At 49.4% G+C, this 57,671-nt stretch carries 54 protein-coding genes and 1 pseudogene (1 of these 55 running past the window's edge); 23 read left to right on the top strand and 32 right to left on the bottom strand.

What is annotated here, in order from left to right:
• Window positions 1–155 precede the first annotated feature (155 nt).
• The 6 genes from otnK to BZG77_RS11475 are packed head-to-tail and all read left to right on the top strand — an operon-like array spanning window position 156 to window position 5,443.
• Window positions 156–1,406: a 3-oxo-tetronate kinase gene (otnK, locus tag BZG77_RS11450; protein ID WP_077647327.1), complete on the top strand. Its 1,251-nt coding sequence runs from the start codon at window positions 156–158 to the stop codon at window positions 1,404–1,406.
• Entirely contained in the window at window positions 1,399–2,037 is a 639-nt protein-coding gene (gene otnC, locus BZG77_RS11455) for a 3-oxo-tetronate 4-phosphate decarboxylase (protein ID WP_077647328.1), read from the top strand. Before otnK ends, otnC begins: the two co-directional genes overlap by 8 nt.
• Window positions 2,037–2,825 (top strand): 2-oxo-tetronate isomerase, encoded by a 789-nt coding sequence (gene otnI, locus BZG77_RS11460; protein ID WP_077647329.1) that lies wholly within the window; start codon window positions 2,037–2,039, stop codon window positions 2,823–2,825. Before otnC ends, otnI begins: the two co-directional genes overlap by 1 nt.
• A gap of 10 nt (window positions 2,826–2,835) precedes the next feature.
• The gene (locus BZG77_RS11465) at window positions 2,836–3,972 is read left to right on the top strand and encodes a hypothetical protein (protein ID WP_077647330.1); all 1,137 of its coding nucleotides are present in this window, start codon (window positions 2,836–2,838) and stop codon (window positions 3,970–3,972) included.
• A 2-nt stretch (window positions 3,973–3,974) separates the two neighbouring features.
• A complete protein-coding gene (locus tag BZG77_RS11470) occupies window positions 3,975–4,760 on the top strand; it encodes an HpcH/HpaI aldolase family protein (RefSeq protein WP_077647331.1) in 786 nt (261 codons plus the stop codon).
• Window positions 4,760–5,443, top strand: a complete 684-nt coding sequence (locus BZG77_RS11475) for an alpha/beta fold hydrolase (RefSeq protein ID WP_077647332.1) — start codon at window positions 4,760–4,762, stop codon at window positions 5,441–5,443. The genes BZG77_RS11470 and BZG77_RS11475 overlap by 1 nt, the downstream gene beginning before the upstream one ends.
• Window positions 5,444–5,477: 34 nt before the next feature.
• Here the strand turns inward: BZG77_RS11475 and BZG77_RS11480 are convergent, their stop codons facing one another.
• Both BZG77_RS11480 and BZG77_RS11485 read right to left on the bottom strand, forming a co-directional pair.
• Window positions 5,478–6,578, bottom strand: a complete 1,101-nt coding sequence (locus tag BZG77_RS11480; protein ID WP_131826153.1) for a GGDEF domain-containing protein — start codon at window positions 6,576–6,578, stop codon at window positions 5,478–5,480.
• 372 nt (window positions 6,579–6,950) lie between these two features.
• Window positions 6,951–8,945, bottom strand: a complete 1,995-nt coding sequence (locus BZG77_RS11485) for an exoribonuclease II (protein WP_077647334.1) — start codon at window positions 8,943–8,945, stop codon at window positions 6,951–6,953.
• 345 nt (window positions 8,946–9,290) lie between these two features.
• On the opposite strand from BZG77_RS11485, the gene BZG77_RS11490 reads away from it, so the two are divergent.
• Entirely contained in the window at window positions 9,291–11,102 is a 1,812-nt protein-coding gene (locus BZG77_RS11490; protein WP_077647335.1) for a DEAD/DEAH box helicase, read from the top strand.
• Window positions 11,103–11,333: 231 nt separating this feature from the next.
• On the top strand, window positions 11,334–12,794 hold the full coding sequence (locus tag BZG77_RS11495) for a TrkH family potassium uptake protein (RefSeq protein ID WP_077647336.1): 1,461 nt from the start codon (window positions 11,334–11,336) through the stop codon (window positions 12,792–12,794).
• Between the two features lie 9 nt (window positions 12,795–12,803).
• On the opposite strand, the gene BZG77_RS11500 is transcribed toward BZG77_RS11495, so the two are convergent.
• The 3 genes from BZG77_RS11500 to BZG77_RS11510 form a co-directional block, all read right to left on the bottom strand.
• On the bottom strand, window positions 12,804–14,471 hold the full coding sequence (locus tag BZG77_RS11500) for a pyridoxal phosphate-dependent decarboxylase family protein (RefSeq protein WP_077647337.1): 1,668 nt from the start codon (window positions 14,469–14,471) through the stop codon (window positions 12,804–12,806).
• Between the two features lie 96 nt (window positions 14,472–14,567).
• Window positions 14,568–16,478, bottom strand: a complete 1,911-nt coding sequence (locus BZG77_RS11505) for a methyl-accepting chemotaxis protein (RefSeq protein ID WP_077647338.1) — start codon at window positions 16,476–16,478, stop codon at window positions 14,568–14,570.
• A gap of 467 nt (window positions 16,479–16,945) precedes the next feature.
• Window positions 16,946–17,188 (bottom strand): DUF3283 family protein, encoded by a 243-nt coding sequence (locus BZG77_RS11510; RefSeq protein WP_021022993.1) that lies wholly within the window; start codon window positions 17,186–17,188, stop codon window positions 16,946–16,948.
• A 151-nt stretch (window positions 17,189–17,339) separates the two neighbouring features.
• Here BZG77_RS11510 and BZG77_RS11515 point away from each other — a divergent pair, with 151 nt between their 5' ends.
• Entirely contained in the window at window positions 17,340–17,717 is a 378-nt protein-coding gene (locus tag BZG77_RS11515; protein ID WP_021022994.1) for a hypothetical protein, read from the top strand.
• Here BZG77_RS11515 and BZG77_RS11520 read toward each other — a convergent pair.
• From BZG77_RS11520 to BZG77_RS14850, 5 genes are all read right to left on the bottom strand, one after another.
• Window positions 17,685–17,891 carry a DUF1289 domain-containing protein gene (locus BZG77_RS11520; protein WP_021023966.1) on the bottom strand — a complete coding sequence of 69 codons (207 nt, stop codon included), beginning with the start codon at window positions 17,889–17,891 and terminating at the stop codon, window positions 17,685–17,687. The two genes, BZG77_RS11515 and BZG77_RS11520, sit on opposite strands and share 33 nt — an antisense overlap.
• A 95-nt stretch (window positions 17,892–17,986) precedes the next feature.
• Entirely contained in the window at window positions 17,987–18,655 is a 669-nt protein-coding gene (locus tag BZG77_RS11525; protein WP_077647339.1) for a glutathione S-transferase family protein, read from the bottom strand.
• 112 nt (window positions 18,656–18,767) lie between these two features.
• The gene (gene pdsS / locus BZG77_RS11530) at window positions 18,768–20,990 is read right to left on the bottom strand and encodes a proteobacterial dedicated sortase system histidine kinase (protein ID WP_077647340.1); all 2,223 of its coding nucleotides are present in this window, start codon (window positions 20,988–20,990) and stop codon (window positions 18,768–18,770) included.
• Window positions 20,990–21,688, bottom strand: coding sequence for a proteobacterial dedicated sortase system response regulator (gene pdsR / locus BZG77_RS11535; RefSeq protein ID WP_077647341.1), 699 nt, complete (start codon window positions 21,686–21,688; stop codon window positions 20,990–20,992). Before pdsR ends, pdsS begins: the two co-directional genes overlap by 1 nt.
• Window positions 21,685–21,855 (bottom strand): hypothetical protein, encoded by a 171-nt coding sequence (locus BZG77_RS14850; RefSeq protein ID WP_158011444.1) that lies wholly within the window; start codon window positions 21,853–21,855, stop codon window positions 21,685–21,687. The genes pdsR and BZG77_RS14850 overlap by 4 nt, the downstream gene beginning before the upstream one ends.
• 44 nt (window positions 21,856–21,899) lie before the next feature.
• Between BZG77_RS14850 and pdsO the strand changes: the two genes are divergently transcribed.
• Window positions 21,900–22,619 (top strand): sortase-associated OmpA-like protein PdsO, encoded by a 720-nt coding sequence (gene pdsO, locus BZG77_RS11540; RefSeq protein ID WP_158011339.1) that lies wholly within the window; start codon window positions 21,900–21,902, stop codon window positions 22,617–22,619.
• Window positions 22,620–22,713: 94 nt separating this feature from the next.
• Entirely contained in the window at window positions 22,714–23,142 is a 429-nt protein-coding gene (locus BZG77_RS11545) for a GNAT family N-acetyltransferase (protein ID WP_077647343.1), read from the top strand.
• Here BZG77_RS11545 and BZG77_RS11550 read toward each other — a convergent pair whose 3' ends face one another.
• The gene (locus BZG77_RS11550; protein WP_077647344.1) at window positions 23,143–23,670 is read right to left on the bottom strand and encodes a methylated-DNA--[protein]-cysteine S-methyltransferase; all 528 of its coding nucleotides are present in this window, start codon (window positions 23,668–23,670) and stop codon (window positions 23,143–23,145) included. It lies immediately after the preceding gene.
• Window positions 23,671–23,692: 22 nt separating this feature from the next.
• Entirely contained in the window at window positions 23,693–24,124 is a 432-nt protein-coding gene (locus BZG77_RS11555; protein ID WP_077461364.1) for a DUF3010 family protein, read from the bottom strand.
• A 415-nt stretch (window positions 24,125–24,539) separates the two neighbouring features.
• Between BZG77_RS11555 and BZG77_RS11560 the strand changes: the two genes are divergently transcribed.
• Window positions 24,540–25,079, top strand: coding sequence for an NUDIX hydrolase (locus BZG77_RS11560; protein ID WP_021023003.1), 540 nt, complete (start codon window positions 24,540–24,542; stop codon window positions 25,077–25,079).
• Window positions 25,080–25,096: 17 nt separating this feature from the next.
• A complete protein-coding gene (locus BZG77_RS11565; protein WP_077647345.1) occupies window positions 25,097–25,327 on the top strand; it encodes a DUF3820 family protein in 231 nt (76 codons plus the stop codon).
• Window positions 25,328–25,404: 77 nt separating this feature from the next.
• Here the strand turns inward: BZG77_RS11565 and BZG77_RS11570 are convergent, their stop codons facing one another.
• Complete coding sequence (locus tag BZG77_RS11570; protein ID WP_077647346.1) at window positions 25,405–25,920, bottom strand: hypothetical protein; 516 nt, start codon at window positions 25,918–25,920, stop codon at window positions 25,405–25,407.
• A gap of 209 nt (window positions 25,921–26,129) precedes the next feature.
• Here BZG77_RS11570 and BZG77_RS11575 point away from each other — a divergent pair, with 209 nt between their 5' ends.
• Complete coding sequence (locus BZG77_RS11575; protein WP_077647347.1) at window positions 26,130–27,827, top strand: SgrR family transcriptional regulator; 1,698 nt, start codon at window positions 26,130–26,132, stop codon at window positions 27,825–27,827.
• Here the strand turns inward: BZG77_RS11575 and BZG77_RS11580 are convergent.
• Complete coding sequence (locus tag BZG77_RS11580; protein ID WP_077647348.1) at window positions 27,824–28,474, bottom strand: hypothetical protein; 651 nt, start codon at window positions 28,472–28,474, stop codon at window positions 27,824–27,826. The two genes, BZG77_RS11575 and BZG77_RS11580, sit on opposite strands and share 4 nt — an antisense overlap.
• Window positions 28,475–28,836: 362 nt before the next feature.
• Here BZG77_RS11580 and BZG77_RS11585 point away from each other — a divergent pair, with 362 nt between their 5' ends.
• A complete protein-coding gene (locus BZG77_RS11585) occupies window positions 28,837–29,907 on the top strand; it encodes a L,D-transpeptidase family protein (protein ID WP_077647379.1) in 1,071 nt (356 codons plus the stop codon).
• A gap of 87 nt (window positions 29,908–29,994) precedes the next feature.
• Here the strand turns inward: BZG77_RS11585 and BZG77_RS11590 are convergent, their stop codons facing one another.
• The 7 genes from BZG77_RS11590 to malT form a co-directional block, all read right to left on the bottom strand.
• Window positions 29,995–30,240: an LPP leucine zipper domain-containing protein gene (locus BZG77_RS11590; protein WP_077647349.1), complete on the bottom strand. Its 246-nt coding sequence runs from the start codon at window positions 30,238–30,240 to the stop codon at window positions 29,995–29,997.
• Between the two features lie 207 nt (window positions 30,241–30,447).
• A complete protein-coding gene (locus BZG77_RS11595; protein ID WP_077647350.1) occupies window positions 30,448–30,909 on the bottom strand; it encodes a copper chaperone PCu(A)C in 462 nt (153 codons plus the stop codon).
• A gap of 2 nt (window positions 30,910–30,911) precedes the next feature.
• A complete protein-coding gene (locus BZG77_RS11600; RefSeq protein ID WP_077647351.1) occupies window positions 30,912–31,499 on the bottom strand; it encodes an SCO family protein in 588 nt (195 codons plus the stop codon).
• Complete coding sequence (locus BZG77_RS11605) at window positions 31,499–31,993, bottom strand: hypothetical protein (protein ID WP_077647352.1); 495 nt, start codon at window positions 31,991–31,993, stop codon at window positions 31,499–31,501. Before BZG77_RS11605 ends, BZG77_RS11600 begins: the two co-directional genes overlap by 1 nt.
• Before the next feature lie 3 nt (window positions 31,994–31,996).
• Window positions 31,997–32,926: a DUF368 domain-containing protein gene (locus tag BZG77_RS11610; RefSeq protein ID WP_077647353.1), complete on the bottom strand. Its 930-nt coding sequence runs from the start codon at window positions 32,924–32,926 to the stop codon at window positions 31,997–31,999.
• Window positions 32,927–33,040: 114 nt separating this feature from the next.
• Window positions 33,041–35,938, bottom strand: a complete 2,898-nt coding sequence (pulA, locus tag BZG77_RS11615; RefSeq protein ID WP_077647354.1) for a pullulanase-type alpha-1,6-glucosidase — start codon at window positions 35,936–35,938, stop codon at window positions 33,041–33,043.
• Window positions 35,939–36,130: 192 nt separating this feature from the next.
• Window positions 36,131–38,812, bottom strand: coding sequence for an HTH-type transcriptional regulator MalT (malT, locus tag BZG77_RS11620; RefSeq protein ID WP_077647355.1), 2,682 nt, complete (start codon window positions 38,810–38,812; stop codon window positions 36,131–36,133).
• Window positions 38,813–38,830: 18 nt separating this feature from the next.
• On the opposite strand from malT, the pseudogene BZG77_RS14755 reads away from it, so the two are divergent.
• A pseudogene (locus BZG77_RS14755) lies at window positions 38,831–38,935 on the top strand (transposase); the annotation flags it as partial.
• A gap of 93 nt (window positions 38,936–39,028) precedes the next feature.
• Window positions 39,029–40,209 (top strand): IS3 family transposase gene (locus BZG77_RS11625; RefSeq protein WP_443216241.1). Its coding sequence is split into 2 segments (ribosomal slippage): window positions 39,029–39,287 and window positions 39,287–40,209, totalling 1,182 coding nucleotides; the frame shifts between segments, so codons are not numbered across the junction.
• On the opposite strand, the gene BZG77_RS11630 is transcribed toward BZG77_RS11625, so the two are convergent.
• Window positions 40,178–40,450 (bottom strand): hypothetical protein, encoded by a 273-nt coding sequence (locus BZG77_RS11630; RefSeq protein WP_198532416.1) that lies wholly within the window; start codon window positions 40,448–40,450, stop codon window positions 40,178–40,180. The genes BZG77_RS11625 and BZG77_RS11630 overlap by 32 nt on opposite strands.
• Window positions 40,451–40,981: 531 nt before the next feature.
• Here BZG77_RS11630 and BZG77_RS11635 point away from each other — a divergent pair.
• Both BZG77_RS11635 and BZG77_RS11640 read left to right on the top strand, forming a co-directional pair.
• Window positions 40,982–42,355: a hemolysin family protein gene (locus BZG77_RS11635; protein WP_077647356.1), complete on the top strand. Its 1,374-nt coding sequence runs from the start codon at window positions 40,982–40,984 to the stop codon at window positions 42,353–42,355.
• The gene (locus BZG77_RS11640; protein WP_077647357.1) at window positions 42,352–43,368 is read left to right on the top strand and encodes a CNNM domain-containing protein; all 1,017 of its coding nucleotides are present in this window, start codon (window positions 42,352–42,354) and stop codon (window positions 43,366–43,368) included. The genes BZG77_RS11635 and BZG77_RS11640 overlap by 4 nt, the downstream gene beginning before the upstream one ends.
• A 133-nt stretch (window positions 43,369–43,501) precedes the next feature.
• Here the strand turns inward: BZG77_RS11640 and metQ are convergent, their stop codons facing one another.
• The 3 genes from metQ to metN are packed head-to-tail and all read right to left on the bottom strand — an operon-like array spanning window position 43,502 to window position 46,082.
• The gene (gene metQ / locus BZG77_RS11645; RefSeq protein ID WP_077647358.1) at window positions 43,502–44,317 is read right to left on the bottom strand and encodes a methionine ABC transporter substrate-binding lipoprotein MetQ; all 816 of its coding nucleotides are present in this window, start codon (window positions 44,315–44,317) and stop codon (window positions 43,502–43,504) included.
• 54 nt (window positions 44,318–44,371) lie between these two features.
• Window positions 44,372–45,058 carry a methionine ABC transporter permease gene (locus BZG77_RS11650; protein ID WP_021023981.1) on the bottom strand — a complete coding sequence of 229 codons (687 nt, stop codon included), beginning with the start codon at window positions 45,056–45,058 and terminating at the stop codon, window positions 44,372–44,374.
• On the bottom strand, window positions 45,048–46,082 hold the full coding sequence (gene metN / locus BZG77_RS11655; protein ID WP_077647359.1) for a methionine ABC transporter ATP-binding protein MetN: 1,035 nt from the start codon (window positions 46,080–46,082) through the stop codon (window positions 45,048–45,050). Before metN ends, BZG77_RS11650 begins: the two co-directional genes overlap by 11 nt.
• A gap of 263 nt (window positions 46,083–46,345) precedes the next feature.
• On the opposite strand from metN, the gene BZG77_RS11660 reads away from it, so the two are divergent.
• A complete protein-coding gene (locus BZG77_RS11660; protein ID WP_077647360.1) occupies window positions 46,346–46,984 on the top strand; it encodes a LysE family translocator in 639 nt (212 codons plus the stop codon).
• On the opposite strand, the gene BZG77_RS11665 is transcribed toward BZG77_RS11660, so the two are convergent.
• From BZG77_RS11665 to BZG77_RS11675, 3 genes are all read right to left on the bottom strand, one after another.
• The gene (locus BZG77_RS11665; RefSeq protein WP_077647361.1) at window positions 46,985–48,118 is read right to left on the bottom strand and encodes an amidohydrolase; all 1,134 of its coding nucleotides are present in this window, start codon (window positions 48,116–48,118) and stop codon (window positions 46,985–46,987) included.
• Window positions 48,119–48,240: 122 nt separating this feature from the next.
• Window positions 48,241–50,388: a phosphate acetyltransferase gene (pta, locus tag BZG77_RS11670; protein ID WP_077647362.1), complete on the bottom strand. Its 2,148-nt coding sequence runs from the start codon at window positions 50,386–50,388 to the stop codon at window positions 48,241–48,243.
• A gap of 105 nt (window positions 50,389–50,493) precedes the next feature.
• Complete coding sequence (locus BZG77_RS11675) at window positions 50,494–51,690, bottom strand: acetate kinase (RefSeq protein WP_077647363.1); 1,197 nt, start codon at window positions 51,688–51,690, stop codon at window positions 50,494–50,496.
• Window positions 51,691–52,047: 357 nt separating this feature from the next.
• Between BZG77_RS11675 and yfbV the strand changes: the two genes are divergently transcribed.
• Window positions 52,048–52,497 (top strand): terminus macrodomain insulation protein YfbV, encoded by a 450-nt coding sequence (yfbV, locus tag BZG77_RS11680; RefSeq protein WP_077460099.1) that lies wholly within the window; start codon window positions 52,048–52,050, stop codon window positions 52,495–52,497.
• A gap of 84 nt (window positions 52,498–52,581) precedes the next feature.
• Here yfbV and BZG77_RS11685 read toward each other — a convergent pair whose 3' ends face one another.
• The 3 genes from BZG77_RS11685 to BZG77_RS11695 all read right to left on the bottom strand — a co-directional run bounded on the left by BZG77_RS11685 (window position 52,582) and on the right by BZG77_RS11695 (window position 55,051).
• Window positions 52,582–53,580, bottom strand: a complete 999-nt coding sequence (locus tag BZG77_RS11685) for a ChaN family lipoprotein (protein WP_241844149.1) — start codon at window positions 53,578–53,580, stop codon at window positions 52,582–52,584.
• Window positions 53,580–54,422, bottom strand: coding sequence for a 23S rRNA (guanine(745)-N(1))-methyltransferase (gene rlmA, locus BZG77_RS11690; protein WP_021023991.1), 843 nt, complete (start codon window positions 54,420–54,422; stop codon window positions 53,580–53,582). The genes BZG77_RS11685 and rlmA overlap by 1 nt, the downstream gene beginning before the upstream one ends.
• 128 nt (window positions 54,423–54,550) lie before the next feature.
• A complete protein-coding gene (locus BZG77_RS11695) occupies window positions 54,551–55,051 on the bottom strand; it encodes a YfbU family protein (RefSeq protein ID WP_021023992.1) in 501 nt (166 codons plus the stop codon).
• 171 nt (window positions 55,052–55,222) lie between these two features.
• Here BZG77_RS11695 and BZG77_RS11700 point away from each other — a divergent pair, with 171 nt between their 5' ends.
• The gene (locus tag BZG77_RS11700; protein WP_077647364.1) at window positions 55,223–55,888 is read left to right on the top strand and encodes an energy-coupling factor ABC transporter permease; all 666 of its coding nucleotides are present in this window, start codon (window positions 55,223–55,225) and stop codon (window positions 55,886–55,888) included.
• A gap of 230 nt (window positions 55,889–56,118) precedes the next feature.
• Window positions 56,119–57,306 carry an MFS transporter gene (locus BZG77_RS11705; RefSeq protein ID WP_077647365.1) on the top strand — a complete coding sequence of 396 codons (1,188 nt, stop codon included), beginning with the start codon at window positions 56,119–56,121 and terminating at the stop codon, window positions 57,304–57,306.
• A gap of 93 nt (window positions 57,307–57,399) precedes the next feature.
• Here BZG77_RS11705 and focA read toward each other — a convergent pair whose 3' ends face one another.
• On the bottom strand, window positions 57,400–57,671 hold the 3' portion of the coding sequence (focA, locus tag BZG77_RS11710; protein ID WP_077647366.1) for a formate transporter FocA. 1,183 nt of this gene lie beyond the right edge of the window; the window shows 272 of its 1,455 coding nt (coding positions 1,184–1,455); the start codon falls outside the window, past its right edge; the stop codon is at window positions 57,400–57,402.

Below are 57,671 nucleotides of genomic sequence, written 5' to 3' on the forward strand. Positions count from 1 at the left end.
ATATATAGGAATATAATTAAAATATATATAGGAATATAATTAAAATTTTGCATTTTATTATCTCGGGTTAAAAAAATGCACRACTGTTAAAAAATGTGATGTTGCGTTATTGTGAGCTCATTAACGGGCATAATGCCGATGATATGGAGTAAATAATGCGAATAGGGGTTATTGCTGATGATTTTACTGGAGGGACTGATATTGCCAGTTTCCTAGTAAAAGGCGGACTAAACACAGTGCAATTAAGTGGCGTACCGCAAAGCCCAATCGAAATCGATGCTGATGCGATTGTAATCAGCTTGAAATCTCGCTCATGTCCTCCTTCGGAGGCAATTAACCAGTCACTTGATGCTCTAACGTATTTACAGCAGTATGACTGCACTCAGATTTACTTTAAGTACTGTTCTACCTTTGATAGTACCGCTAAGGGCAATATCGGCCCAGTAACAGATGCATTAATGGCAGCATTAAAAACCAAATTTGCGGTTGTTTGTCCATCATTACCTCTGAATGGACGTTGCGTATTCAATGGCAATTTGTATGTCAATGGAGTGTTGCTCAATGAATCTGGTATGCGAGATCATCCAATAACACCAATGCGTGACTCGAATCTTGCACGCTTAATGAATGCTCAAGCTAGTGGAACAACGGCGCTAGTCAACTACCAAACGGTTGAACAAGGCTGTGATGCAATCCTAACTGCGTACGCCCTCGCTCAGCAAGAAGGGCATAAATATGTCGTAGTGGATGCATTCAACGAACAGCAGTTATCTCTGATTGCACAATCTTTAGTTGATATGCCTCTTATTACTGGTGGTTCGGGTTTGGCTTATCATATCGCGGCCGTTGCCTCTCAACATAAAAAGCAAGACTCAGAGATGAAAGTACCGAGTAAAGTACCGAGTGTCGTTCTGTCTGGTTCATGTTCACAAATGACCAACCTTCAAGTTGCAGCATACCAAGATAAAGCACCTACCTATGCTATTGAAGCTGAGCGTTGCCTCATTGATGACTGTTATGCCCAACAAGTATCTGAATGGGTAATGGAGCAGCAAGGTCTTGACTATGCTCCGATGGTGTATGCAACCGCCAATGTTGAAAAGCTGAAACAGATCCAGCAGCAATACGGCGCAGAAGAAGCCAGCGCCGCTGTTGAAGCTTTCTTTGCCAAACTAACAGAAATACTCTCTGATCGTGGTATTCGAAACTTTATTGTTGCGGGCGGCGAAACCTCTGGAGTGGTTACTCAACACCTCAACTTAGCGGCGCTCAATATTGGTAAAGAGATTGCCCCAGGCGTACCTTGGGTATTCTCACTCGATGGTCACTTTGCCTTAGCACTTAAGTCAGGTAACTTCGGTAGTGAGCAGTTCTTTTCTCAAGCTCAGGAGATGTTTCATGTTTAAATCTGAGGCAGAGCTAAGAAAAGAATTTGTGAACTTGTGTCAGTCTTTGTTTGATCGTGGCTACGCGACAGGTGGGGCTGGTAATATCTCGCTGCGGTTGCCTAGTGGGAACATCTTAACCACTCCAACAGGTTCATCTCTAGGCCGACTCAATATGGATCGCCTCTCTGTTGTGAGTATGGACGGTGAACATTTAAGTGGTGATAAGCCCTCAAAAGAAGCAGAGTTTCACCTGGCGATTTATCGCGAGAAGTCTGACTGCGGTGCTATTGTTCACCTTCATTGTACGGCATTAACAGCAGTTTCCTGTTTGAAAGACTTGGATTACACCAATGCACTTAAGGCTTGCACACCCTACTACATCATGCGTATCGGTCAATTACCTGTTGTGCCTTATTACAAGCCGGGGGATCCCCGTATTGCACAAGACTTGGCTCGTCTAGCCGCCAATAACAGAGCCTTTTTGCTTGCTAATCATGGTCCTGTTGTTTGTGGTACGGATCTCTATGATGCGGTCGATAACGCTGAAGAGCTTGAAGAAACTGCCAAGTTGGCGCTGATGCTCAAAGGGCATGACGTGCGTTACTTAAATGAACAAGAGCAACAAGAGCTCCGCGAGATGAAAAAATAATGGCAATTTTTTCTGCAAATTTATCAATGCTTTTCCAAGAGTTCCCTTTTGAGCAGCGCTTTGAGCAAGCGAGTGCATCAGGCTTTGATTATGTTGAGTGCTTATTCCCCTACTCACTGCCGATAGAAACGCTGCAACAAACACTTGAAAAGCACCAACTCGAGTTTTCACTGTTTAATGCTCCCGCTGGCGAATGGGAACAAGGCGAGCGAGGCTTTGCTGCCATTGCCGAGTATCAAGGGCGTTTTCAACAAAGTATTACCAAAGCTCTTGATTACGCGGTTGGCCTCGGGTGCCGTAAAGTGCATGTGATGGCAGGCAGTCTTCCTGAGAAGAGCGAGTTATCATTCAGTGACGAAATTTTTATTGATAACATTCGCTATGCTGCCGATCTATTTGCCGATCACCAGATTGATGTGTTGATTGAACCGCTAAACCGTCGTGACAATCCGCACTACTATCTGTGCGATTTTCACAAAGCGATCACGTTAATTGAGCAAATCAATCGAAACAACGTGAAATTACAGTTCGATATTTATCACGCTCAAATCGTTCATGGGGATGTGAGCAAACTCTATGAACGATACATGAATTATGTAGGCCATATTCAAACGGCCTCAGTCCCTCATCGCAATGAACCCAACAGTGGTGAGCTAAATGATAACTATCTATTCCGTTTGATCGATAACACCGGCTATCAAGGTCAGATTGGTTGTGAGTATCGACCAGCAAGCACAACCCAAGCCGGATTGACATGGATCAATCATTACAATAATACCCAGAAATAAGGAAATCCCTATGAACCTAACTCAACGTGAAGCACAAGAACGCCTAATCAAAAGTGAAGAATATGTATCTTGTACCGAAGCCTTTCTTGATTGCCGTCTACCAGGTTCCATTCCAAAAGGTAACTACTCACTCATTGGTCCGGGCGTGACGCAAAGTGAAAACCAAGTTATTAACCTAAAAGAGAAACATGGCTTTAATATTGGTGCAGCATCGATGCCAAATGGTGTAACGAATAATCTACACATCCATTTTAGTGCTGAGGTGTTCATGTGTACTTATGGTGAGTATACCTTCCGTTGGGGAGCAAAGGGTGAGTACGAGTACACGGCAAAAGAAGGCGATATTCTTTCAGTCCCAACGTGGCTATTTCGTGGCTTTACTAATACTGGGCCCGATGGCAGCTGGTTGTTCACATGCCTTGGCGAAGATGACACGGGTGGTGTTATTTGGCACCCAGGCATCATGCAAGCTGCGAATGAATCTGGTATGTACTTAACGAAGAAAAATGTTCTAATCGATCTTGAAGCAGGCGGTACACTTCCAGAAGACAAATCAGAATTAATGCCCGCTTTCCCAGAAGAAGAATTTGCGAACCTACGTCAAGTGAATCTAGCAGGCATGTCACGGCGCATCAGTAGCCGCGAAAACCGCCAATTCTACTCAAATGCGTTAATCGATTCTGTACTACCGGGTCATGGTTGTTCAATTGCACCTGTGATTGGCTTTGGTATTACCCAAGATCGTAATTCTCAACCCAATATTACTAATCCACACAACTTCACGATGGAAGTAGTTAAAGTGCCAGCTGGCAATAAAGTTGGTCCTTTCAAGATTGATGAGAAAATGGTCATCATCCAGACTCACGGTCAGATCGAGCTTGGTTTGAATGAACAGCAAGATGTGACAGTCGCGATTGAAGCTAACGATACTTACTCAGTACCAGCGGATGCATGGCGCACTATTAACAACAACTCTGAGCAAGAAGCTGAGTTCATTATGATCACGGCAGGTGATGCGAGAAAACGTCCTCAGTTTAGCGATAAAATCCTAGCGGACGCATACGAGCTAGGTTACACACTGGATGCGAGTGGCTACATTGTTAAGCGTAAGCTCATTGTTGAAGAAAGCACACTACTGGCAGACTAATCATGAGAAAAAATCGACTACTAGAAAAATTTGCCGCAGAACAGGTAATGGTCAATAGCTGGATTTCGATCCCAAGTAGCTATGGTGCTGAAGTTATTGCTCACACGGGTGTTGATAGCGTCACAGTGGACATGCAACATGGTATGATTGGCTTTAGTGATTTGGTTCATATTTTTCAAGCGGTAGCGGGCTCACCAGCGGTACCGCTGGTCAGGGTTCCATCCAGCGAACCAAGCATGGTCATGAAGGTATTAGATGCAGGCGCTTATGGCATCATTTGTCCGAGTGTCGATACGCCTGATATTTGCCGTGAGCTCGTCGCAGCTTGTCGCTACCCTCCTTTAGGTACTCGATCATTTGGTCCAACCCGTGGTCTCACCTATGGTGGCAAGGATTACACTGAGCATGCTGACAATGAAATCATGGTTCTTGCGATGATTGAATCTCAGCAGGCGTTGGACAACCTTGAAGCGATCCTCGATACACCAGGGCTAACCGGAATCTATATCGGCCCGAATGATCTGGCGTATAGCCTTGGCGAAAAGCCAGGTACAACCAGTGACAAAGTGGAAGACGCTATTGCACATGTGTTGCGCCAAGCGAAACAACGTGGCTTGTTTAGCGGCATTTTCTGCTCAGGTCTGGAGAATGCTCTACAGCGTAAAGAGCAAGGCTTTGATTTAGTGACTCCGGGCAATGATGCTGGCGCATTAAGAAATGCCTATCAGCAGTTTGTCGGCAAAATCGGCAACATTGAGAAAGAGACTGTCTCTGCGGGTGGTTATTAATGGCATTACCCATTGTACTGCTACCAGGCACACTATGTGATGAGCAAGTATGGGATAAAGTGATCGCTGAGTTGAGCCCCACTCAACCGGTGATCACCAAACCTTTGGGCGCGCATTGCAACTGGGATGACGAACTAGCAAACTTAGTCGCAGATTTGCCAGAAGAGTTTATTTTGGTCGGCTTTTCACTTGGTGGGATCGCGGCACTGGCATTACTCAATCAATATCCTGAACGAGTAAAACGCTTAATATTAGTAGCATCGACAGCATTAGCGGATCCAGAAGAGTCACAAGCGCGTCGCCGAGAATTACTATCCTTGGCCGAGCAAAAGGGTGATTTTAAGGCATTAGCTTTGATGCAAATATCACCTTGTGATCAGCAAAACCTTGGAGAGCGTGGCGTAGACTTCGCTGTAGAAATGGCTGAGCGCTTTAGTGTTGAGCAATATGCTTGTCAGACTGAACTAGCTTGTTCACGTCAAGACACTAGATCCACACTCGCAAAATCGACATTACCTGTTGATCTTATTTACGGCAGTGAAGATCAGGCTTGTGGTGAGGATAAGCAGCGGTTCATCGAACAATCTTGTGACCAAGCTAAATTGCATCGCGTTGAAGGCGCAGGACATTGGTTGCTACTAAGTCATCCTGAAAAGGTAGCGGCCATCATAAGTGCGTCATAATTATTCTTTAAAGATATTAGGCTATGATGTGTAGTTAAGACTGCATATCATGGCTTTTGTCTGCGGCTGACCAATTGCCATTAATAAAAGTGGTTTCACGCACTGCCCTTAATACAATTCGCCTTGCCTCTTTGGCTTTGTATAACGCCTTATGCGCTAATTGTAAGACGTCTTCGGGCGTATCTGCCTGCGAGGCATCGGCATATCCGATACTCACAGTAATGTTAACGGGCTTTTTATCGCTCGCTCGCCCGCGTTTTTGTCGGCCCTGTTTGTCATCATGAGGGCGAGATTGATCGCGTAGCACTAACGGGTAGTGAGCAATATCTTCGCGTAATGCGTCGAGAAAAGGTAAACAGTGCTCAGTGGTTTTGCCTTTGAACAATAAGGTGAATTCTTCGCCGCCATAACGAAAAGCACTGGCGCCTCCCTCACAGCACGCCATTTGCTTAGCCACAAGCTTAAGTACATCGTCACCGATTTCGTGGCCATAGGTGTCGTTAAATTGCTTGAAGTGGTCAACATCGAGCATGGCTAAAGTGTAGCGACGACCAAGGTGTTTTAGTTCATCTTCGAGTGCGCGTCGTCCCGCAATTTCGGTGAGCCCGTCGACGAACGCTAATTGATGGCTGAATGATACTTGGTTGGCAACCAACAGCAGGCCTGCGAGCGAAAATACGAGTGCCGATATAAACGGCACATTAAAAAACACCAAGGTAATCGTGCTGCATAATACGCTAATGAAAGCCGCATGATCTTCAATGCTATTTTTGCGCAAAAGGCGAAGAGTACTGATACAAATTAAAATAGAGAGCAGCACAATCAGCAGCACGGGCATGGGGCTAACCGATGCCGCCCTGACTAAAATAGGATGCTGCTGAAAATAGGAAGATAACTCGCCGAATTGCTGCACCAGTAGCGCACACCACCCGATTTCCATACCTATAGCGAGAAAAAAGAACATCCCAAACCGAGAGGTGAGCTTTTGGTCGCGTACGATGATCATATAGAGCAAATTAATGGGCAGTGCGACTGCTAAAAGTAAGTACTCAAGATAACTCGTCCCTTGCTCAAGCGGGGATTGAAGTCGCGTTAGGATAATCGTGTATCCCACTAATAAAATAATGACCATCATGCCCACGCGTGCGCTTTTGAACAGATGGCTTAAAAGCAGCGCAGTGAGCAAAAGAAAATAGGGAGCAGCATAGATGAGGTTGTAATAGGGGGCGAGTGAGGTGACCAAGGGTGATAACCTGCCGCGAGGAGTAGCAATAAACAAATCGGGATCCCCATTCGGACCGCAGATGAACGTAAAAGCCCCATGAAACCCCTTCAACGGGTTGAGGTAACACCATTAGCTATCACTTTTTAACGACTCGCTAGGCACGTAGGCTGTGATAATTGCAATGGTTTAATGATAAACGTTATTTAATGATTAGATTATCATTCTCCAGGAAAAAAGAGAGCCAAGCAATGGCTTGGCTTTCTATCAAGTCACCAACAGTAATTAGCTTTCAGTCGTGTCCGAGAGCGTGAATACCTGTGTTGGTTTGGCAACAATCGAACGGGTGGTCTCTTTGATATCAGCAATAACCACTTCTAAGCTATCGCCAAGCTTGAACTCAACGTTACCGTCGATAGTCACTGTGCCTGTCTCTTTATCACAGGCAATCCGAGTTTTGTTGTCCAAGATCAGTGAGCCAGGGATAAACGCCGGTGCACCATTTTCGAGTAGGCGGACACGCATACCCGCGCGGTTAATATCAAAGATCTCTGCGGTATACCGAGTCTGTGCTTCAACTTCTGGTTTGAGCAAACGGGTATAAAGCCAATCAGCCACATCACGCTCGGCCATACGGTGATGTTTACGGTGGCCGGCAAGCTCTTCACCCACGGTATCGGCCGGGGTATTGGCTTCGGTTTCGCCGCGAATAATTGCTTTAAGCAAGCGGTGGTTGATCATATCACCGTATTTACGGATAGGTGATGTCCACGTGGCATAGACATCTAAGCCCATTGCGTAGTGTGGCGCTGGCTCATGACCAATCTCGCTGTATGCTTGGAAGCGGCGCAAGCGGTTATCAAGATAGGTGGTGTCTAGGCTGTTTAACCAGCGACGGAGTGCACTGAAGCCTTCGACGGTTGCTAGGCTTTCGCTGTCCACCTCGCCGTCGTGCGCTTTTACCAGCTCGACCACATCGTCGAGCTTTTCACTGTTAAAGCCAGCATGGGTATTAAAAATACCGAACCCAAACGATTCGCTTAGCTTACGACCCGCGCAAATGTTAGCGCTGATCATCGACTCTTCCACAATGCGATTCGCAATACGACGCTGATCCGTGTGAATAGCAATCACATCGTTATCTTCACTGAGTTCAAAACGGTAATCAGGGCGATCTGGGAAGGTCACTGCATGGGTTTCACGCCATTGAATGCGTGCTAACGCAAATTGGTGAAGCTGATGAATCTGGTCAGCGATCGCCGGTGTCTGCGGTTGCCACTGAGCTTGCTCGCCTTGCTCGATGTAATCCGACACCTTGTCGTAGGCTAGCTGGCCATGTGATTGGATCCATGCGGAGAAAAACTCTGCGTCATCGGCAATGGTGCCATCCGCGGCAATATTGAAGGTACAACAAAGTGCAGGGCGCTGTTCGTTTTCACGGAGGGAGCACAAATCATCACTGAGATCACGCGGTAGCATTGGGATATTGCGCCCAGGTAGATAAATGGTGAATCCGCGATTACGTGCAACCTGGTCGAGTTCATCATCCGCATCTATATAGGCGGTGGGATCGGCAATTGCCACTGTCATGCTAAAGCCACCTTGTGGGTTGGCTTCCACATACAGAGCATCGTCCATATCTTTGGTCGATTCACCATCAATGGTCACAAAGGGAAGATCGGTGAGGTCACGACGCGTAAGCCCCTGCTCTAACATTGGCCATGCGTCTTTAGGCGCAGGCTCTTGGTTAGGCAGGTTGTGCTTGGCTAAGGTGACCCACCAAGGGGCAATTTTGTCTTCTGCGTCGGTGATCTTTTCACTGATTTCGCACAAAAAGTGGTCATCTCCTTTAAGAGGATGACGCGTCAGCGATGCAACGACCCAATCACCTTCTTTTAAGCCGTCTTGTGACAGGCCGCGCTTTGTTTTCGCGCGTAAGGCGTCTTTCATTTGTGGATTATCAGGCACGACATTCAGACGGTTACGAACCCACTGCACGCGACCGATAAAGCGATCCAAACTTGGTTCAACCAGTGTTTCTGGCTCTGCCACTTCCCGATCTTTTTCAGTACGAACAATGGCTTCTACGCGGTCGCCATGTAGTACCTTTTTCATATACGGTGGTGGGATAAAAAAGCTGGTTTTGTCGTCAACTTCGAGAAAGCCGAAGCCTTTCTCGGTGGCTTTTACCTGTCCTTCTTTTTTGGGCAGGGTTTCTTGGATCTGTTGCTTTAACTGCGCGAGCAGGGGATTGTCTTGAAACRTAACTTGGGTCTCGATTAACGGATCGCCACACTATACGTATTCACTGTTTCAAAACCAACCCGTGGCAATAAAATCCTGTGAACCACACCAGGCTCCTCGTGCTCTGTTTTGTTTGAGTTTTTTTTGTCCACTGTTTGTTGGCTTCATCGACAAGCTGCGAGATATATGTCCATGAGGTCTGTTTTTTGTGAACTTGTTCAACTTTTTCTGGCTTTTTTGGTGTAAATAGCGCAGTATATTCACCCTTAATGACTGAGGCCCGTAGCGCTGGTGACTAACACTGTATAAAAGACAGTGTTTCATGGTTGAGCAGAACGCTGAAGGGGCCCCGTTTCGCTACACTCATAGATTGGGATCCCAATGCAAGAATCTGTAACCAAATTTCGCCAGTTAGATCTGGCCGACACCCTTTTGTCTGCGCTTGACTCAATGGGCTTTGAAACACCGACACCTATCCAAGCCGCCTCCATTCCTGCACTCCTCGAAGGTCGTGACGCACTCGGTAAAGCGCAAACCGGTACCGGTAAAACCGCTGCTTTTTCACTACCGCTGTTGAACAAAGTTGACCTAAACCAACACAAACCGCAAGCGATTGTGATGGCACCAACGCGTGAGTTGGCGATTCAGGTTGCTGCAGAGATGAAAACGCTGGCACAAAACATCAAAGGCCTCAAAATTCTTGAGATCTATGGTGGTGCGTCGATTGTTGATCAAATGAAAGCACTAAAAAGTGGCGCGCACATCGTGGTGGGAACACCGGGTCGTGTAAAAGATTTGATTAACCGTGACCGTCTTAAGCTTGACGAAGTTCATACCTTTATTCTTGATGAAGCCGACGAAATGCTCAAAATGGGCTTTGTCGACGACGTCACCTGGATCATGGAGCAGGCACCAGAAAGCGCACAGCGTGTTCTTTTCTCTGCGACCATGCCGCCAATCGTAAAACAAATTGTTGATCGCTTTTTGCGTGATCCCGCTCGTGTTGACGTGGCCGGTAGCAACCGCACTGTTGAAAAAGTAGAGCAACAATTCTGGGTGGTTAAAGGTGTCGAAAAAGACGAAGCGATGAGCCGTCTACTCGAAACCCAAGACACAGATGCATCGATCGTCTTTGTGCGTACTCGCCAAGACACTGAGCGCCTGGCCGACTGGCTATCAGCTCGCGGCTTTAAAGCGGCAGCTTTGCATGGTGATATTCCGCAATCATTGCGCGAACGCACGGTCGATCATTTGAAACGTGGTGTGATTGATATTTTAGTGGCAACCGACGTGGTTGCGCGTGGTCTCGATGTAGCCCGCATCACCCACGTATTTAACTATGATATCCCGTTTGATGCTGAATCGTATATTCACCGTATTGGTCGTACTGGCCGCGCCGGTCGTGCGGGTAAAGCAATTTTGTTGGTCCGCACCAACCAAATGCGGATGCTGCGTACCGTCGAGCGTGTTACTCAGACTAAAATGGAAGAAATCCAACTGCCGAATCGCGATAAGGTCGCTGAGGCACGTGTCGCTCAACTGGCCAGTGAACTGGCTGAGAAGAAAGATGGCGATGCGATGGGTCCATTCGTTGAACTGATTGAGCAACTACAAAACGATATTGACGTAGATGCAACCACACTAGCTGCTATGTTACTCCAGCGCCAGCAAGGTAAACGTCCTTTGTTCTATAAAGGCCCAGACCCAATGATCGCGGCAATGGAACGTGAAAAGCAGCGTCGTGAACGCCGTCGTGATGAGCGTCCAAGTGGTTCTGATCGCCGTGATACCAACCCAGCAGACTGGGATACGTATCAGTTAGATGTTGGCCGAGAGCAAGGCGTACAAGTAAAAGACATCGTAGGTGCGATTGCTAACGAACTTGGCTTGAACAAGCACAACATTGGCGCAATCAAACTCGCACCTGCCCATACGTTTGTGCAGCTGCCAAAAACCATGCCGAAAGAAGTCTTTGCGCAATTGCAAAAACTGCGTATTCGCCAAAAAGAGACCAACGCACAACGTGTTGAAGGTCAGATCATGCGTGAACGTCGTGGTGGTGACCGTAACGGCGGTGGCCGAGGCCGTAATGACCGTGATAGCCGCGGTGGCCGTGGTGAACGTCGCTTTAACCGCGATCGTGGTAATGAGCGTCGCGCGCCTGCACGCGGTGAGCGTCGTCAAGCACAATAAATAATTTAAAGCCGAGCAGTGATGCTCGGCTTTTTTGTTTGTGTCTGCGATGTAATGCCTTGTTCGCAGGGTATTAACGACGTGGATATAGGGCTTTTCATTGATATTGCTATGATGAAACAAGGCCGATAGAGTTAGACGGCGAGGTGGACTCGCCATGCCACTGTTGTTACGCGTGGTAGGTAATGGAGCCTACACACCACGGCGTGTTAATGATGAGTTGCCCCTGTCATGATTAACTTTCAAAATACACTGCGTCTTCTTGGCATGCCTGTTTTATGGATGGGCATCGTGCAATTTGTTTTCGGGCTTTTGTCGTTGTTTATTTTTCGCGACGGTGTCTCGACACTCTTTTTCTATCCCTCCTTACTCATGATGCTGGCATCATTAGTGATTTCTTGGTTATTTCGTAAAAGTAAGCTCAATCAGGTCACCTTTCGCGATGCCTTGTTGTTTTCAACGCTGACTTGGGTGTTGGTGGGGCTACTTGGCGGAATACCAATAAAGCTAGTGACAGGCGTTAACTTTGCCGATGCAACGTTTGAATCTATTAGCGCACTGAGCACTGCCGGAGCAACTGTTCTCAGCGGTCTCGATGACATGCCAGCGGCATTTCTGCTGTATCGCCAATTTCTCCAGTGGATGGGAGGTTTAGGCGTTGTTATCTTTGTGGTTGCGGTGTTACCCATGCTCAACGTGGGGGGCATGCGGTTGCTTAAAGCAGAGACGCCAGGCCCGATCAAAGATGAAAAGCTATCGCCACGTATCGCTAAGACCGCGCACTATTTGTGGGGGGTTTATCTGGTGATTACCTTGGCCTGCGCACTGGCGTATTACCTTGCGGGAATGAGCGCATATGATGCGATTGCACATAGCTTTTCTACGGTATCAACGGGTGGATTTTCAACCCATGACGCGAGTATGTGGTATTTTCAAAGTCATACGCTGCTTATGATTGCGAATGTCTTTATGCTATTGGGCGCGATTAACTTTGCGCTACATTTTCGTATTTTTCGCATCGGTTGGCGTGGTTTGAGGCTCTACATCGACGACGAGGAATCACGTGTGTTTCTTATTGTCGTGACGTGCATGTCGGCAATACTTGGCTTATATCTTTATAGTGAAGCACGATACGACTCGCTGTGGGCCTCTCTTAGCTATGCTGCATTTCACGTGGTGTCGTTTATTACCAGTACCGGTTTCGGTGCTGCTGACTTAAGTACTTGGCCGGCGGCTACGGCGTTGTTTTTGGTGTTTTGTGCCTATCTCGGTGGCTGTTCTGGCTCAACCGCGGGCGGGAATAAAATTATTCGAGACATTATTACGTTTAAAATTATTCGTCGCCAACTTCATCAATTGGTTCATCCGTCGGCAGTATTACCGATTCGGTATCAAGATAAAGTGGTGTCGAACGATGTGACCCAAGCGGTCATGGCGTTTATGTCGCTTGCCTCGCTGACGACCGGWGTCTTCACACTATTAATGATGACAACCGGTCTCGATTTTTGGTCCTCTTTTACCGCTGTTGTGGCATGTATTAATGTCCTTGGCCCTGGGTTTGGCGAAGTGGGCAGCAACTTCCAGCCGGTCACAGACACCGGGATTTGGATACTCAATGTTGCCATGATCCTTGGGCGTTTGGAGTATTTCACCGTCCTTGCACTGTTTATGCCTCACTTTTGGCGTTGGTGAACCTGGCGTTTAAACAAGCTGTGTCGAGGATTCGGGTTGCAATGAAGCAACAAATTGCTCGATATGGTGATAGCGCGTATAGGGGKTTAAAAATACAGCTTTTTCTCCAGGAATAAACAAACATTGCCCGTGATGATCAAACTCTGTATGGGCAATGGATTCTACCCAATTTGTTTGTAGCTGTTTGCCTTTGCGGTTGAGGAAGTGTTGACGATGAAACAAGCTATGTTGAGTGATGCTACCCACTTTATCACCAACGTGGTGAAGTGACTGCTCTTGTTGAAAAACGGCATCGACGTTTAGGGTTGCTGAAGGCTGATATAGACGAAAGGCGACTGTTGGCCCGAGATTATCTTTCGCAACAACTTTGCAGTGAGGAAGTGACGATAAGTGTGCTTTCAGGTATTCGGCATTTTGTAAGCCGTGTCCTACCATTGTTTGATAGCCGCGCTTGCCAAGCATATTCAATGCGCAATAACTCCCATAGACACCCGCGGCACCACGAGAACATTCTATGGTCGACTGCAAATGCGTTTGCGCTGTTTTGTTTGACTCGAAATAAGAGAAGTAGTGCGGATCTTGTTTTAGGTACTCCATATCGGCTTGGTGCTTAAACATCACCAAGCTTGCGGTATAGGGGACATATCCCCACTTTTGAAAGTCGATGGTCACAGAATCCGCAAAACGGGGTCCACGAATTTTTGGCGCTAATGTATGAAGCTTCTCTAATAGATTGTTGTTCAAACCAATAGGGTTGGTGTCGAACGCGTAATCATTAAACATGATCAGTGGCCAGCCGACGGCGGCATCAACATGAATATGTGGTTTCACCGTGACATTAAAGCGTTGGCAAGCTTGCTCATTAATGCGACAGACACGCTCAACATCGTCAATCGCAAATGTATCTGTCGTACCAAAGGTGAGTAAGACAGTAGGGACGGGAATGCCCTCGGCAAAACACTGATTGAGGGTGCGAGAAAAGTCATCTAGATCGAGCCGATTATTGCTATCGACTTCGATTCGGAGCGCTTGTCTGGGGATATCGGTGCCCAATAGACCTAAGTTCGTCATATTGGAGTAGTGACCCGCAAGTGAGTTAATCATGCGGAAGTCTTGCCCTTGCAACCCGCGTTGCCCGGAATGGGGGAACTGTTTTCTTAACCCCATTAAATATCCATACAAATTACCAAAGGTACCACCTTGCGTGAATATACCGGTAGATAGATCAGGTTCGTAGCCAATGAGATTGGCCATTTGCCGGACTAACGTCTTTTCTAACTCGACCGATAAACCCGCATATTCACTGTAGACCAGGTTAGGATTGGCCATTGTGGCCAGTAATGCACCGTGTATAGCAGGATCGCACGGTGCGGTAATCACATTTTCGACCGATCGAGGTGACGTCCAGTCTTTCGAATGGGTTGCTGCTTGTAATGCAAGTTTGGGAAAGGTGGTGGCGCCTAAGTCACTTTGTGTGGGGATCTCGGTTTGTTGCTTCAGTAACACATCACTGCTTTCAAACGCAGGCTGCATGCCATTCGCAAGCCAGTGCGCTAATTCTGGTGTGTGATAAATAGGCCAACGCTTAGGATCACGATTAAAAAAATGTTGGTGGATTGTTTGATACTGATTTAAAAAAACGGGCGTTAACGCGTGGGATATCAGTGAATGGGACATAACAACAACCTTTAACGATGGTGATCAAGCAGCAGTAGTGCCGCCTGATCACGATGCTTAAAGCAATAGGGAGTAATGGCCTTTGGCCAGTGACACTTAGCGCAATTTAAAGTTATTAACCATCCGATCCAACTCTTCATTAGAGTGGGTGAGTGATTTGGTGGCGGCAGAGGTTTGATTCCCGCTATCCACGAGTTTGCTCACCATATCGCGTATCGACAACATGTTCTTACTGAGCTCTTCAGCAACTGAACTTTGCTGCTCGGTAGCCGTTGCAATCTGTGTACTCACATCGTCAATTTCAGTGACCGACGCGCTCATAATCGTCAAGCTATTTGAGACTTCCGAGGTTTTATCGGCCGTGGTTTGACATTGCTCTTTGGTTTTTTCCATCGCTTCAACCACGCTGGACGTGCCATCGAGTAATGCAGTGAGCATGTCAGAGATTTCAGTTGTGCTGCTTTGTGTACGCGCCGCTAACGCGCGGACTTCATCGGCGACAACCGCAAAACCACGGCCCTGTTCACCAGCACGTGCCGCCTCAATCGCCGCGTTTAACGCAAGGAGGTTGGTCTGCTCTGAAATATCGCCAATCACGGTTAAGACGTCACTGATCCGGTTTGCATCTGTATTCATGCTGGTAATACGGCCCGACATTTCTTCCACTTCATCAACCAGTGCACTGACCGTGACGACAGCGTTATCAACCACTTTTAGTGACTGATTGGCCTCTTTGCTGGCCGCTGCAGTAATGTTGTTAGATTGAGATACGTTCTCAGCAATACTCCGTGCGCTCTCGCTCATTTGAGTGATTGCGGTGACCACTTGCTCGGTTTCTGCTGAGTGAGCATCTAACACAGCTTCATTTTCACTGGTCGTTTGTGATAACTGGCTGATATTGGCCGAAATCGCCTGGCTGGACTCTGCCACGCTCAACATCATATTTTGTAAGTTTTCGACGAACCGATTGAAGCCATCACTGATCTGGGCTAGGTCATCATTACCGTTAACGTCGAGACGTGTTGTTAGATCGCCCTCGCCGCGAGAGAGATCAAGGACCGCTTCTTTAAGCTTAAGGAGGGGTCGATAAGAGACCTGAATAATGCCATAAATGGCGCCCAGGCTGACGATCAAGAGTAATATCCCTGTGCCTACCGATTCGATTTGAGCATCGGTGACTTCAGCCAGTGCTGTTTTTTGATCGACAAAGACCATCAAGGTCCAGTATCTCCCCTCAGTCAAATTTACCCGTTGAAAGTAGCCATCAAATTGGATGCCGCTATAGGGAAACGTGAGGTGACCTTTTTCATTGTTGCGGAACATACTCTCCATTTCAGAGAAGTTTGCACTGACTTGCGACGGTGTTTTACCAATATCATTCGGATCATCACTGGCAAAAAAGACCGCGTTTTGATCGGTGAGTGTGGCTGCGCCGCCCGCAAAGCGCATTTGGCTTACCTGAGTGATCACATTTTGTAGCGGAATGTCCCCCAGTAAGGCACCAATAAACCGTCCATTCTCAAACACGGGGGCGACGGCACTGATCACTTTCTCACCTGTTACTTTGTCCGTATAAATTTCAGACAAATGAATGTCTTGGCTGGATTTAACTGCACGGTACCAATCACGATCGCGAAAATCGTATTCATTGGTGGTAATCCCGTCGCTTGAGTGGTTTGACATATACGAACGGCCACTCTCGTAAGTCATAATCACATTAGCGATACCTGCCGTATCGGCAAGCATCCGTACTTGGGCAACATTCTCTGATTCGGTCAAATTTCTGGCAAAGTGCCCGGCGCCTTTTTCAACCGCGTTGAGTTGGGATTGAACTAATTGCTCTAATTCAAGCACATGGTGATCGACCTTATTTTGCGTTTGTTTCACCAGGGCACTGACCATGTTGTCGCGTAATGACATCGCATTCAGCGAACCGAGGACGATCAGAGAGAGGGTCACGAGCAAACCCACTCCCAAAATAATGCGAGATTTGAACCCTAAGGTCATAGCGATTACCCCTTACTGAGCGTGCAGTAAACTGTCTAAAAAGTAAGGGTGAATTCCTTGCAAGGTGGGAACTTATTGCCCGCTTTTTTATGCGGTTATGATAAGACCACCAAGGAGTCACCCAGCCAACACTTTCTTTTACAAGATTGTCATTTTCTTTTAAAAGACTGTCAGTACAAGTTGCTTCATAAACAAAGAAGATTTCTTGATAAGAATAACACTAGAGTGGGTTCTACGATTTTGCCAACTTAAAAAACAAAAAATGTATGATAATCTAGCGTCATTTTAGCCTTGAGTGAGTCATGAAAATAAGACAGAAGAAGATGGTTTAAAACGGTACGTGTGGTAGAGAGGGAGGACAAACGTTATCGTATTTGCAGGGTGAGTGCGGTTCGGCACCAACTCACCGTGTTTGGTGCCTGAGTGTGTAAAACGTTGATCACGGTAAGTGTGAATGAAGGACGGTTTCAGCGCTCGGTCGTATCAGTCGCCGTTTCAGGGATAATAAAGGCCTCAGGTTGAGCGCGATACTTGTTAACAGATGATAAATAGACATCACGTTGCCAATCCACCAAAACATTGGCTTCTTGTTCGTAAAGGCTTTGTGGCGCTTGGTTATTCACCACTTTCCAGACGGCATACGCAGCTTGTTTATCAAGCTCTATTTTTTGTTTTTCGTCAGCTGGAAGGTTGGCTAAGTTGATATCCATTAGTGCGTTCTCATGGTAATCGGAATGAATCGATCCTAACCGAGCCGGGTGTGCTCGGCAAGATTTACCCGCGATTAACGAGGGACTGACATTATAATCTATGTGTCTGTTACGCTGGCCGCCATGTATTGTATACCGACTGGAAAACAGAATGACGTTTGACGAGCAAGACAGACAAGCTCTGCACCAAACTTGGATGTCTTACAAAGCCAAAGCACGGATCACACAAAGCGAAATGGCAAAAAAGTTGGAAGTGAGCCACCTAACATTTTCTCGCAGTATCCATGGTGATGGTGTACTAGAGAGCCGGTTTGTATTCGCCTTTTGTCATGTCATGGGCGTTGAGCCAAACAAAATTTTGCCCAGCTTACGTAATCGTGAGCAAGTTAGCCAAGACGTATTAGTTACCAACAAAGTCGTTGTTGATGGTGATATTGAAGCGGTTTACTACGAGGGCCATACAGTGATTATCGAATACCGTAAGCCGCTGGCGCCATCAGATGATACGACGCTTGAACGGGTTTCTTGAGCGACGAGCAGGTTCTGGCCGTTGTGGATCAGGCCTTTGTGAGAGCTGAGCCATAATTGCCGCACGTTCGTCGTCAGTCATTTTGCCCCAGTTGATGATTTCATCGAGTGTGCGCTTACAGCCGACACAGACATCGTCTTCACGACGACAATGACCAATACACGGGGTTAACACAGACGCTCCTTAACCTATCACGGGAAGGTAACGGACAGTCCGGCTGGCTACCCGTTACCTTGTTATGGCTCTTTGTTTTGAGTATATCGCGTTGTTTAACGTGTCACCATGCCTCTGGCTTGCTGGGCACGCTCTTCATCACTGGCTTCGGCGGACGCTGGGGTGACTAACGCGGTTTGGCACGCCGGACGTTCAGCCAGTTTATCGATCCAGGCTTTTAACGCGTCGAGTCCAGTGACATCAATACCACTCCATGCATGAATTCTTGCCCAAGGCCACGTGGCCATATCAGCGATCGTATAGCTATCACCGGCAAGGTAAGAGTGACGTTGCAACTGATGGTCAACAACCTCAAGCAGGCGGCGCCCCTCTTTTTGATAGCGTTCAATGGCAGCGGGGATGTTCTCTGGGAAATAACGATAGAAGACATTCGCTTGCCCCATCATGGGTCCAACGCCCCCCATTTGAAACATCAACCACTGTATCGCTTGTGACCGCGCCTTAGGATCTTCAGGTAAAAACTGCCCTGTTTTTTCCGCGAGATAAAGCAAAATTGCCCCAGACTCAAAGACTGGAAAATCGCCATTACTTTTATCGACAATCGCAGGAATACGCCCATTGGGATTAATGGCGAGAAAGTCAGGTTGTTTTTGTTCGTTAGCCATTAAATCAATGGGATGGAGCTGATAGGCCAATCCCATTTCTTCCAGTGCAATTGCGACCTTTTGACCGTTCGGGGTTGCAGCAGAATAGAATTCAATCATCGTTGCTCCTTGCTTTATCGGTAGGAGATTTATTCGCCACCAGGCTAATGAATTGGCTCTGATCGCGATGAGGTGTTCGGTTCAGTATTGGGGCCAATGCGTTTTAGATCAATCAATGGATTGTTATCTGTGCGATTGACCATGTAAGTGACAGTGTCACGCCGTCTTGTTGCGGACGGTGAGCCGCGGTGAGTTGAGCTTGATGAAAATCGGCAATAAGACGCGCAATATAGAGTCCTAAACCGAGATGAGGTTTATCGGCGCCGTGATGAGCGGGCCGAACACTCACCATAGAGTGAAAGAGCTGTGTGCGCATATCACTCGGGAGCAGTGGCCCGGTATTAGTGACGGTCATGGTCACTTTGTCAGCATGCACGCTAAGCGCAAGCGTAATGGGCGCCGCACCGTCGTCAAATTCCACCGCGTTGGCGATCAATTTGTCGAGCAACTGCGCCAAATAATCGGGGACACCTTCAAGCGTGATGATCTGTTCAGGGAGCGTCAGCGCGAACGTCTTTTCTGGATACGCCAGTCGATACCCTTGAGTGCATCCATCTAGCAGTGCATTGAGGTTAACAGGCTCTTTATCGGCGTTGTCAAAGCTTTGTTCTAGACGCGTCGCTTCGGTTAGCGTTGATAAAATGCCGGCAAGGCGTTGAACTCCATCTTGAGCGCGATTGATATAAGTAAGCTGGCTGGGATCGGTTTGGGTGTACGCCATATTTTCAAGCGAGGATCGTACGACAGCAATGGGCGTACGTAACTCATGGGACAGGCGCGAGGCCATTTTTTCTAGATACTGATTATAGCCAGCAATGCGTCCGACCATATCGGCAATGGTGCGTGACAGGCGACCAATTTCATCTTGGCTGTCTGCGGTTGTGATGGCGCCTGTGACGCGTCCTTGGCTGTCAATGGCGTGATCCGCTTCATGTTGTAAGCGACGTAAACGCTTAGCAATGTGCGAGCCAAATAACAACAGCAATAAAACGCCCGTGCAGATCACCGCGAGCATCACCGAGAAAAGCGTTTCGAGAGCGTCATTACGTAAACTGCGAATGCCATTGGTGGTTTCTTCAACGATCACCGCGCCCGCGACGTCATTGTTGAGCCAAATGGGGTAGGCGGCGGAGAGAATCATAGCTTGGCCATCATCCGAACTGCGCCACCCCGCATAAGGGCGCCCTTGTAGTGCCTGCTGTGCCTGTACACCTTTGTAAATAGAAGCTTGTTGCATCGCATCGATAAAATGATCAGGTGGTGTCACTAGCAAGCGATCGTACCAAGGGCGGAGCAGTGTATCGGTAAGCCAAGCAATCAATCCGTGGCGCGTTTGTGGCGCCGATGATGACTGCCAGACACCGTTTGAGGTTTGGATATCGCCATCTTTAGCAAGCACTCGGCTATGCGTATCTACGACCCAAACGCGCGACGCGTCATTATTCATGCGTTCAATAAGGGTTTGAATCGCGGCAGAGGGGGTCATAAAACTGCCAAGTGACGTCGGTGTGCGTGTGGAGGCTGTGCCAATAATGGCACGTAATGGGCGCTCGAAACTATCGTCCAGATCGTAGTAGGCCAGCCCGAGTTGTTGACCCACCCAATCTGATGGAAGTTTTATCTCAATTTGATAGCCAGTGTCTGTCGTACGCCATTTAGCGGCAATGGGTAAAGGTTGCGTCGGCCCCTCAGTTTCATGTTGATTGGACTTTACAGGCAATCCACTTGCTAAATGTGTCACATGAGCATCGCGTGAGCGCGGATCTTGGCTGAGGGCCACGCGGTAAAACGCGCCTTGGGGAGAGGTTAGTGCAACAATAAGATGATCCTGACTGGTGAGATCGCTCTGATCTTGCGAAGGGGTGGGGGTCGCATCGACAATATCGAGCGCTAAGTAGACGGCGTGGTCATTGCTTGCTGTCAGTACCGATAGGGATAGCTGCTCGCTGTGATAGGGGCGTTGATTGAAAATTAACCCGTCACGCTGATAATTGCGCTGATGCTGCTGATAGCGTTGCCACTCGCGTAGATCACCATCTAGAGTAATGGGGTGGGTAAGCCGAAAAGCATGCAAATCTTTACCTGGATCGAGGCGCGTTGGTGAGTGACGATGAGTGAAAAGTGCCGGTCGGTCGTTCATCCCCATTGCAAATGCGCGAGCTGTGCCCATCAGAGTTTGTTCTTGGCCCTGACGTAAGACGCTTTCCATCTCCCAGACATATTGATAACCCAGGTAAGGCAAAAGCAATAGAAAGCTAGAGAGCACGACAATTTTAGTTCGGATCCCGACCAAATAAGGCCATAAACCTTGAGTTAGCCGACGCCATCTTGCCATTATATTGGTGCCTCATCCCAGCGATACCCCATGCCATAGACCGTTCGAATACAGTCAAACTGGTTATCAATGGCCATAAACTTCTTCCGAATCCGCTTAATGTGCGAGGTAATGGTACTGTCATCCACAACAGCATGTGCCTCATCCATTAAAGCTTGTCGGCTCTTCACGTGTCCCGGGCGTTTAACCAGGGCATGGACCATCCAAAATTCAGTCACGGTAAGATCAATCAGCTGGTCATGCCAGTACACACGCATACGATCAAGATCGAGATAGAGCGGCCCAGATTGCAAGCGTTTGTCTTCTGTCGACGGTGCTTGTGCTAAGAGATCGCTACGGCGAAACAAAGCGGCAATGCGCGCCATCAAATGCGGGAGCGACACATCTTTGGTTAAATAATCGTCTGCTCCCATCCGCAATCCCACCACGGTATCGATATCACTATCACGCGCGGTCAGAAAAATAATGGGCACGTTCGCTGATAGTGCGCGTAATGCTTGGCATAGCGCAAAGCCGCCATCAATTTCATTGCCTAAACCAATATCAATAATGGCTAAATCAGGTAGCCGCTGCTCAAAAGCGGTTTGGGCGGATGGACGATCGGCGTAGGTATTAACCTGATAGCCTTGGCGACGAATCACATCGGCATAGTTATCGCGAATGGCGGCTTCATCTTCAACAATTGCTATCTGCTTCATGGTACGGGATAGGTCACGAGTGTTGCAGTGACTATACCCAAACTCAGCGCAGAGAAAACCCCTTTTGCCGGATTCCGCGCAATTGCCATATTTTTGCCATTATTGATCGTCACATTGCCATTTTTATAGCCGTAAATTGCCTGATCCGCTTGTTTTAATGTCCTCATTGCCAGCACGGCACAACACCCACTCTTTCGAGGACGAGAACACTATGGATATTAAAAAAGCACTCACACATTCTGTATTTGCGGTTTCTATGTTTGTTGTTGCAACACCACAAGGCATGGCCGCCACGCAAGTCGAGCGAGACAAAAAGCCAGAATTGATCGGTATGGGCAGCGGCGCTATTGCTGGTGCAGTGGTCGCAGGACCGGTCGGTGCGGTGGCTGGCGCCATCATAGGCACAGTGATGGGGCAAAATGCGAGTTTTGAAACCCTTGCGACTGAGCAGCAAGATACGATTGAAACCATGAATGCGAAAAACACGCAACTGAGCCTTGTCACGCAAAAATATAATGAGGCGCAGTTAGAGCTTGCCCGCCTGCGTGCAGAGCAACATTCTATTGAGGACATAGACTTGGCGATGAATATTCAGTTTCGAACCAGCTCGGCCGAGATTGAACCTCACTTTATGATTCAGCTGGATGAATTAGCGAATTTTATCCAACAAATGCCCGAGGCACAGTGGCAATTAGCCGGTTATGCAGACCCGCGCGGTCGTCAATCTTACAATCAAGATCTGTCTGAGCGCCGTGTACAGGCGGTAAGAGATTACTTGGTGTCAGTCGGGGTTAGCGCGAATCAGTTAGAGACGATTGCCTATGGCGACAGTCAGCCACTGGCCGATCAAGCCAACAATGAGGGCTTTTTCTTTGACCGTCGTGTCACCCTTTCACGAGTCAAAGGCGGGCAAATGGCACAGGCACAGTAATCGTCGCTTTATCGTTTTGGGGCTGGGCTACCATGCAACGGCCTAGCCCATAGCAAATGTTAGAGACTTATCTTCGGCAACCAAGGAAGACACCATGATTAGACCGGCAACCCTTCACGATATTGATGCTATTTGCGCCTTGTGTGTGCGCTGTCAGCCTGATCCCCTTTCGTTGAGTCAAATGAAGAAAACGCTCACCGACTTGATTCACGCAGAGGATGCTAATGTCTTAGTCGTAGAACTATGTGGATTGGTGGCAGGCGTGGTGGCATTCAACGTGATCTTACAACTGGATAAATCCAACCATTTAGGGCGTATCAGCACCATTATGGTAGATGAGCATTTTCGGGACATGACCCTCGGCCGCCAGTTGCTCAGTGCCGCGGAGACCTATTTACTGGCAAGAGGGTGTGATCAGATTGAAGTGGTACCGAGTTATCACAAAGCCGATGCGCAAAGCTTTTATCTGCACTGCGGTTTTCAACTCACGCCAGAGCGCCTGATTAAAGCGTTAGCGGCGTAGTCACGCGCCAAAGGCTTTATCTTTGCCACTTTGCGGACTGGGGAGCTTGGTTGGCCATTCGCCGGTTGCTTCCCACATCAACAAAGCTTGTTTGGCCGCAAGACCGCCCCCGTAGCCAATCAGCTGCCCTTGGCGGCCAATGATACGGTGGCAAGGAATGATGATAGAAATCGGGTTTTTGCCATTCGCACCGCCCACCGCTTGGTTGGCTTTTGGATTGCCGATGGCATTGGAAATGGTCTGATAGCTGGCAGTGTGCCCATACGGAATGGTTTGCAAAGCGGCCCACACACGGCGTTGAAACGATGTACCATGCGGGGCAAGTGGCAGAGAAAATGCCTGCCGCTTTCCTGCAAAGTATTGATCTAGTTGACGGCATGCTTCATCCAGTATGGGGCCACCGTCGTGCGCGATGCTTGCCGCTGAGGATGACGGTGCTCGGCGAGGCAAATATAGCCCCGTGAGCCCATTGGTATCCGCTTCTAGTGTCAGCATGCCTAATGGCGATGGATATCGGATAACTGGCATGACACATCCCTGTGGTCGATGATTACTTCTTATCTTGATTGCAATAGGCGCAGGCTGTTAAAAACGCATGCTCTTGAAACTGCTTTAAGCCCAATTCTTTTAGATTGACATCGATCGGGTGGCGTTTGAGTGTTTGCTTCATGATGTTATTAGGCAGCACTTCTGCTTCAACCCCATCGATAAGCTGCAAGACCGCTTCCATTTTAAAGCCCGCACTGCTTCCGGCGAATTTACCTTTAGTTTGACGCTCGCGGATCACTATCGTTTCTACTTGATAGTCTTCGACCAGCTTGCTCATGGTGCGGTGGAAATGTTGAATGCTTTCTTGTGATTCGGGTGATGGCACATTGATTTTCTTTGCTCGACAATCAGGTACCGAAAAAAGGTCATTCTCGCTATCTAGCAATACCAGGTTGGCTTCGTTGCCTTTTAGATCAACCGCGCATACTCTCATTGTTTTCTCTCTATCGTTTATTTAGCAAAGCCACAGTCTTTGGTGAAACACAGCCTTTGGCCAAAACAACCTTTGGCCAAAATGGTCACTGAGGCGAGGCAGTATACGCAAAAGCGCCTGCGACGTCACAGGATTAACAAAATGCGTCGACACAGATGTCTAGTGCCCAAAATATGCTGCCCCCCACTTTGACGCAGCTTTTCAATCGTTTCAGGTCGACGCACATAGCCAGGTTTTGCCATGCGTGTGCGGGAGTGTTCAATATGAATATCGGAAACAGTATTGCTCAAAGGGCGTACCCACGCTATTTAAATGCGGAGAAAATTAAGTTTCGGTGCGGACAAGACCAGCCGCTCTGTGATGCGCTATGTGTGATATACTCTCGCGCTTAATATCTATTTTTTCTGAGCGTTCTATGCAGATTATTGCCAAACATACCGATGAGCGGGTGCTACCGCTAGAGAGTAAAACTGTTATCAAGCGTGATGCAGCACGCGCGATTGTTTTGCAGGGTGATGAGATCTTACTGATGTATACCGCACGCTATGATGATTATTCACTGCCCGGTGGCGGAATTGACCAAGGGGAAACCCAAGAGCAAGGCATGATCCGCGAACTGCAAGAAGAGACGGGTGCCCGAGGTATCCGAGATATTGAACCGTTTGGTTGTTTTGAGGAATATCGTCCTTGGCATCGCGACGGCGCCGATGTGATGCACATGCTCTCTTACTGTTTTTATTGCCAGGTGGATCGTGAGCTTGGAACGCCGACATTTGAACATTATGAGCGACATAATGGGATGCGCCCGGTATGGGTACGTTTGAATCACGCGATTGCGCATAACAAAGCGGTGATGGCAAACAGCGACAAAGCGGGCCAATCGTTGGTACGAGAAACCATGCTCCTTGAGATGATTGCTCAGCAACGTGATAGCACCCAGCAAGCCACAGCGTAATCGGGTAGGATCGCTTCATGGACAAAGCGCAACTGATTAAATTGGCCAATATGCCCATGCCGTTTGGCAAATACGCCGGCCGTGTATTGATTGATCTGCCTGAAGAATACTTGCTGTGGTTTCAAAACAAAGCGGAATTCCCCGACGGCGAGCTCGGTGACTTGATGCAATTGTGCTTGGCACTCAAGGTCGAAGGCTTAGACAGCGTAGTTAAGCCTTTGATACGCCATGATAAAACACCAAGATGAGCATCAATCAAAATATCGAGTCGTTGATGCAGTAGGTACAATCGCGACGAAAGTAACACTCAATGTGTCATGATTGCTTAACGCGCTATCACCCATTGGCGGTTGTCGTCTGTCTTATCCATCATTGCGCGTAGAAGTTGTGCGCGGGCGTCGTCACTGGGTGCAATCAGATCATAAATACCGCTTATCGGCTGGCCGTTTTCTTGAGTGTCGACCCGCATGGCGGCGGCGCAGGTTTCACCATTTTGGGTGCCAATGCATAAAGAAACGCCGGCCTCAGCGACTTCTACGCCATCTTGAAGCGCTAATTGTGCGAAGTATGCCAGCATGTTTGCATGATCTGATTCTGGCCACTGTTTGGCTTGAAGCTTGGCGTATTGGATCATTAGTGGATGGCTATCAACCCAGTAAAGCGTTAATGGATGAGTGGCTGGGGCCGCAGGCATAACGAAGGGTTCAGGTGACTGAGTGGCGGCGTGATAGATATCATAGCCGGTGAGGCTTTCTTTGGTTGGAAACTGAGCTTGTTTGACATGACAAGCCATCCAACGTTGTTTGATATCAAAATGGGAAATAATTGCCGGCGCGTTCATAAACACCCTTTTCATTGCCTACAAAGGAAACGTATCATAACCGAGTCGGCGTCTAGAACAAACCGCCCCTCGCCAATGCCCGCCAATATAGCCTGCTAGAGATCACAGCTTAAGTGTGAGTGATTTAAATATGAGCAGACGTCATGTGCTGAGTTGCGTAAAATAGGAAATAGAAATCCCATTTATTGCGATGATTGAGTTCCTCTTTTATGTCTGGTCAGCGACTGCGTGCACAATTTACCCGCCTTTATCACCACTTTAACGGCGAAGATACAGATACAGCGTTACAAGCGATCGCCGATATCCTCGTGTGCACGCGGCGCAATGCGCGGATGGTCTTGAGTAAGTTAGAGGAGCATGGTTGGTTAACATGGCAACCGTCTGTTGGGCGAGGCAAGTTGTCACGTTTAACCTTTTTACGCAGTGAATCGGCATTGCGCGAAGAGCAGGCGGCGCAATGGCTTACACAAGGTAAAATCGATCAGGCTTTAGCCTGCTTGGATCACGATTCCACCAAGCTGGTCACCTTGATTCAAAAGCAAATGGGGCCGAGTACGCAAAATGGCCGTCAAATTGTGCGTTTGCCTTATTACCGTCAATTAGAAGAACTTGATCCACGTGGACCACTGCGCCGCTCAGAACAGCACTTGGTGGGACAAATATTTAACGGCCTAGTGCGCTATCGGGGCAATGATCGCATTGTCGTTGCCGATTTAGCGCATCATTGGGATGCCATATCCGCAAGCCAATGGCGCTTTTACTTACGACCGGGTGTCCGGTTCCATGATGGGCGCTTGATGACGGAGCATGATGTCATTGCTAGTCTTTCCAACCTCGCGACTCGGCGCTTTTTCGCCCATGTGGCAAGTGTGACATCACCTGGGCCAAGAATGATTGATATTCACCTCTCTTACCCGGATCCTCTTTTCGATCATGCGCTCACCCTCCCTGAAGCTTTAATTCTCCCTGCTGATTGTGATCATGATAAGCAATTTGCCTATCAGCCTGTGGGGACAGGCCCGTATCGCGTGGCTGAACGGCAAGCGCATCGTTTGGTGCTGGAAGCATTTGACGATTACTTTGGCTATCGCGCACTGACCGATGAGATCCAAATTATGGTATTCGACGAAGCAGCCATGTGTTATCTCACACCAAGTACCACGCTCACACCCGAGCGACTGGCAAGTCATCAGACGACGTTGAGTCAAAAACTCGAAATGGATCAGGGGGCCGGATATCTGTTGCTTAATTGTCGCGATGGGCTCGCCAAACAGCCAGCGTGGCGAGAATACTTACACGCCAAGTTGTCATCGCTGCAACTGCTACCACGCTTAGCCGCGCACGGCATGGGGGAGTATCGATTATTCAACGCGTATGGATTAATGCCAGGCTGGATGCATTATGTGCAAGCAGAGCGTGAGCTGACCGCGCCGGGCCCGACCTCTTTGACAGTCGCGTATTTATCAGACCACCCCTTATACCCGTTGATTGCGCAAGCCATAACCAAACATTTGTCTGAAGAGGGCATCACGGTGAATGTTTTAGCGCTATCTCCGGCGGAATATTTTAGTGGTCGTTACAGTCGCAAAATTGATATTTGGTTGGGCGCGATGAGCTTCGGTGAGCGCGGACAGGTTGGGTTATTCAACTGGCTTGGTACGCATGATTTGGTGTTACATGCCTGTACGGATGCGCTTGTTACCAAGATAGAGACAGAAACACAACGTTGGCGTGAAACACAAGATGATCATTGTGCTGAAACTTTGGCGCGTTGCCTGGTTGAACACCAGATGATCCCGTTATTCCATATTTGGATGGGAGTCATGGCGACGCCAGATTTACAAGATGTCGCGTCTAATGCCGTGGGGTGGTTTGACTTTAAATCGATATGGCACAAGCCCGGTTAAACCGTCGTGTGCTCTTCGATGCCAAGCGAAAAAGTCGCTGTCATGAGCAAGTATTTGTGCAGTGGTAGGCTGTCTTTTATCCGAAATAGAGGATGAAAGATACGATAGCGTCCTTCGGTTAATCCGAGGGGAGAAATGGCATCTGAGAGGCTAGTGGTTGCAGTTACGAGGCGAATACCTTGCGCTCGATAGGCATCGGCATGAATGGGCTGGTGGCCTAACCACCATGAGGGAACGGCTTTACTCGCGTTCGTCCGGTCAATCCAGTGATCGCTCACAATGATCACGCGTCCAGGCTCAGAAGGGTCAGTAATACCGTTGTTGAGTAGCCAAGCTACATCACGAACTAACGCGTCTCGACAGGCATTATTGCCACTAAGTAAGCGGTGCGCAAGGATATAAATCGCGCTGTCATCTAACTGGAGTTTGTACACGGTCTGGCTATGAGGGCGAGTGTCGTCGAGAAGATGAAACTGTGCCGGTCTATCATGCGCTTCAAGCACACGCATCAAGCGACGCGCTAACGCTTTACCCATATGCGTATCGCGCATGCCTCGATTGTGAACTGTCGGATAGTGATGTTCGCACAGCTTGACACAATCTTGCTGAAACTGGCGCAGTGCCAGCGAGACCAGATCATCTAACAAAAACGTTTTACTCCTACCAAAACATCGACACAGCGTTTGTGGCCAAATCGCCCTGTTCAAAGTATGCAGTATATCACTTAAATCACCCAAAAAATCAGCGAGAAACGCTACTTTGTGCGCACTTTCTCATCGTATACCATTTTACGCCAGCGGCTAACGACCGGCTCGCAGCACCTAGGCCCGGCAAGAATTTGCTTTTTGTTGCGAGCCTATTTGGTGTTAGGTTGGTGAAAAACAGGGGTTTAAAGTTATTGATAGATAGACGGGTGTCATCGGTATTGAGAGGAAAACCAAGCGTGAATATCAAGGAGCAGCTGGGGCGCGTGTTTATTTTTAGTCACTGCCTATCGATGCGTGGGCCAATGATTCGGCTCTCGACACGGGTAGGGTTGCTGCTGTGGATACTTTATATACCCACTGGACAGGCTGCGAGTTACCTGTTACCCACGGACGGAAGTCGGTTAGTCGGATCCCTTGAAACACATCAGGTTGAAGAGGGTGAACACCTTGAAGCCATTGCCAAACAGTATAATGTCGGTTTTTTAGCGCTATTGGCGCTGAACCCGGGTGTGGATCCCTACTTACCTGAAGCGGGCGCCTTGATACGTTTACCTCAGCAGTACTTATTGCCGAAACCGCCCCATGAAGGGATTGTGATTAACTTGGCTGAGCTTCGCCTTTATTACTTTCCCGCGCAGGATGCCGCGGTTACCGAAACCGGAGAGCCTCTTTCATCAACAGAGAAAAACACCCGTCGGCGTGTTCATATCTTTCCCATTGGTATTGGACGGATTGGGCGAGATACGCCAAAAATGGATACCTTCATTAGTCAAAAGCGAAAAAATCCGACATGGACCCCGCCTCAGAGCATTAAAGATGAATACCGACAAACGCGCGGAATCAGCTTGCCCGATGTGGTACCCGCCGGCCCTGATAACCCCCTGGGTAAACATGCGTTACGCTTGGGTTATGGGCATGGTGAGTATTTAATCCACGGGACCAATAAATCGTTTGGGATTGGCTTACGGGTCAGTGCAGGCTGTATTCGTTTGCGGCCGAATGACATTGCTTGGTTATTTGATGCCGTGGATGTTCGTACGCCTGTGCGTATTATTGATACACCGACCAAAGTGAGTCTTGAGCCTGATGGACGTGTAATGGTTGAGGCGCATCGCCCGCTCTCTGATACGCCTGATGAGGCGGATAAACGCATCACCCGAGCACCGGATCCAAGGATTTTATCTTTATTTAAGCACTTTGGCCTATCAACACAGCGTTACCGAGCGGCTTTAGTGGTACAAGAGGGGCTCCCGATTGAGGTTGCTTCTCTCACGTCAGCACAACAGGAAATCTGGCGACAGATAGAACAACAATCAACGTCTCAAGCAGATACGCTCGTCCCGTCAGTTAATCGCCCGGGAGTCAAAAAATAACAAACGGCGCATCGTGCGCCGTTTATTAAGATAGCTTACCGATTTAGCGTCTATTTATTTCAACGATGAGTAAGCGTTGTTAAAAGTTTATTTTGTGTATGACTGCGCCATATTATCAATGCGCTTATTCGCACGTTTGGCTTCATCATAGGCCATGCCTAATGTGTTTTTCGTCTCACTAACGTCATTTTTCATCATTGAAACGTCATTGGAGAGCGCGTCGACCTTTGCTGATAAATCATTGACGCTTTGTTGTAATGCGGTGGTATTGGTACAGCCCATCAATAAAACACTTGATACGACCGCAGCTAGAGCCATTGGACGGATTTTCATAGATAACCTCGACTGTTGTTTAAAATCGTCATAACGTTAGAAGTATCACGCTTAAACGTGATCACACCTAATCTTAGACGCTAACAAGAGATTTTGCTTGCCAACCCTTCACTTAGCTATCATACCTTGACGCAGTTAACACGAGATGACCGCTTTCGCCTTTTTTGGCTGTTTTTTGTGCAATCTTGCGGCCGCCGTTACTGCCTCTTATTCGCTACCGCTGTGATGTTTCATGCCAGCCATGACGGTTTTTACCGGAATTTGCTTGGTTAGCGTGTGGCCATCAGCGGTGGTTAATCTCAGTGAAATATGTTCCCCAACCTCTAAAGGTTTTACCAAGTCAAAGAGCATCACATGCAGGCCACCTGGCTTTAATGTGACTTGCTCGCCTTCAGGCACTAGGATTTGCGCAATTTGTCGCATTTCCATCATGCCATCTATCATTGCATGCTCATGCAACTCTACCCGTTTTGCCGCCGGTGTGCTCGCACTCACCACCCGTTTTAACACCTTGCTTTGATTATCGAGCACCATGAAAGCGGCGCTATTTGGTGCGCCAGGTGCAGTGGCACGCGCATAGGCATCATGAATAAAAAACTCACCATGGGCATGCACCAATGGGGCAACCATAAAAGCGATAGCGGCAATAAAAGATTTGAATGATGTCATTGCTATTCCTTGTTTTGTTCAGTCACCCGCTCAATGGCTGCAACCAGCATCTCAGGATTTAAGGTGTGAGGGACTTTCTCTACGAGTTCACCGTTCGGTGAGAGAAAATAAAAAAAGGAGCTATGGTCAACGGCATAGTCCATGGCGGAGTCTTCCAGCTCGGTGATGCGATACAACACACCATAGCGTTTCGCAAGTTGATCAATTTGCGCCTTGGAGCCGCTGACGCCTGTGATTAGAGGATGGAAAAAATGCGCATACTCGGCGGCTTTTTCGCTGGTATCACGTTTTGGATCCAGCGTGATAAATACAGGCGATACCGCCTTTTGCGTCGACTCTGGCAGCGACTTTAATGCCGCCGACAAAACCGCAAGTGATGTTGGACATACATCAGGGCAATGGGTGTAGCCGAAATAAACAATCCTTGGTCGGGGATCGTCAACATTATATAGGTTGAAAGGCTGCCCATCGGACTGCAACGCGCCAGCTTGCGCTTGTTGTTGTGTTTGTTGGTAATTGTCATAAAGGGCGCGTGCGCCTAAGCCAACACAAATGGCAATAATGGCGACTAGCCAAGCTTTTTTACTCATTATCGCTCCATGCGTACTTTAATGGGGAAATGGTTTTTTGCTTTGTTATCAAGCGTAATCGTGCCTACCCATGTCATGCTATCTTCTGTGCAGACGGGCAACATTAATTCTCCTTGGTAGGTTTGCTCATCGGTTTTTTTGAGCGCAAGCCGGTACTCACCCATGTTCATCTCCACGCCTTTGAGCTTGACCAGTAAGGTATCTCGCTCGAGTGGTTCGGGGCTGATGACCGTCAGTCTATTTGTATTCATAGGGCGCACCGTCGGCTCAGCGAGTGATGCTTGGTAGCCTTTATATTGGCAAGTCTGCTGATTGAGCACGCACGCATCTGTTAGCATGGATGAGTGTGTTGATGCGGATGCCGGGCTGTTTTCACTTTCAACAAAAGTGGTTAGCCAAGTTGGCGTAAAAAACGCAAGCGCCACCAGCATAATGATACTGGCAGGGATCAATAAACGGCGACTCACGGGCATGCGTGAGGATGAAACATTCATGGTTTAGTCCTGTTTAGGCGAGAAGCGCTCCAACAGCAATACCAGCACAAAGCCCGTAATCATGGCAATCACCGCGAGGCCAACTTGTGCCGGATGTCCCACGATTGCCTCGTACGCGCCCGGTAGAAGGTTATCTTGCATCAAAGGGACTTGTTCACCTGATGAGTTAGTCCGCCAGGTAAGAGTATGTTTCCAAGGCCAAATCTTACCCAATGTGCCTAACATTAAACCGGTAAGGAAGGCGAGTGTTACTGCATAAAAACGCTCTAATAACCAGGACAGTAAATGAGAAAAACTCAATAAGCCGACGATGGCACCCAAGGCGAGTAAGCCGAGCATATCCCATTGGCCTTGATGTACCGCGTCTAGAATCGGGCTATACATGCCGAGCAGTAACAGTATAAAGCTGCCCGAGATCCCAGGTAGAATCATGGCGCATATGGCAATGGCGCCGGATAAAAAGACGGTGAGCGGGCTGGCTGTCAATTGCAACGGATTAGCGACGGTGATCCAATACGCAAAGCCGATACCGATAAGCGCGGCGAGTACCGTTCTTAGCGTGATTTTAGGGGCGGGGAGCTGTTTGGCGATATGCAATGCTGATGCAATAATAAGACCAAAGAAAAAAGACCACAGAGGGATGGGATGGTTGGCCAGCATCCAACTAATGCCCTTCGCTAAACCTGCGATACTGCTTAAAATTCCGGCTAATAACACACACAAAAAGGTGCCGTTGATGTGTTGCCATACGGCCTTAAAGCCTTTGCGCCGCCAGAGCGAGAACAAGCTCGGGGTAATACGCCGAATACTTTCCAGCAATAGTGTATAGATGCCAGTAATAAACGCGATGGTGCCGCCAGATACGCCAGGAACGACGTCAGCGGCGCCCATTGCGATCCCTTTCAGATAGGTGGAGACCAGATTCTTGATCATAATGCCATTCATCGATAAAAAGCTAAAGGCTGCATTATACCGAGATGAATCGCGCGGGATAGAGCTGATTAAAAAAGGGGGAGCAAAACTCCCCCCGGAGACTCCGATTAATGGTTAAGGTTGGTGAGGTTTCTCGAACACGGCGACGGACCAAGAGGGTACGGTGAGTTTGCCGTTGGTTACGTGAGCGGCCTGTTGGTTATAAGCGATCGAGCCGTTGCCCGCATTGGCTTGTAAGCTGTGAAGCTGATAGCCGGTGGCGTTGATGTTATCAAAGGTATTGACCGCCGCGCCTGAGGCATTGATCGCGACGATAACCCCGTCACGCGTTGCATCAATTGTGCTGTCGTGCAGACTGCCACTGTTATCAAGCTGCATCACAATTAACCCGGGGATTTGTGAGGAGCCCGTGTTGTGAAAGCTGACACGTTGGTTGATCACACTGCCTTGGCCTAAGTGGAACAGCCCTGATGACATACGTAGTGCCACCAGCTCATTAAAGTAGCTGTCCATGTTGCTGATTGCCTGTGGTGTTGGTTTGGCCTCGCTGTTGTGGTTGGCAATCACGGTTTCAATCGTTGGCCAGTTGTAGCCGTCTTTATCTTCACGCGGCAGCCCTTGATCCCACTGCGTGGTTTGTTGAGTAAAGTCGACGCGGTTATACCAATCGCCTGAGTCGTAGGAGTCACGCTGCATGGATTTTGAACGAAGCAGTTCGCTGCCCATGTGAATAAAAGGCACCCCTTGTCCCAGCAGTGCAGTGGAGAGTGACACGGCTTGGGCACGAACGCGTGTCTCGAGTGGCATGGCGTAAGGGAATTTGTATTGATTGTTATCCCACAAGGTTTGGTTGTCGTGCTTGGAGACATAGTTTTGAACCTCCCAAGCATCTTGCGCGTAGCCAGCCGGTTGACCGTTGTAATCAACCTCGTCACCGCGCACGACATCACCATTGGCAATTTGTAACTGAAAATCTTTTAAGTTACCCGCCATACCCAAACGAACTAGATCGGCATTATGCAGGGCACTGGCTCTTTCCCCGCTGTTTTGCTGTTGTAAATCATTGGGGGCGACCCATTGACCATTACCAAAGCCTTGGTTTTTGCGTAGGTATTCGCCGCCATCGAATGGACCGCCGCCACGAACCGCATCCCGAAGTCGGTCAGAAAATGAGCCAATACCTGTGCCTGCCAGGTTTGCTTGGGTGGCTTGGACAAACTGGCGATCGTTGGCAACTTCACCGAAGTTCCAGCCTTCACCATAGAAATACACATCTGGGTTGATGCCACGGGCAACGGCAAGTGTGTGCTCGATCTGGGCCAACGGGTGATGACCCATCAAGTCCCAACGGAAGGCATCGATTTTGTAGTCTTTGACCCAGGTGGCAATTGAGTCATCGATCAGTTTGGCAAACATGCGATGCTCAGGCGCGGTATTTGAGCAGCAAGTGGATTGCTCAACGTCGCCAGTGACGGGGTTAAGGCGCTGATAATACCAAGGCACGACTTTATCTAGCACAGAATAGGGCCCTAAACCTGCTTGGTGGGTGTGGTTGTAGACCACATCCATCACCACATTCATGCCGATATTCTGTTTAATCGCCATGATCATTTTACGAAACTCGAGGATACGCGCGGTGCCCTCAGGTTCGGTGGCATAACTGCCTTCGGGCACGGTGTAATGGAAAGGATCGTAACCCCAGTTAAAGCTGTCGTATTGACGCATCGCCGCCATTACCGTTTGCACATAGGGGGTATCAGCACTGTCTTGGGCGGCTAAATCCGTTAAGGCCGCTTGGATGGTTTGATTGTTGTCGCACTCACTGGCCAGCCTCGGGGTATCTTTTAGCGAGGGTGCTTTGTCACATAGCGCGGAGAAGCGGTCGATGACATCGATACGCTGTGCCGCGTCCTCGTTGATGGAGGCAATGTCAAACACGGGGAGCAGGTGCAAGTGAGTGACTCCAGATTGCGCAAGCGCGGTTACGTGTTTGACCGGCTCAGTGGTGTTTTGTGTAAAAGCAAGGTACTTACCGCGCAGGTTTTGGGGAGTAGATTGATCGAGCGCGGAAAAATCACGCACGTGCGCCTCATAAATCACACCGTTGGCGGGATTCTGCTGCGAGTGAGGCGCACTCAGCGTATCCCAACCACTGGGTTTAAGCGCTGATGCATTCAGATCGACCACCTGTGAATAGCTTGAGTTGGTCGACAAGCTATGTGAGTAAGGATCCGTGACTTCGAGACGCTCGATACGATGCGTAGCAGGGTGATAGACCGACAGTTGATAACGGTAATAGTCTCCGTGGTTTAGCGCAGTGGTGGCGACATGCCAGCTTCCCGACTCGGCGTCGAAATCCATTTTAATGGGCGTTTGGCGCTGTTTTGGCGCGCCTTCTTCGCTAGCAGCTTGATAAGGCACGAGTGACACTTGCTGTGCGGTAGGAGCCCAGAGACGAAACTCAGTGTGTCCAGCGTCAGGAATGGCACCAAAGTTAAGTTTTTCGGCGTGTTCTGCATACAAGGCATCGAGCGCGCGGGCCGGTTGCACATCGGTTGCGGTTAATACGGTATCACCCTCTTTGGCGATAGCGAGAAGCTGCCCTTTGAGCCATTGCTTCAGCGCAACATTGGCGGAAACAAAATCAAAATCGAACCCTTTGACGTTACCTTGCAAATGGGGAAACGATGCCTGCCAATTATCGCGGGTGGCAAGGGTAGATTCGACACTCGCGGTGGCGTTTTCCACCTGCTGTGTGTCCGGGTTATAGCGCATCGTGCCATCAGCGGAATAATACAAGGTCAGCGAGGTGGCGTTGGTTTGATGAGTGAGCAGGGTATCGGCGTCAGCAAATAGCACACTGGCATCGCTGGTGCCCGCATCACGAGCGCTGGGGGTTGGGCTGGTATCAACATTAGGGTTATCGTCATTCAATTGACAGCCTGTTAATACAATCGCCGAGGCAATCGTAAAAGGCAGTGCAAGAGGATGTTTTTTTAACGGATAATTCATCAGGTTGACCTTTAATGCTTTGTAGGGAGGTCAAGCTTACTGAGAAGTGAATTGCACCAACTGTGATCGCGTTATAACTCAGTACATCGATGAGAAAATTTTTTGATAATTCAACAAAGTATCACAAAATGTAGGCTGAGGCGGAATAATAACTACTCCCCCAGAAATCTCTGAGGGCGTAGTGGTGCGAGGTTAATTGCCCATCAGTTGCAAGAGGTTTTCGGCGGTGACGACCGCTTCTTTGCGATTGGCAATGTTGAGTTTTTGATAAAGGTTACGGATGTGGGTTTTAATGGTTGTCCCGGCGACATCCAGTTCATGAGCAATTTGCTCGTTACTGAATCCTGAATAAATCAAGCCAAGTACCTGCCACTCCCGCTGGGTCAATGAGCTGGTTCGTACTAATTCAGGAACGTTTGGATGCTTCACCAGTTTTTCGACAAAGGCTTCATCAAAGTGGGTTGAGCGAGAGCGTTGATGGCTGGCGATTTCTTTCAGTAACTGTTGTGCACGATGACGTTCTAACGCGCCAAGCGCTTGTTGTTCGATCAATGCATGCAACAGCGATGAGATAGCGTCACCCTCAATTAAAAAGTTACCCATCATACCCGTCTGATTAGTGAGTAAAAGCGCTTCTTGAAGCTGCATTTTCGCATACTCAGTTTCATGCTCTTTACTGGCGAGCACCGCTTCCACGATAAGATTTCGGTTCTTATCTGTCACGAGATTGGCTTGGTTCGCCTCGCGACGGAGAAAATCAATGGCTTGGCGAGCCTGATCATACTGACCTAGATGGAGGTGCGCCCGGGCGATATTACGCCATTGAAGCTGGCTAAAGTGATTACAGGCCGATGCGGGGCGAACGGCTTGATGGAGCCACTCCTCCGTATGAGGAAGCTCGTGTTTGGCTTGCCAATAGAGTAACAACGATAAAGACGCGTTAGCGGTCCAATCGACATGATAAACCGACTCACGTAATAGATGCTCAATATGCTCAATGTGCTTGGCAGCTTTGTCGAGTTCACCGCGGCTGACCGCGACGCGAGCGAGCATGGAATAACTGTGTAAATGCATGCTCGGGGGCTGATTCTCTAGCACTTGGAGCCCTTTGTAGGCACAGGCTTCGGCTTCGTCTAAACGGTTCCAACACCAAAGAATTTGTGCGCGAAGACGTAAAGCAAATTCATGTAAAGGAACTTGGTGTAATTGCTGATCTTCAATGAGTTGATCGGCACTGTCGAGCAGCTCAAATGCCGCTTGCACATAGCCTTGTGCCAGAAGAATTTCACTTTGTTGTAAAATTGCCCAAAGTGCCTGGTGATACACTTGGTGCTGGCGAGCGAGTTTTTCCGTTTGTTGCATCATCGATAAGGCACGATCGAGCTCGCCGAGCACATGGTTCACCTCGCCAACGACAGATGTCGCGACAATACGGCCACGGTAATTGGCGCTATCTAGTTGCTCAAGTGCTTTTTCAGCCAGGCGCATGGCCCGCTCTGGGTCGTTAGCATTAATTGCCACCTGTGCAAGTAGCGCATTGGCATTGCCTTGATAATCAATGTCGAGCGGTATTTCGCGAGCTTGATAGGCTTTTTCTGCACTTGCTAATAGCTCACCCACTTCATGATAGCGATGCTGGCTTTGTGCAAGCCAAGCTCGAAGTAGGCTTAAACTCGGATACTGGTACAAGTACTCGTTATTTAGCTTGCTGATAGCCGCTTCGAGGGTCGATAGCTCCCCACGGTTAAACATCCGCCAACCATATTGATTCAGGATATCTGCCAACAGGGCATCATCCTCGCCATAACGTGCGTGGCGCAGTGCTTGATGTGGCGATTCAAGCTTGAGCCAAGCTAAGGCCGCTTGCCGATGCAGTGTTTGTTGCTGCTGTGGGATCCGAGCTTGGCGCTCATGGGCGAGAAATTCAGCAAATAAATGGTGAAAACGGAACCAGTTGTTGTCGCCTTCGAGTGGATAAATAAATAAACCGTAGCGATTCAGTGACTCCAGCATCCCCAACGCGTCATCGCGCTCCGTTAAGGCATAGACTAATTCATCGTTGAACATTTCTAATACCGACACTTTCATCAAAAACTGACGGGTTTCAGTATCAAGTAAATCAAACACTTCTTCCGCTAAATAGTCCCAAAGGTGGGCATGGTTAAAGCTGGCACACGAGGCCGCGCTTTGCATGAGCGTACGCTTTTGGTGCTGTGCTTGAATCGCAATCAGTTGCAATGCTGACGGCCAACCTTCAACGTAGGTACACAAGGCATTGGCGGTTGACTCATCGACCCCATTGGCCACGCGTTGATTAAAAAAGCGGGTGGTCTCTTCGTTATCAAAGGCGAGTAATTCGTTCCCGATTTCGATCATTAAGTCACGAACACGCAAGTTCGCGGTGCCCAATGGCGGGTTGGCTCGTGAAGTGACGACCAAAGTGAGGTTATCCGGCATGTGCTTGATGAAAAAACGCATGGCTTCATGGATTTCTTCGTTATCAATAAGCTGATAATCATCCAATACCAGATAGCTGGTAGCATGAAAATTCGCTAACTCGGCAAACACATCGGATAAAAGTGCACGAAGCGATGAGAATTGGCGCTTCTCAGCAAGCTTAATGGTGTTTGCGCAGCCTTCTTGCGTGGCTTGATGCAGGGCTTGTAACAAGTAGTTAATAAAGCGGAAGCTATCATTGTCACTGTCATCAATACTAAACCAGCCAACATGGGACTGATCAGCCAGCCATTGTGCGGCCATGGTTGTTTTGCCATAGCCGGCGGGGGAGCGGAACATCACTAATTTATAGTGAGGCGCTTTGTAGTGGCATAGTGAATTTGGCCACCTGATTAGAGGTGTTAAGATACGCCTCATAGCATGACAGGTGAAACCATGACCAAACGCACAAGACGTACTTTCAGCGCTGAATTTAAACGTGAAGCCGCTGAGCTTGTTCTCGAACAAAACTACACGATTATCGAAGCAGCTACTGCCATGGGCGGCATAGTGAATTTGGCTGTAGTGGCATAGTGAATTTGGCCACCTGATTAGAGGTGTTAAGATACGCCTCATAGCATGACAGGTGAAACCATGACCAAACGCACAAGACGTACTTTCAGCGCTGAATTTAAACGTGAAGCCGCTGAGCTTGTTCTCGAACAAAACTACACGATTATCGAAGCAGCTACTGCCATGGGCGTGGGCAAATCCACCATGGACAAGTGGGTAAGACAACTGAGACAAGAGCAACAAGGCGTTACGCCTCATGCTTCCCCCATCACACAAGAGCAAATTGAAATTCGGGAGCTAAAGAAAAAGCTGGCGCGCCTTGAGGAGCATAATGACATTTTAAAAAAGGCTACCGCTCTCTTGATGTCCGACTCTCTGAACAATTCTCGATAATCGAGAAACTCAAGACGAGCTATCCAGTTAACAAACTGTGCCAAGTATTTAGCGTACATCGCAGCAGCTTTCGTCACTGGCAACAACGTTCAAAAAAGCCGGTATGTGCCCAAAAAGTCATGGAAGAAGCCAAGGTCAAGAGGATCTTTCGCGACAGTGAAGGCTCTGCTGGCGCGCGTAGTATTGCGCGAGTGGCGACGGATCAAGATGTCCCGCTAAGCCGTTATCGTGCCAGTAAACTGATGGAGAAGCTTGGCTTAGTGAGCTGCCAAGTCCCCAGCCATACATACAAGAAGACAGGCGATGAACATGTTGAGATACCGAACCATTTAGACCGACAGTTTAACGTTGAAGCACCAAATCAAGTTTGGTGTGGTGACGTCACATACATTTGGACCGGCAGTCGATGGGCTTATCTGGCTGTCGTTATTGATTTATTTGCACGAAAACCGGTTGGCTGGGCAATGTCGTTGTCACCGGACAGCACGTTAACCAGTAACGCATTGAAAATGGCATATGAGAGCCGTGGACGCCCTAAAGGCGTGATGTTTCATAGCGACCAGGGTAGCCATTATACGAGCCGTAAGTTCCGTCAGACACTCTGGAAACGGCAAATAAAGCAAAGCTTAAGCCGCCGTGGTAACTGCTGGGATAACGCGCCAATGGAGCGCTTTTTCAGAAGTTTGAAGACAGAATGGGTGCCGACTTATGGTTACCGTTCATTTTCGCAGGCTCAAGCGCATATACTGAAATATTTAATCGGGTATTACAGCCAACTTAGGCCACATCAGCATAATAGCGGTATGAGTCCGAACGTGGCAGAGGAAAAATACTGGATTAACTATAAACTGGTGGCCAGTTTTTCTTGACCACTACATCAACGGATGCTAATGTCGGTTTAAATAATACTGTTCCGCTTTCAAAAGCATAGAGCTCTTCTATATGCTCTATTGCAACTTTTCTTGCGTCGCTTGCTTTGCCGATTGCAACAATGCCTGCCCCCCAAGCCTTTTGAGCCTGCTCAACTTCTGCCGTTGAGATTGGTGCTGCAAAAGCATTGAGTGAAAAAATAGAGCCGATTACAGCGGATAGAAAAATTATTTTTTTCATAGCTAAAACCCTCATTAATAGTCTTTGTTGTTATACGTGTTTTAGCGTAATTAGCGACTTATTAAATGTATCCAATGACATTAATTTGTAAGCGTGACGTTACAGTTAGGAAGGATGAATGGCGTTGTTGATAAAATCAGTCACCTAACTCTCTGAATCCAATGGAATGACTCTCATCACTCAACTCTGAAACTGATAGGCAGACCGAGTATTACGATGTTGTTTATCGCTTTCACGTTAGAGGTAATCCTCTTTTCACTTCCAGTATTCCAACTTAGTCGATGCCACGACATCCGACTAGCGGCCACTGGCCGGGTCAAGCTAAGCCCACCATTTTCCTGAAAAAAAGCACAGACGCTCTTGGCTACCAAACGCGCGACGGTGGGGTGTACAAAAATTAACTAGACTATATTGATATCACCAGAATATACTTCAATTCCTATTTTTACATAAGGCATATTTTGTGGATCCAACACGCGTCGATTGTCACTCCCCTTCACTGGTACGTTGTCACCAACAAAGGATGCAGTCATGATTGAACCTATGATTACCCTCCTGCTCGGTCTTTTCTTTATCTTGTTAATTATTGCCGCTAATGGCTACTTTGTGGCGCAAGAGTTTGCCTATATGGCGGTCGATCGCGCAAAGCTTGCGACCTTAGCTGCGACGGGCGATGCGTCGGCAAAACGGGCGCTGGCGGTGACAAAACGGACGAGCTTTATGTTATCTGGCGCGCAGCTTGGTATCACGGTCACCGGCTTGGTGTTGGGCTTTGTTGCCGAGCCTCTGGTCGGCGAGTCGATGGGCGTTTTATTGCAACAACTAGGCTTGTCGCTGGAAGCGGGGATCGCGATTGGCACCATGGCGACGCTTGCGGTGGCGATGATTGTGCAAATGATTTTGGGTGAGCTTTACCCGAAAAACTTAGCCATTGCCAATGCTGAACCCATGGCGCGTATGATGTCGCGGTCGACACTGATTTATATGTCGGTGTTTGGTTGGATCATCAGTTTCTTTGATAAATCCGCCAACCTGGTGCTGCGTATTGTGGGGATTCAACCGGTGCATGATCTTGATATGAGTGCCTCAGAAGACGACTTACACCATATTATCGCCGACTCGCGAGAAAGCGGAGATTTGCCGGTGGAGTTGTCACTGATGATGGATCGGATCCTGGATTTTCCTGCGCGCGATGTTGAGCATGCAATGGTGCCGCGTTCGCAAGTTGATTGGGTGTCGCCAGAAACCAAGCTGTCCGAATTGTTGGCGCTGATGGCGCAAGCCCACACCCGTTATCCTGTGCTTGATGATAATGATGCGCCTGTGGGCGTGGTTCACCTGTCAGACGTCCTCGCGAAAACAGAGGCGGATTCAAATGATACCGTGGCGTCAGTGATGCGTCCTGCCAGTGTTCTCCCCACATTAATGCCGTTGCCAAATGCGCTAGATCAGTTGGTGCGCACGACCAATCAACTGGCGTGTGTGATTGATGAATATGGCGGCTTTGCTGGTGTGTTAACGATTGAAGATTTGGCCATGGAGATCGTGGGAGAAATTACCGACGAGCATGATTGTGATCATGCCGAGGCGGTTATCCCTGAAAGTGACAATGTCTGGTTGATGGATGGTGATGTGCACATCGACGAAGTGGAGCGTGCGATTGGCTATGCTCTGCCGCGGGACGATGTCGAAACCATTGCAGGGGTATTGATTGCGGCATGTGGCGCATTGCCAGCTGTAGGGGACACGGTGACCATCTCGCTGCCGATTGATCCATCCGAACTGGCGGAGAGTCAGCCGATCGTGCGTCATCTTGAGGTGGATGTGTTAAGCATCGAGCGACATATCCCCACGTCAGTGCGGGTTACGCTTATCGAGCAGCCCATTGCGGAGGATAACCAATGACTGATCCTTTGATGGTTAGTGTTGTCACGCTGGCTTTGATTGTATTGAGTGGCTTTTTTGTCATTATTGAGTTTGCCTTGATGGGTGCGCGTCGACATCGTTTGGAAGAAATGGCGGTTGAGAGTGGGTCGGCGAGGGCAGCGCTGCGTGGCATGAATGATTTGACCTTGATGCTGGCAGGGGCGCAATTAGGGATCACCTTTTGTACCTTTGCACTCGGGGCGGTCACCAAGCCGGCGGTAGATGCATGGTTAGGGCCCGTCTTTCTCGCGGTTGGCTTACCCGCTTGGGCGGCTGATGCGGCGGCCTTCGGGTTTGCGCTGTTCGTGGTGACATTTTTGCACCTCGTTGTGGGTGAGATGGCACCGAAATCTTGGTCGATTGCTCATCCAGAAAAGTCAGCACTGGCAATCGGTGTTGTCTCGCGTGCTTATGTGTGGCCGTTACGTCCGTTACTTCGCTGGGTCAACCGTATTGCCAATCGCTTGGTGAAAGCCTCAGGGGTTGAGCCAGTAGAAAGCGCCGCGGTAGGGGGACAAGATATTCAAACCATTCGTCAATTGGTTGAACACTCCGGCAAAGTCGGTACCTTGCAACCAGCGATTCAACGACAATTATCGGGGTTGATCGATCTGAGCTCGATTGCGATCGAAACCTTGGTCACCCAGGGACAGGTGATGGCTCATGTTGATAAACATGCAACGGTCGCAGAGGTGCGCGCTGTCGCCGTGTCGTCAGGGCATCTGCGTATTTTGGTGTTYGGTAACAAAGGGCTTAAGCCGTTAGTGGTTCACGTCCGGGATACGCTACTCGAACCGGCAGACCGACTTGCACGCGATGTCGCTCGCAATGCCTATGTTTTGGATGCCAACACCCCCATCTACGAAGCGCTAGCGCGCATGCGTGAAGCCAGCGTTCAGCTTGCGGTGGTGAGTAAAGAGGGGGAAATGATTGGCGTGGTGACGCTTGCGGATATTTTAAAACGCGTGCTTCCCGTCACCGCTGCAAGTTAAAAGACAGTGCGCCATGATTAAAAAAAACGCCACAAGTGATTGTGGCGTTTTTATTGCTATCGTTTTTATTGCGAACGATGGTAACGAGATTTGATGCCTCCAACGGGGCGCTGATGTTTTTCGAGCGGTTGACTTACCAGCCTTTCACCACCGCCCCGTCAAAGATTTCCATCGCGGCGTTGTAAACCGCGTCAGTTTGGTAGGCTTTTACAAAGGTTTTCACGTTCTCTGCGTCTACGTTGTCTTTGCGGGCTACAATCAGGTTCACGTAGGGTGAGTCCTTCCCTTCAACAAACAGGCCGTCTTTGCTTGGGGTTAGGCCGATGCCAGCGGCAAAGGTATTGTTGATGATGGCAATGTCCACATCTTCCAGTGAGCGAGGCAGTTGTGGAGTTTCTAGCTCGATGATTTCCACGTTTTTCGGGTTTTCAACGATATCGAGCTTGGTAGCGCTGATGCCAGCACCTTCTTTGAGCTTGATGATGCCTTGTTGCTCAAGCAATACCAGTGAACGGCCTAGGTTCGATGGGTTGTTTGGCACGGCAATTTTACCGCCTTCTGGTAGATCCTCGACGCTATCTAGCTTGTAAGAATAGGCCGCAATCGGATACACAAAGGTGTTGCCAGCAATCGCAAACTCGTAGCCGCGATCTTTGATTTGCGCATCTAAGTAAGGCTTGTGCTGAGAAGCATTCACATCAACCGATCCATCGTCGAGTGCCACGTTGGGCGACACATAATCGGTAAAGGTGATCAGCTCAACGTCGAGGCCTAACTTCTTGGCTTCTTTTACTGCGTGCTCGGCCACTTGTGCTTCTTCGCCTGCCATCACGCCCACGGTGATGCTGTTGGCATCGCTAGCGGCTTGCTCTTTTTCTCCGCACCCGGTGAGTAGGAGTGTGGAGGCGAGGCCTAAGGTGGTTAAAAGTGTTTTAATGGTGGTCTTCATTGTCTGTCTCCCTTGATAAGATTGTCCGTCGTTTACGGTAAGTGTTGTGTTTTATTATCGGTGATCGGTTCGGCGTACCAAATAATCGCCTAAAGATTGTATGGCTTGTACCAGCACGACTAGCATGACAACGGTGATCAACATAACCGTGGTATCAAAGCGCTGGTAGCCGTAGCGGATACCGACATCGCCTAGGCCGCCACCGCCCACGGCTCCAGCCATAGCAGAGTAGCTGACAAGGGTGACCAAGGTAATGGTTGCGCCATTAATAATGCCAGGTAGCGCTTCGGGTACGAGTACTTTATAGATAATTTGCAAGGGGGTAGCGCCCATGGCTTTGGCTGCTTCTTCTAATCCCGGTGGCAGCTCTAAAAGCGCTGCTTCGACCAGACGTGCAACGAAAGGGATGGCGCCCACTGTCAGCGGGACAATTGCTGCCGCTGTTCCAATCGAGGTGCCGACGAGCAAGCGGGTAAAGGGAATAATCGCAACCAATAAGATAATAAAAGGGATCGAGCGACCAATATTCACCACCGCGCCGAGCGCTTGGTTAAACTTGGGTTGCGCTAGCAGCCCCCCTTTTTTGGTGACGTGCAGCATCACACCTAATGGGATCCCAATGGCAAAGCCTATCAGGCCGGAGGCAAAGACCATATACAGGGTTTGACCTGTAGCTTCGGCAAGCAAGTTAAGCAGGGCGTTGTTTTCGTTGACCCAATTTATGAGTTGATCAATTAACATAGCCAAGTACCTCCGTGTTGACATGGTGCTGGTTGAGATAGTGGATGGCGTCTTCGACCGCTTTTTTCGGGCCCATAATCTCTGCCAGTAGTAAGCCGAATTTGATGCCGCCAGCGTAGTCGATATCAGAGCTTAAAATGCTGATGTCGATATCAAACAGCCTTGATATCTGACTGATCAATGGATCATCCACGGTAGCGCCTGTAAATTCTAGGCGAATCAAGGGGTAGCTGCCGTCAAAGTAGGTATCTTTTAAGCGTTGGGCATAGTCATAAGGCACCGATAAATCCAAGGTTGAGCGGATAAATTGTTTCGCTAAGTCGGATTTCGGATGGGCAAAAATGTCGCCCACTGGGCCAGATTCGACCAATTCACCGTCACCAATAATGGCAACGTCGTGACAAATGCGCTTCACCACGTCCATTTCGTGGGTGATCAATAAAATGGTCAGGTTGAGCTTTTCATTAATGGTTTGTAGCAGTGACAAAATCGATTGTGTCGTAGCAGGATCCAGTGCGCTAGTGGCTTCATCACACAATAATACATCTGGGCTTGGCGCCAGTGCGCGGGCAATCGCGACACGTTGTTTTTGTCCGCCACTGAGGCTAGCCGGATAGACATGACGCTTGTCGGCTAAACCAACTAAATCGAGTAACTCGGTGACGCGTGTTTCAATCTCTTCACTGCTCGCGCCGCTCAGTTCAAGCGGTAGGGCGATGTTGTCGAAGACCGATCGCGATGACAGTAGGTTAAAGTGTTGGAAAATCATCCCGATTTGGCGGCGAGCTTGGGTTAGATCGCGATTGGATAACGCGGTGAGGTTAACGCCGCCTACCTTTACCGTGCCGCTGGTCGGGCGCTCGAGCAGGTTAACCATTCGGATCAGCGTACTTTTGCCGGCACCAGAGGCACCGATCACACCAAATACTTTTCCTTTCGGGATAAATAAGTTGATGTCGTTAAGGGCATGAATTCGGCGCTCCCCGAGTTCGAATACCTTGTTGAGTTTGGATATCTCAATCATCACATGTCCTTGGCGATAAATTTGATCACAGCCGACTGACTCAGCGGTCTGTCCCGCGCTCTTGCTGTCGTTCTGGTTATTGATGCTATGAGTTAGGTAAAATGAAGTCAATGGATATTTTTACTTCTGGACGTCTAAACGGCAACAAGGCTAATCAGTTGGTTGCAAATAAAACAGTCAACGAGATCTCAAGCGTGCTTGATTTCATCGACTAAAGCGTGTTCACTAATAGCCTTTCTAACTCTTTGTTCTGATTAAGTGATATGCCAACTGCCTTGATTGATACCACGATGTTGACGCTATTTATTCCCACCTTCTTTTTTGTTTCAATCACACCGGGAATGTGTATGACACTATCCATGACCCTGGGAATGACTATCGGAGTTAAGCGTAGCCTACATATGATGTGGGGCGAGCTCATTGGCGTCGGCCTTGTGGCGATTGCGTCAGTGGTAGGGGTGGCGGCCGTGATGCTGAACTATCCTAGCGTGTTTCAGGTGTTTAAGTATGTGGGGGGCGCGTATCTGGCGTATCTCGGCATACAAATGTGGCGATCGCGTGGCAAAATGGCAATCCCAAAGGAAGAGACGTCGGCGCCGAATGATATCTCTGCGTTATCGTTGGCGGCACAAGGTTTTGTCACTGCGATAGCCAACCCGAAAGGCTGGGCATTTATGATCTCACTGTTGCCGCCGTTTATTAACCCTGCGATCTCATTACCCAGCCAGCTGAGCGTGCTGGTGTTGATCATTCTTTGCACGGAATTCAGTTGTTTAATGTTGTATGCCAGCGGTGGGCGCACCTTGCGTCAGTTTTTGCAGCAAAAGGGTAATGTGCAATTGCTGAACCGAATCGCCGGCACCTTGATGATCGGCGTCGGCTTTTGGCTGGCGTTGGGGTAATTAACGGCCGTGATGGTGTGTGATCACTCTGCAAAATAGTGCTTTGGCGGTCGCTAAAATCGCATCCGGGAAGTCATAGTCAGGGTTGTGCAGCTGTGGGTGGTGCTCGCCGCTGCCAATGCCAAATAATGCGCCGGGCCAGCGGGCGAGAAATTCGGCGACATCTTCTGACCAACGCATGGGCTCTTTAAGCCAGTGAATCTCTAACCCCAGCGATTGCGCCGCGTTGACCACCACTTGGTTATGCGCTGTGCTGTTTTCGGCGGCAATAAACGGCTCGTGCCAACTTAGATCCACGGTTAATTTTGCTCGGTCGGCGATAGCGTTTACGTGATCGACTAACCGGGTTTGCATGGCATGAAACGTGGCGTTGTCGTCGCTGCGTAGGGTCGCCATTACGGTGGCCTCGCCGGGCGCAACGCCAAACGCGGGGTCGCCAAGTTGGGCGTGAACTAGCGTCACTAAGCTGAACGTGGAAGGATAAGCGTCAGGAAGTTGTGTAAGCATACGCATCACGTCACTCATGGCGTTTGCCGGGCTGACCCCGCGCTCTGGGTAAGCGGCATGGGAGGTTTTGCCGTGCAACCGAATCGCAACACCGGTTGAGGCGCAGGCAAAGGTACTTGGGCGCACCACTATCTGATGTTGGGCAAAGCCTGGCAGATTATGAAAGGCATAAACATTGTCGATGTGGCGGGTTGCTAAAAGCGGATCGGCACACAGACGTGCCGCGCCTTCGCCGGTTTCTTCAGCCGGCTGAAAAGCGAGGATCACAGTCCCCTGTTTAGGGGGGGTTTGGCATAGCTCGGCAACGACGGCAAGTAAGGCGGCAGCATGGCCATCGTGACCGCAGGCATGCATGATGCCATCGTGACAGGACGCATAATCAAGTTGGGTGTGTTCGTGAATGGGTAACGCATCAAAATCGGCGCGTAACAAGGTGGTTGGCCCTGGCTCGCGACCTGCAATGTCTACCACAATACCGTGACCGCCCACGTCGGTCTGGGGGGAGAGACCAAAGTCGCGTAGTTGGGCGGCAATGGTGCGCGCACTTTGCGCTTCGTGATTCGACAATTCAGGGTATTGGTGCAGGGCATGCCTAAACGCTAGGGGATCAAAATCAATCGCCATCATCGACTCCAAAACAAGGATGGAAAGGCTATGCTAGATCGCTTTGGGGCGTCACGTTGTGAAGTTAAACGCAAAAAAAGCCAGCAACATGTGCTGGCTTTTGCTCTTTCTGGGCTGAGCGTGGGTTACGCTTGGCCGTTGTCTTCGGCTTGCTTAGCCTGAATCGCTGTCAGTGCCACGGTATAGACAATATCGTCAACCAAGGCGCCACGTGACAGATCGTTCACTGGCTTACGCATGCCTTGTAGCATTGGACCGATAGAGACCAACTCGGCAGAACGCTGTACCGCTTTGTATGTGGTATTACCTGTGTTCAAGTCTGGGAAGACGAACACGGTGGCTTTACCGGCAACAGGCGAATCTGGCGCTTTTGATTTCGCGACATTTTCCATGATAGCGGCGTCGTACTGCAGTGGGCCATCGATGATCAGATCAGGACGCTTCTCTTGGGCAAGACGGGTGGCTTCGCGGACTTTATCCACGTCTGCCCCTTTGCCTGAGCTACCGGTCGAGTAAGAGATCATCGCTACGCGCGGTTCAATACCGAATGCCGCGGCAGAATCGGCAGATTGGATCGCGATTTCAGCCAGTTGTTCAGCATTTGGATCCGGGTTAATCGCACAGTCACCGTATACCAGCACTTGCTCAGGCAGCAGCATAAAGAATACAGATGAGACCAAAGAAGCGTTCGGTGCGGTTTTGATGATTTGCAGCGGTGGACGGATGGTGTTAGCGGTGGTGTGAACCGCGCCAGATACCAGGCCATCCACTTCGTTTGCTTCTAGCATCATGGTACCCAGTACCACGGTATCTTCGAGGTGCTCTTGGGCAATGACCTCGGTAATACCTTTGCTCTTACGCAGCTCGACCAAGCGTGCCACGTATTTATCGCGTGCTTTTACCGGGTCGATAATTTCTACGCCAGCGCCCAAGGTGACACCTTGCTGATCGGCAACGCGTTTGATTTCTTCTGGGTTACCCAAAAGCACACACTCGGCAATTTTACGCTCAGCACAGATAGCGGCGGCCTTGATGGTACGTGGCTCGTCACCTTCGGGTAGCACAATGCGCTTAGCGGCTCGACGTGCAAATTCGGTCAGCTGATAACGGAACGCGGGTGGACTGAGGCGACGTTCGCGGTTCGACCCTGAGCTGAGTGATTCAATCCAGTTGCCATCAATGTGGCCAGCAACGTGGTCGTTCACAAACTCAACACGGGCTTTATCGTCAGCCGGCACTTCAAGGCTAAAGCTTTGAAGATTGAGCGACGTCTGCCAGGTGTTACCTGCAGTGGTAAATACTGGAAGACCGGTTTCAAACGCGCGGTCACACAGGGCTTTTAACTGATCAGGGATGGCATAACCACCGGTCAGCAACAAGGCACCGATTTCTACGCCGTTCATCGCAGCTAGACACGCGGCGACGATCACGTCAGGGCGGTCAGCCGAAGTCACGAGCAAGGAGCCTGGGCGGAAGTGTTCAACCATATTAGGGATTGAACGTGCACAGAAGGTAATGCTCTTGATGCGACGTGAGTGAATTTCGCCTTCGTTGATAATGGTGGCGTTCAAGTGCTTGGCCATATCGCTAGCACGGGTCGCGATCAGGTCGATTTTCCATGGCACACAACCCAGTACACGGATTGGGCTGGAGTTGAAAATCTGCATCACTTCAACGTTAGTTGGACGTGCGCCGTCCGCTTCGTCAAAGATTTCTGACAGGTCAGGGCGCGTACGACCTTCATCATCAACAGGCGCGTTAAGCTTGTTGATGATCACACCTGAAATGTTGCCGTTTTTGCTGCCACCAAAGTTGGTGCAGGCAAACTCGATACGCTCTTTAAGCTGGGATGGGTTGTCAGTGCCTGGGGTGGTCACAAACACGATTTCTGCATCCAGTGTTTTGGCGATCTCGTAGTTGATCTGGTTGGCGAAGGGGTGGTTACGTGTGGTGACCAAGCCTTCGACGAGCGCAACTTCTGCGTTTTCAGTAGCACGAGTAAAGCGCGCGAGCACTTCTTCGAGCAGCACATCTTCTTGATCCGAGCGCAGCAGGTTTTCGGCTTGGTTCATTGACATCGATTCGGCGACTTTCATATCACTGTTAGCGTGAATGATTTCCGTCGTCAGATCGGTGACGTCAGTGTCGCTACCGTGATGTGGCTGAGCAATCGGTTTAAAAAATGAGACGCGGACGCCTTTACGCTCCATCGCTCGCATGACGCCAAGGCTGACACTTGTCAGGCCGACGCCGGAGCCGATTGGAATTAGCATAATAGTACGGGACACGTTGACTTCCTCTTACTATCTGGTTGGCGTGCCGGATGGTCCGGCACGAATACAAAAACGGCTGAGTGGAATCAGCCGTTGGAAATGGTCTTACAGGCCAGTTAGGCGCGCAGTGTCTTGCGCAATCACCAACTCTTCGTTGGTTGAAATCACCATCGCAGGCACGCGGCTTGCGTCGGTAGTGATCACGCCTTCGCCGCCAAATCGGGCTTTCAGGTTGCGCTCTTTGTCGACCTCCACACCCAGCAGAGCTAGGCGCTCGAGTACCAATTCGCGGATTGGGCCTGAGTTCTCACCGATGCCGCCGGTGAAGACAATCGCGTCTAGGCGGCCGTCGAGGGTCGCGGTGTAGCTGGCTACGTACTTGGCAAGACGGTGGCAGAACACGTTCATTGCACGTGTTGCTTCTTCTTTCTCGCCGTAGTTATCTTCAACAAAGCGGCAGTCAGAGGTCACTTCGGTCAAGCCTTGCAGGCCAGACTCTTTGGTGAGCATGGTGTTGATTTGCTCAACGCTATAACCGAGTGCATCGTGCATGTGGAAGATAATCGCTGGGTCTAGGTCACCAGAGCGGGTGCCCATTACCAAGCCTTCCAATGGGGTCATGCCCATTGAAGTATCGACCGATTTGCCGTTTTTAATCGCACATACTGACGCACCGTTACCAAGGTGGCAGTTGATGATGTTCACTTCGTCGACAGGCTTGCCAAGTTGCTCAGCGGCCGCGTTGGCGATAAAGAAGTGAGAGGTACCATGCATGCCGTAGCGACGAATGCCGTGCTCTTTATAAAGATTATAAGGCAGCGCATACAGATAAGCTTCTTCTGGCATGGTTTGGTGATACGCGGTATCGAAAACAGCGACATTTTTCAGCGCAGGGAAGGCTTTTTTCGCCGCCTCAATGCCAACGATATGTGCTGGGTTGTGCAATGGCGCGAAGCTCGCTGCATCGTGGATCCCTTTGAGCACCTCGTCCGTAATCAATGCTGACTGGGTAAAATGCTCACCGCCATGAACAACGCGGTGACCGATAGCACCCAAGTTCTCGGCCAGTTCAGGCTTCGAGGCCAGAATTGTGTCTACAATGAAGGTGAGGGCTTCAGTGTGCGCGGCGCCGTTGCCCAGTTGGGCTTCATGCTTACCGTCCATTTTCCACTTGATGCGGGCGTCTGGAAGGTTAAGGCATTCGGCAAGACCGGTAAGATGCTCATCGCCTGATTGTGCGTCGACAATGGCGAACTTCAAAGAGGAGCTTCCGCAATTGAGTACGAGAACCAGCTTTGACATGTATGACTACCTATGTTTCGTGAGACAGAGTGTATGGAATAAAAAGGATAGTGGACAAATTGAGACACTACCTTTTCAAAAAAGAATTATCTCATGCCTTGTCGCGGGGAAAGAATTATCGTTATCCATCCTGGATAAGTGAACGCTCCATTGAGTACAACCGGATTGGGTTGCGAGACAATCGAATCCGAGCAACAATGATAAAAGTGCGCTAAGGATAGCGGGACTTGATCCAGATAACAAAAATTTTTTGAGCGATATGGGTTAAATTTTAAAGTTTTTAAACAATTTGTTTGGTTTTTATTGTAAAAGTTGAGTGACAACCCCTTTCAGTCACACTGAACAAGTGAGGTAGGTATGACAACGAACAAATCAATCTGGCGCTGCCTGCAAGACGGTCAGAAATACATGCAAGAATGGCCGATGAAAAAGGAATTAGCGCCGGTTTTTCCAGAAAATCGTGTGATCACCATAACGCGGTTCGCAATCAAGGTCATGCCTGCTATTGCCGCAATCAGTGTGTTGCTTCAAATGGCAGCAAACAATGTACAAGGCATGCCGCAAGCGGTGATTGTGGCGCTATTTGCGCTGAGCTTGCCGCTCCAAGGGCTGTGGTGGCTGGGACGCCGCCGTGATACGCCGCTGCCGCCAGCTTTGGCGGGGTGGTATCGCGAACTGCATCAAAAGATCACCAGTGAGGGGCACGCCATGCAGCCGATAAAAAGCCAACCGCGATACAAAGAGCTAGCGCAAGCATTGAGCCGGGCGTTCAAAGTGGATCGCGCAGCATTAGAGCGTTGGTTTTAACCTAACCGGAATGCGCCGCTCACCCAGGCAACACACGCCGACCCCAGGGTCGGCGTTTTTATTGGTCGGTGATGTATGCGTGGCTTAACGACACTGCGGCGCGCCTTGCCCTTTCATTTGGCTAACTGCTTCGCGCATTTCATCCATCGACTGCCAGCGCTGGGGCAAAGGCATGACTTTTAAGCGAAGATCCTTGGCGTTGTCGGCAAGCTTTGCTTGATCACTCACCGCGGTGATCAGTGCAATGGTCAGGTCGGGATTTCGCGCTTTTAATTGTGCGGCTGTTCCTAAGCCTTCGGCAATATGAAAGCGGCCTGCGATGTGGACTATTTGGGTATCTGGGTGACGGGCGTGATAATCGACCATGCTTTCTGCCATGGTGGCATCCCAGGCGAGTTGCGCGGCAAATTGATCGTCGGTTTGAGTGGGAGTGCCATGATGCATGTTGGCTTTAAACTGACGTTTATAAGGTGAGTCTTGGGTATCAATCGTTGCGGCAAACCACTGACGCTGCTGGTCCGGCAATTTTTCTAAGTAAGCCAAACCTTGTCGACCAATACAGCTAACCATGCGTTTAGGGGCGTTAGCGGCAATCACGTCAAATTGACGCTGTTTAGCCAGCTCGATCAACGGGCGATAGCTGCCATTGTAGTTGTCCCATGCATTGGCTCGACGCTTAAGCGTGTCTTCGCCAATGTCGCCGGCAAGGTATTGATTCACCACTGGCTGGGCATCACGACTGAATTGCTCCATGGAAAGCGCGACAGAATGACGTGAGGCAAGCTGGTTGAGCAACTCGGCTTGAAAACGGTGCACCCCAGGATGGCTGTGCCATTCACCAATCAGAACAATATCCGCTTTTTCGACGTTATCAGCCACTTGATTCAAGCTAAGTGACTGCCCTTGGGCGGTGGTCACCTGATAATCAAATAAGGTATTGATAGACGCCGATGTCGGTTGCGATGCCATTGCGACACTGACGGGGCCTAGTACTAAGCTGGCCGCCAATAGCCACTGCGTGGCACGCAGTGGCAAAAAGCGGTCAATCACGCCCTTTTTTGTCCATGTTGAGCAAGTGTGCATCACGCTTCTCCTTTGGCCGAGTCAATCTCTGTGTGATGACGATACACACGCAAGGTAAAGTCGGCTTCACAGTGAAAGCCGTTGGCATTGGCTAATGTTTCACGCCATTCATCGGAGGCGCGCCAGGCAAGCGGTGTCATCTGCAGCAGGGTGAGGGCTTGCTCGCCTGTTAATGTCATCGGGTAATGCAGTGAGCGCTCACTTTCAAGCTGGAAACCGGGCAGGGCCTCTGCTGGCGTTTCGTGTAACCGGACCTCATCATAGATACCCGCCTTAAGCTGAAATAGATGACGTGGACCTGGCGTGACGGTGACAACAACGCCACCGGGCTTGATAACACGATCAAGCTCGTCGCCATTGCAGGGCGCATAAATACGCACCACACCGTCAAGGCTGTTGTCGGCAAACGGCAAGCGTTGCGATGAGGCGACCGAAAACTGACATTGTGGATACCATTTCGCGGCATAGCGCACGGCGATTTTGGCGATATCCAGCCCATAAATAGACCACTGTTGTGCGGCTGTCTGATCGGCGATGGCGTGGGTGTAATACCCTTCACCACAGCCCACATCCAAGATTGTCTGGTGCTCGCCATTCAGTGCCTGGGTGAGGGCATCAATCATCGCTTGGCGCATGGGCGCATAATGACCAGCGTTTAAAAATGCGCGGCGGGCTTGAGTCATGGCTTTGTTGTCGCCCGGATCTTTGGAGCGTTTAAATTGCACCGGTAATAGGTTGAGGTAGCCCTCTTTGGCGCGATCAAATTGATGATTGGCAGCGCAATAAGCACCACGTGGCTTGGCTTGCAGGGGCTGTTGGCATAGCGGGCATCGATAAATCATGGCAGAGTCTGTGTCTTGTCTTTGATGCGCTTAAGGGTACGGGCTTGTGTGACGTTCGACAAGTTTGCGCCGTGAGAAATCAAAAAGCCGCCCACAAGGACGGCTGCATTGTTACCTTTTCCCTTTCACTAGGCGGCGAGGATCTTTTCGATCTCGGTTAGGCTTAAGTGAAATTGACGCGGGCACTGACGCCAAACGTCGAGCATACGACGGTATTTGTCACGCATTGGCATTTGACTGTTAAAGCAGTGCTCCCCTTGATCAAACTGCGGATAGAGCCCCTCAGTATCGACTAAAAAGCGTACATAATGCACCAAAGCCCCTTCGGTTGCTGCGTCAAAGCCCCAGAACTGCACGCGACGTGGCGATAATGCCGCTTGGTTGGTATCGTCAAGGAGGTGATAAGAGGCCTGCATCGCATGGTGCATTTCCATGATATCAATCACTTCGCGGCATTGGGTTTCGCAGAGTGCTTCAAACTGGCTGATCACCTCGGCCATTTGCAACGCGTAGCCGCGCTCAATGATGGTTTGTAGGCGACGGTACTTTTCGCCATTAGAGGGATCGAGGTGGCACATTAACTGGTACTGGTTAGATAAAATTAAACGTTGTGCAGGGGTCATATCCATTGCGGTTGGCCTCTTAACTCTCGAAGTTACAATAGTCGTTCATCAAACGATGAGGGTATGGACAGAGATTAGCAGCTCTTTATCGCTGAAATCTTGATCTGAGCTATGTCCGTAGCACGTTTTTCACCCGCATAAGGGATTGGGTAAAAGATCGTTCATGAAGGGGATGTTATGTTTGAGTGGGCTGATGTCAGTGGTTGGCAATGGATAGGTTGGTTAGGCTGGGCAGGGGTATTATATGGAACCTATCCACGTGAGTTTTTTCCTAAACTGCGCCAGGAAGTGGGTTATCAGCATTTAGCGTTTTCATCGGCGGTGGTGCTGTTTGCGCTTTGGGCGTTGCAGGCGGGGATCAAAGAGGGGCTCGATATCCACTTTCTGGGCGTGACCACGTTAGCTTTATGCCATGGTTGGCGCATTGCCATTTGGATTACCACCGTGCCGCTGGCACTGATGGGGCTCTTTGGTTTTGTCCCCGTCGCTGATATGGGGATGATGGCGCTTACCACGGCGATACTGCCTATTGTGTTCAGTTATGCGATTTTCGCACTGAGCTACCAGTATTTAACCCGCCACCTTTTTATCTATATTTTTATTGCGGCGTTTATCGGTGCGGCGCTGACCATTGTGTTCCAGTTATCAGTGACCTCGCTCTGGTATTGGGCTGCCGATCGTCACAGCTGGCATGAGATTGTGCATAACTACCTGCAAATTGCGCTATTGATGTGGTTTCCCGAAGCGCTGCTTAACGGCATGGCGGTGACGGTGATGGCGGTGTATCGCCCCCATTGGTTACGCACCTTTTATGATCGCGAGTATTTATCGCCTGAGCGATAAAAAAAGACGTGACACCTGCTGACAAAGTCGTTAAAAAAAGCGGGCAGGTGTTACGTTTATCTCTCTGACTTTATGGCGTTTTTATCTATAGGCGTCCGTGAATCCTTCCATCAAAATTTTTTATCATCAGCAAAGAAATTACTCGCTTTACCTTGGCGAAAAGCGGCGTCATAGTGCGCGCGTCTCGGCCCGTTCGTGCCTGATTTCTCCAATATAATGAGCGTACTTAAATGAACAAGACTTCCTCTGTGTCTCATGGTGTTTGCGTGACTCCGTCGGCTTTCCCTTGGGTGCCGTTGGTGAGTTTAACCGGCTTTGCGATTGCCAGTGGCTATTTGATGAGCTTGATTCCGCTTGCCCTTGCACCTTTGGGGTTGGCGCCGCATCTGGCCGCATGGCTAGCCAGTGCGTTTTACGCCGGTTTGTTATTGGGTGCGACGTTCAGTGCACGTATTGTTGCGACGCTGGGGCATCGCCGTGCGCTGGTGATGTTTTTGGGTATTGTGCTGCTCTCCATTACTGCCATGGCGGCGATTAAAGGGCAGGGCGTCTGGTTGCTTGCGCGCTTTGTGGCCGGTGTTGCCATTGCCGGTGTCTTTGTGGTGGTTGAGTCTTGGTTGCTGATGGCCGATTCTGATCGCCAGCGTGCGAAGCGATTAGGTTTTTACATGGCGGCTTTGTACGGCGGTAATGCTTTAGGGCAGCTCGGCGTGGGCTATGTCGGTGTGACCGGCAATCAGCCTTATTGGCTTATTGGTGGACTGATTACGCTTGCGATCATGGTGCCTTTGTTTGCACGTCATGGGGAACCTCGCCGTGAGGAAGGCCATAGTGCACGTTTAGGCTCGCTCAAATCTTTGCGTAAAGCGGCCTATATTGGTTGCTTGGTGTCTGGACTGACACTCGGTGCCGTTTATGGCCTATTACCACTGTATTTGGCTGAGCGAGTCAGTGATCACCAACAAGTGGGCGCTATGATGGCGCTCGTCATTGTCGGCGGGATGGCCGTACAGCCCGTTATTGGTCTGGTATCGGCAAGAATGAGTAAAGTGCTGCTGATGACATGGCTATGTGTGATTGGCACCGGGGCTGTCGCCTTAATTGCTTTTGCGGGCAGTCAATGGCAAATGGGGATCGGATTAGTTGTGTTGGGTGCCGCTGTGTTTGCGATTTATCCTGTGGCGATTACCTATGCCTGTGTTGGGCTGGCCGCTGAGAAAATCGTGGCGGCCACCGAAGTACTGCTGCTCGCGTATAGCGTCGGCTCCGTATCAGGCCCGTTGCTGGCAGATAACGCGTTTTCTGGCACCAATGGTTTGATGACCTATTTAGCCGTTTGTTTGTTAAGTACGGCGGTTTATATGTTGGTAATGTATGTGAAAGAGCGTCGTCAAATGCCCGACCTCAGTGCGGCTTAACATCGTTCAGAACAGATAAGGCAACAAACGATAAAGCAAACGCCCCAGTCATTGGCTGGGGCGTTGTTGTATGAGGCTTAGCGTCTCTGTCTATTACGCGGTGACGAGTCCTTCTTTGGCGTCTGCTGGCAAGATATCCATGGCATTACCATACAAGGGCGCTAGCGCTCGGACCACATCGGCACGGGTAATCACACCAACCAGCTGATTATCGCGCATCACTGGATAGATGTAAGGACGCGAGACCGTCTGTGTTTTTGCGCGCTCTAGTGCGGATTGGGTGGTAAAGCGCGTGGCAATGCCCGCATCACTGACCGGATACAGCACTTGGTTGTCAATGCTCATGTACTGCGCCAGTTCAATCA

Origin of the sequence: Salinivibrio sp. IB643, assembly GCF_001996105.1 — a bacterium.
GTDB lineage: Bacteria > Pseudomonadota > Gammaproteobacteria > Enterobacterales > Vibrionaceae > Salinivibrio > Salinivibrio costicola.

Excerpts from the sequence above, each read along its gene's own strand:
- BZG77_RS11650 (WP_021023981.1), bottom strand. The coding sequence starts at position 45,058 with ATGTTAATTGATCAACTCATAAATTGGGTCAACGAAAACAACGCCCTG.
- BZG77_RS11490 (WP_077647335.1), top strand. The coding sequence starts at position 9,291 with ATGCAAGAATCTGTAACCAAATTTCGCCAGTTAGATCTGGCCGACACC.
- metN (WP_077647359.1), bottom strand. The coding sequence starts at position 46,082 with ATGATTGAGATATCCAAACTCAACAAGGTATTCGAACTCGGGGAGCGC.
- BZG77_RS11605 (WP_077647352.1), bottom strand. The coding sequence starts at position 31,993 with ATGAATGTTTCATCCTCACGCATGCCCGTGAGTCGCCGTTTATTGATC.
- rlmA (WP_021023991.1), bottom strand. The coding sequence starts at position 54,422 with ATGATTTATCGATGCCCGCTATGCCAACAGCCCCTGCAAGCCAAGCCA.
- BZG77_RS11560 (WP_021023003.1), top strand. The coding sequence starts at position 24,540 with ATGCAGATTATTGCCAAACATACCGATGAGCGGGTGCTACCGCTAGAG.
- BZG77_RS11470 (WP_077647331.1), top strand. The coding sequence starts at position 3,975 with ATGAGAAAAAATCGACTACTAGAAAAATTTGCCGCAGAACAGGTAATG.
- BZG77_RS11465 (WP_077647330.1), top strand. The coding sequence starts at position 2,836 with ATGAACCTAACTCAACGTGAAGCACAAGAACGCCTAATCAAAAGTGAA.
- BZG77_RS11555 (WP_077461364.1), bottom strand. The coding sequence starts at position 24,124 with ATGAGAGTATGCGCGGTTGATCTAAAAGGCAACGAAGCCAACCTGGTA.
- BZG77_RS14850 (WP_158011444.1), bottom strand. The coding sequence starts at position 21,855 with ATGAGGACATTAAAACAAGCGGATCAGGCAATTTACGGCTATAAAAAT.
- BZG77_RS11600 (WP_077647351.1), bottom strand. The coding sequence starts at position 31,499 with ATGAGTAAAAAAGCTTGGCTAGTCGCCATTATTGCCATTTGTGTTGGC.
- BZG77_RS11585 (WP_077647379.1), top strand. The coding sequence starts at position 28,837 with ATGATTCGGCTCTCGACACGGGTAGGGTTGCTGCTGTGGATACTTTAT.
- yfbV (WP_077460099.1), top strand. The coding sequence starts at position 52,048 with ATGACAACGAACAAATCAATCTGGCGCTGCCTGCAAGACGGTCAGAAA.
- BZG77_RS11660 (WP_077647360.1), top strand. The coding sequence starts at position 46,346 with ATGCCAACTGCCTTGATTGATACCACGATGTTGACGCTATTTATTCCC.
- BZG77_RS11525 (WP_077647339.1), bottom strand. The coding sequence starts at position 18,655 with ATGATTGAATTCTATTCTGCTGCAACCCCGAACGGTCAAAAGGTCGCA.
- BZG77_RS11505 (WP_077647338.1), bottom strand. The coding sequence starts at position 16,478 with ATGACCTTAGGGTTCAAATCTCGCATTATTTTGGGAGTGGGTTTGCTC.
- BZG77_RS11665 (WP_077647361.1), bottom strand. The coding sequence starts at position 48,118 with ATGATGGCGATTGATTTTGATCCCCTAGCGTTTAGGCATGCCCTGCAC.
- BZG77_RS11515 (WP_021022994.1), top strand. The coding sequence starts at position 17,340 with ATGACGTTTGACGAGCAAGACAGACAAGCTCTGCACCAAACTTGGATG.
- BZG77_RS11705 (WP_077647365.1), top strand. The coding sequence starts at position 56,119 with ATGAACAAGACTTCCTCTGTGTCTCATGGTGTTTGCGTGACTCCGTCG.
- metQ (WP_077647358.1), bottom strand. The coding sequence starts at position 44,317 with ATGAAGACCACCATTAAAACACTTTTAACCACCTTAGGCCTCGCCTCC.
- BZG77_RS11595 (WP_077647350.1), bottom strand. The coding sequence starts at position 30,909 with ATGACATCATTCAAATCTTTTATTGCCGCTATCGCTTTTATGGTTGCC.
- BZG77_RS11510 (WP_021022993.1), bottom strand. The coding sequence starts at position 17,188 with ATGGATATCAACTTAGCCAACCTTCCAGCTGACGAAAAACAAAAAATA.
- pta (WP_077647362.1), bottom strand. The coding sequence starts at position 50,388 with ATGCTAATTCCAATCGGCTCCGGCGTCGGCCTGACAAGTGTCAGCCTT.
- BZG77_RS11590 (WP_077647349.1), bottom strand. The coding sequence starts at position 30,240 with ATGAAAATCCGTCCAATGGCTCTAGCTGCGGTCGTATCAAGTGTTTTA.
- otnI (WP_077647329.1), top strand. The coding sequence starts at position 2,037 with ATGGCAATTTTTTCTGCAAATTTATCAATGCTTTTCCAAGAGTTCCCT.
- pdsR (WP_077647341.1), bottom strand. The coding sequence starts at position 21,688 with ATGAAGCAGATAGCAATTGTTGAAGATGAAGCCGCCATTCGCGATAAC.
- BZG77_RS11695 (WP_021023992.1), bottom strand. The coding sequence starts at position 55,051 with ATGGATATGACCCCTGCACAACGTTTAATTTTATCTAACCAGTACCAG.
- BZG77_RS11610 (WP_077647353.1), bottom strand. The coding sequence starts at position 32,926 with ATGATCAAGAATCTGGTCTCCACCTATCTGAAAGGGATCGCAATGGGC.
- BZG77_RS11570 (WP_077647346.1), bottom strand. The coding sequence starts at position 25,920 with ATGAACGCGCCGGCAATTATTTCCCATTTTGATATCAAACAACGTTGG.
- pdsO (WP_158011339.1), top strand. The coding sequence starts at position 21,900 with ATGGATATTAAAAAAGCACTCACACATTCTGTATTTGCGGTTTCTATG.
- BZG77_RS11475 (WP_077647332.1), top strand. The coding sequence starts at position 4,760 with ATGGCATTACCCATTGTACTGCTACCAGGCACACTATGTGATGAGCAA.
- BZG77_RS11675 (WP_077647363.1), bottom strand. The coding sequence starts at position 51,690 with ATGTCAAAGCTGGTTCTCGTACTCAATTGCGGAAGCTCCTCTTTGAAG.
- pulA (WP_077647354.1), bottom strand. The coding sequence starts at position 35,938 with ATGAATTATCCGTTAAAAAAACATCCTCTTGCACTGCCTTTTACGATT.
- otnC (WP_077647328.1), top strand. The coding sequence starts at position 1,399 with ATGTTTAAATCTGAGGCAGAGCTAAGAAAAGAATTTGTGAACTTGTGT.
- BZG77_RS11635 (WP_077647356.1), top strand. The coding sequence starts at position 40,982 with ATGATTGAACCTATGATTACCCTCCTGCTCGGTCTTTTCTTTATCTTG.
- BZG77_RS11565 (WP_077647345.1), top strand. The coding sequence starts at position 25,097 with ATGGACAAAGCGCAACTGATTAAATTGGCCAATATGCCCATGCCGTTT.
- BZG77_RS11575 (WP_077647347.1), top strand. The coding sequence starts at position 26,130 with ATGTCTGGTCAGCGACTGCGTGCACAATTTACCCGCCTTTATCACCAC.
- BZG77_RS11700 (WP_077647364.1), top strand. The coding sequence starts at position 55,223 with ATGTTTGAGTGGGCTGATGTCAGTGGTTGGCAATGGATAGGTTGGTTA.
- otnK (WP_077647327.1), top strand. The coding sequence starts at position 156 with ATGCGAATAGGGGTTATTGCTGATGATTTTACTGGAGGGACTGATATT.
- malT (WP_077647355.1), bottom strand. The coding sequence starts at position 38,812 with ATGAGGCGTATCTTAACACCTCTAATCAGGTGGCCAAATTCACTATGC.
- BZG77_RS11630 (WP_198532416.1), bottom strand. The coding sequence starts at position 40,450 with ATGAAAAAAATAATTTTTCTATCCGCTGTAATCGGCTCTATTTTTTCA.
- pdsS (WP_077647340.1), bottom strand. The coding sequence starts at position 20,990 with ATGGCAAGATGGCGTCGGCTAACTCAAGGTTTATGGCCTTATTTGGTC.
- BZG77_RS11550 (WP_077647344.1), bottom strand. The coding sequence starts at position 23,670 with ATGCCAGTTATCCGATATCCATCGCCATTAGGCATGCTGACACTAGAA.
- BZG77_RS11545 (WP_077647343.1), top strand. The coding sequence starts at position 22,714 with ATGATTAGACCGGCAACCCTTCACGATATTGATGCTATTTGCGCCTTG.
- BZG77_RS11685 (WP_241844149.1), bottom strand. The coding sequence starts at position 53,580 with ATGCACACTTGCTCAACATGGACAAAAAAGGGCGTGATTGACCGCTTT.
- BZG77_RS11480 (WP_131826153.1), bottom strand. The coding sequence starts at position 6,578 with ATGATGGTCATTATTTTATTAGTGGGATACACGATTATCCTAACGCGA.